Annotated in this window: 44 protein-coding genes, 1 tRNA gene, 2 rRNA genes and 2 pseudogenes (2 of these 49 cut by a window edge); 21 read left to right on the top strand and 28 right to left on the bottom strand. The window is 55.7% G+C overall.

What is annotated here, in order from left to right; translation table 11 throughout:
• A protein-coding gene (locus RMR16_RS19935; protein ID WP_320197359.1) for a TIGR02302 family protein crosses the window boundary here: on the top strand, positions 1 to 2,105 show its 3' portion. The gene continues 553 nt to the left of window position 1, outside the view; only the last 2,105 of its 2,658 coding nucleotides appear in the window; the start codon falls outside the window, past its left edge; the stop codon is at positions 2,103 to 2,105.
• A gap of 101 nt (positions 2,106 to 2,206) precedes the next feature.
• Here the strand turns inward: RMR16_RS19935 and RMR16_RS19930 are convergent, their stop codons facing one another.
• The 6 genes from RMR16_RS19930 to RMR16_RS19905 all read right to left on the bottom strand — a co-directional run bounded on the left by RMR16_RS19930 (position 2,207) and on the right by RMR16_RS19905 (position 9,004).
• Positions 2,207 to 3,739: a metallophosphoesterase family protein gene (locus RMR16_RS19930; RefSeq protein ID WP_320197358.1), complete on the bottom strand. Its 1,533-nt coding sequence runs from the start codon at positions 3,737 to 3,739 to the stop codon at positions 2,207 to 2,209.
• Positions 3,739 to 4,461: a glycerophosphodiester phosphodiesterase gene (gene ugpQ, locus RMR16_RS19925; protein ID WP_320197357.1), complete on the bottom strand. Its 723-nt coding sequence runs from the start codon at positions 4,459 to 4,461 to the stop codon at positions 3,739 to 3,741. Before ugpQ ends, RMR16_RS19930 begins: the two co-directional genes overlap by 1 nt.
• Before the next feature lie 12 nt (positions 4,462 to 4,473).
• Positions 4,474 to 5,583: an ABC transporter ATP-binding protein gene (locus RMR16_RS19920; RefSeq protein ID WP_320197356.1), complete on the bottom strand. Its 1,110-nt coding sequence runs from the start codon at positions 5,581 to 5,583 to the stop codon at positions 4,474 to 4,476.
• A 5-nt stretch (positions 5,584 to 5,588) separates the two neighbouring features.
• On the bottom strand, positions 5,589 to 6,653 hold the full coding sequence (locus RMR16_RS19915; protein WP_320197355.1) for a carbohydrate ABC transporter permease: 1,065 nt from the start codon (positions 6,651 to 6,653) through the stop codon (positions 5,589 to 5,591).
• Positions 6,653 to 7,564 (bottom strand): carbohydrate ABC transporter permease, encoded by a 912-nt coding sequence (locus RMR16_RS19910; RefSeq protein ID WP_320197354.1) that lies wholly within the window; start codon positions 7,562 to 7,564, stop codon positions 6,653 to 6,655. The genes RMR16_RS19915 and RMR16_RS19910 overlap by 1 nt, the downstream gene beginning before the upstream one ends.
• A gap of 66 nt (positions 7,565 to 7,630) precedes the next feature.
• A complete protein-coding gene (locus tag RMR16_RS19905; RefSeq protein WP_320197353.1) occupies positions 7,631 to 9,004 on the bottom strand; it encodes an ABC transporter substrate-binding protein in 1,374 nt (457 codons plus the stop codon).
• Between the two features lie 56 nt (positions 9,005 to 9,060).
• On the opposite strand from RMR16_RS19905, the gene RMR16_RS19900 reads away from it, so the two are divergent.
• Positions 9,061 to 10,233: an ROK family transcriptional regulator gene (locus tag RMR16_RS19900; RefSeq protein ID WP_432355098.1), complete on the top strand. Its 1,173-nt coding sequence runs from the start codon at positions 9,061 to 9,063 to the stop codon at positions 10,231 to 10,233.
• 120 nt (positions 10,234 to 10,353) lie between these two features.
• Entirely contained in the window at positions 10,354 to 10,953 is a 600-nt protein-coding gene (locus RMR16_RS19895; protein WP_320197352.1) for an iron chelate uptake ABC transporter family permease subunit, read from the top strand.
• A 211-nt stretch (positions 10,954 to 11,164) separates the two neighbouring features.
• Here RMR16_RS19895 and RMR16_RS19890 read toward each other — a convergent pair whose 3' ends face one another.
• The gene (locus RMR16_RS19890; RefSeq protein ID WP_320197351.1) at positions 11,165 to 12,244 is read right to left on the bottom strand and encodes an aldo/keto reductase; all 1,080 of its coding nucleotides are present in this window, start codon (positions 12,242 to 12,244) and stop codon (positions 11,165 to 11,167) included.
• 106 nt (positions 12,245 to 12,350) lie between these two features.
• The gene (locus tag RMR16_RS19885) at positions 12,351 to 13,391 is read right to left on the bottom strand and encodes an alpha/beta hydrolase (RefSeq protein WP_320197350.1); all 1,041 of its coding nucleotides are present in this window, start codon (positions 13,389 to 13,391) and stop codon (positions 12,351 to 12,353) included.
• Positions 13,392 to 13,660: 269 nt separating this feature from the next.
• Here RMR16_RS19885 and RMR16_RS19880 point away from each other — a divergent pair, with 269 nt between their 5' ends.
• The gene (locus RMR16_RS19880) at positions 13,661 to 14,578 is read left to right on the top strand and encodes an AraC family transcriptional regulator (protein WP_320197349.1); all 918 of its coding nucleotides are present in this window, start codon (positions 13,661 to 13,663) and stop codon (positions 14,576 to 14,578) included.
• 97 nt (positions 14,579 to 14,675) lie between these two features.
• Here the strand turns inward: RMR16_RS19880 and RMR16_RS19875 are convergent, their stop codons facing one another.
• Positions 14,676 to 15,644: an AraC family transcriptional regulator gene (locus tag RMR16_RS19875; RefSeq protein WP_320197348.1), complete on the bottom strand. Its 969-nt coding sequence runs from the start codon at positions 15,642 to 15,644 to the stop codon at positions 14,676 to 14,678.
• Between the two features lie 55 nt (positions 15,645 to 15,699).
• Here RMR16_RS19875 and RMR16_RS19870 point away from each other — a divergent pair, with 55 nt between their 5' ends.
• Positions 15,700 to 16,434, top strand: a complete 735-nt coding sequence (locus RMR16_RS19870; protein ID WP_320197347.1) for an SDR family oxidoreductase — start codon at positions 15,700 to 15,702, stop codon at positions 16,432 to 16,434.
• A gap of 109 nt (positions 16,435 to 16,543) precedes the next feature.
• Here RMR16_RS19870 and RMR16_RS19865 read toward each other — a convergent pair whose 3' ends face one another.
• Positions 16,544 to 17,647: an aldo/keto reductase gene (locus RMR16_RS19865; RefSeq protein ID WP_320197346.1), complete on the bottom strand. Its 1,104-nt coding sequence runs from the start codon at positions 17,645 to 17,647 to the stop codon at positions 16,544 to 16,546.
• 98 nt (positions 17,648 to 17,745) lie between these two features.
• Between RMR16_RS19865 and RMR16_RS19860 the strand changes: the two genes are divergently transcribed.
• On the top strand, positions 17,746 to 18,636 hold the full coding sequence (locus tag RMR16_RS19860; RefSeq protein WP_320197345.1) for a LysR family transcriptional regulator: 891 nt from the start codon (positions 17,746 to 17,748) through the stop codon (positions 18,634 to 18,636).
• 452 nt (positions 18,637 to 19,088) lie between these two features.
• Here the strand turns inward: RMR16_RS19860 and RMR16_RS19855 are convergent, their stop codons facing one another.
• Positions 19,089 to 20,003 (bottom strand): NAD(P)/FAD-dependent oxidoreductase, encoded by a 915-nt coding sequence (locus RMR16_RS19855; protein WP_320197344.1) that lies wholly within the window; start codon positions 20,001 to 20,003, stop codon positions 19,089 to 19,091.
• Between the two features lie 134 nt (positions 20,004 to 20,137).
• Here RMR16_RS19855 and RMR16_RS19850 point away from each other — a divergent pair, with 134 nt between their 5' ends.
• A complete protein-coding gene (locus tag RMR16_RS19850) occupies positions 20,138 to 20,587 on the top strand; it encodes an Rrf2 family transcriptional regulator (protein WP_320197343.1) in 450 nt (149 codons plus the stop codon).
• A gap of 95 nt (positions 20,588 to 20,682) precedes the next feature.
• On the opposite strand, the gene RMR16_RS19845 is transcribed toward RMR16_RS19850, so the two are convergent.
• Entirely contained in the window at positions 20,683 to 21,576 is an 894-nt protein-coding gene (locus tag RMR16_RS19845; protein ID WP_320197342.1) for a LysR substrate-binding domain-containing protein, read from the bottom strand.
• Positions 21,577 to 21,805: 229 nt separating this feature from the next.
• Between RMR16_RS19845 and RMR16_RS19840 the strand changes: the two genes are divergently transcribed.
• The 6 genes from RMR16_RS19840 (at position 21,806) to RMR16_RS19815 (ending at position 28,543) form a co-directional block, all read left to right on the top strand.
• Positions 21,806 to 22,633, top strand: a complete 828-nt coding sequence (locus RMR16_RS19840) for a transporter substrate-binding domain-containing protein (RefSeq protein ID WP_320197341.1) — start codon at positions 21,806 to 21,808, stop codon at positions 22,631 to 22,633.
• A gap of 60 nt (positions 22,634 to 22,693) precedes the next feature.
• Positions 22,694 to 23,356, top strand: coding sequence for an amino acid ABC transporter permease (locus tag RMR16_RS19835; RefSeq protein ID WP_320197340.1), 663 nt, complete (start codon positions 22,694 to 22,696; stop codon positions 23,354 to 23,356).
• Positions 23,353 to 24,132, top strand: coding sequence for an amino acid ABC transporter ATP-binding protein (locus RMR16_RS19830; RefSeq protein WP_320197339.1), 780 nt, complete (start codon positions 23,353 to 23,355; stop codon positions 24,130 to 24,132). Before RMR16_RS19835 ends, RMR16_RS19830 begins: the two co-directional genes overlap by 4 nt.
• Before the next feature lie 28 nt (positions 24,133 to 24,160).
• Positions 24,161 to 25,282, top strand: a complete 1,122-nt coding sequence (locus RMR16_RS19825) for an enolase C-terminal domain-like protein (RefSeq protein WP_320197338.1) — start codon at positions 24,161 to 24,163, stop codon at positions 25,280 to 25,282.
• 91 nt (positions 25,283 to 25,373) lie between these two features.
• Positions 25,374 to 26,663 (top strand): NAD(P)/FAD-dependent oxidoreductase, encoded by a 1,290-nt coding sequence (locus RMR16_RS19820; RefSeq protein ID WP_320197337.1) that lies wholly within the window; start codon positions 25,374 to 25,376, stop codon positions 26,661 to 26,663.
• A gap of 125 nt (positions 26,664 to 26,788) precedes the next feature.
• Positions 26,789 to 28,543 (top strand): thiamine pyrophosphate-binding protein, encoded by a 1,755-nt coding sequence (locus RMR16_RS19815; RefSeq protein WP_320197336.1) that lies wholly within the window; start codon positions 26,789 to 26,791, stop codon positions 28,541 to 28,543.
• 371 nt (positions 28,544 to 28,914) lie between these two features.
• Here the strand turns inward: RMR16_RS19815 and RMR16_RS19810 are convergent, their stop codons facing one another.
• The 5 genes from RMR16_RS19810 to RMR16_RS19790 all read right to left on the bottom strand — a co-directional run bounded on the left by RMR16_RS19810 (position 28,915) and on the right by RMR16_RS19790 (position 35,134).
• Positions 28,915 to 30,711, bottom strand: coding sequence for an ABC transporter ATP-binding protein (locus RMR16_RS19810; protein WP_320197335.1), 1,797 nt, complete (start codon positions 30,709 to 30,711; stop codon positions 28,915 to 28,917).
• 65 nt (positions 30,712 to 30,776) lie between these two features.
• Positions 30,777 to 32,330, bottom strand: coding sequence for an ABC transporter substrate-binding protein (locus RMR16_RS19805; protein ID WP_320197334.1), 1,554 nt, complete (start codon positions 32,328 to 32,330; stop codon positions 30,777 to 30,779).
• 104 nt (positions 32,331 to 32,434) lie between these two features.
• A complete protein-coding gene (locus RMR16_RS19800) occupies positions 32,435 to 33,358 on the bottom strand; it encodes an ABC transporter permease (RefSeq protein ID WP_320197333.1) in 924 nt (307 codons plus the stop codon).
• Complete coding sequence (locus tag RMR16_RS19795) at positions 33,355 to 34,278, bottom strand: ABC transporter permease (protein ID WP_320197332.1); 924 nt, start codon at positions 34,276 to 34,278, stop codon at positions 33,355 to 33,357. Before RMR16_RS19795 ends, RMR16_RS19800 begins: the two co-directional genes overlap by 4 nt.
• Entirely contained in the window at positions 34,271 to 35,134 is an 864-nt protein-coding gene (locus RMR16_RS19790; RefSeq protein ID WP_320197331.1) for a metallophosphoesterase family protein, read from the bottom strand. Before RMR16_RS19790 ends, RMR16_RS19795 begins: the two co-directional genes overlap by 8 nt.
• A 151-nt stretch (positions 35,135 to 35,285) precedes the next feature.
• On the opposite strand from RMR16_RS19790, the gene RMR16_RS19785 reads away from it, so the two are divergent.
• Both RMR16_RS19785 and RMR16_RS19780 read left to right on the top strand, forming a co-directional pair.
• A complete protein-coding gene (locus RMR16_RS19785; RefSeq protein ID WP_320197330.1) occupies positions 35,286 to 36,014 on the top strand; it encodes an HAD-IIA family hydrolase in 729 nt (242 codons plus the stop codon).
• 11 nt (positions 36,015 to 36,025) lie between these two features.
• Positions 36,026 to 36,907: a MurR/RpiR family transcriptional regulator gene (locus RMR16_RS19780; RefSeq protein ID WP_320197329.1), complete on the top strand. Its 882-nt coding sequence runs from the start codon at positions 36,026 to 36,028 to the stop codon at positions 36,905 to 36,907.
• A gap of 73 nt (positions 36,908 to 36,980) precedes the next feature.
• Here the strand turns inward: RMR16_RS19780 and RMR16_RS19775 are convergent.
• A pseudogene (locus RMR16_RS19775) lies at positions 36,981 to 37,796 on the bottom strand (LysR substrate-binding domain-containing protein); the annotation flags it as partial.
• Between the two features lie 596 nt (positions 37,797 to 38,392).
• On the opposite strand from RMR16_RS19775, the gene RMR16_RS19770 reads away from it, so the two are divergent.
• The 5 genes from RMR16_RS19770 to RMR16_RS19750 all read left to right on the top strand — a co-directional run bounded on the left by RMR16_RS19770 (position 38,393) and on the right by RMR16_RS19750 (position 45,254).
• Positions 38,393 to 40,348, top strand: coding sequence for a methyl-accepting chemotaxis protein (locus tag RMR16_RS19770; RefSeq protein WP_320197328.1), 1,956 nt, complete (start codon positions 38,393 to 38,395; stop codon positions 40,346 to 40,348).
• Between the two features lie 212 nt (positions 40,349 to 40,560).
• Positions 40,561 to 41,283 carry a cytochrome b561 domain-containing protein gene (locus RMR16_RS19765; RefSeq protein ID WP_320197327.1) on the top strand — a complete coding sequence of 241 codons (723 nt, stop codon included), beginning with the start codon at positions 40,561 to 40,563 and terminating at the stop codon, positions 41,281 to 41,283.
• Between the two features lie 281 nt (positions 41,284 to 41,564).
• Positions 41,565 to 42,674 carry a 2Fe-2S iron-sulfur cluster-binding protein gene (locus tag RMR16_RS19760; protein WP_320197326.1) on the top strand — a complete coding sequence of 370 codons (1,110 nt, stop codon included), beginning with the start codon at positions 41,565 to 41,567 and terminating at the stop codon, positions 42,672 to 42,674.
• A gap of 40 nt (positions 42,675 to 42,714) precedes the next feature.
• Positions 42,715 to 43,836, top strand: a complete 1,122-nt coding sequence (gene hisC, locus RMR16_RS19755; RefSeq protein ID WP_320197325.1) for a histidinol-phosphate transaminase — start codon at positions 42,715 to 42,717, stop codon at positions 43,834 to 43,836.
• Positions 43,833 to 45,254: an FAD-binding oxidoreductase gene (locus tag RMR16_RS19750; protein ID WP_320197324.1), complete on the top strand. Its 1,422-nt coding sequence runs from the start codon at positions 43,833 to 43,835 to the stop codon at positions 45,252 to 45,254. The genes hisC and RMR16_RS19750 overlap by 4 nt, the downstream gene beginning before the upstream one ends.
• 154 nt (positions 45,255 to 45,408) lie before the next feature.
• Here the strand turns inward: RMR16_RS19750 and gfa are convergent.
• From gfa to RMR16_RS19715, 7 genes and pseudogenes are all read right to left on the bottom strand, one after another.
• Positions 45,409 to 45,979 (bottom strand): annotated as a pseudogene (gene gfa / locus RMR16_RS19745) (S-(hydroxymethyl)glutathione synthase).
• A 121-nt stretch (positions 45,980 to 46,100) separates the two neighbouring features.
• On the bottom strand, positions 46,101 to 47,228 hold the full coding sequence (locus tag RMR16_RS19740) for an S-(hydroxymethyl)glutathione dehydrogenase/class III alcohol dehydrogenase (protein ID WP_432355087.1): 1,128 nt from the start codon (positions 47,226 to 47,228) through the stop codon (positions 46,101 to 46,103).
• Positions 47,229 to 47,271: 43 nt separating this feature from the next.
• Positions 47,272 to 47,958 (bottom strand): ABC transporter permease, encoded by a 687-nt coding sequence (locus RMR16_RS19735; protein WP_320202237.1) that lies wholly within the window; start codon positions 47,956 to 47,958, stop codon positions 47,272 to 47,274.
• 4 nt (positions 47,959 to 47,962) lie between these two features.
• Complete coding sequence (locus RMR16_RS19730; protein ID WP_320202238.1) at positions 47,963 to 48,670, bottom strand: ABC transporter permease; 708 nt, start codon at positions 48,668 to 48,670, stop codon at positions 47,963 to 47,965.
• Positions 48,671 to 48,823: 153 nt separating this feature from the next.
• On the bottom strand, positions 48,824 to 49,618 hold the full coding sequence (locus RMR16_RS19725) for a transporter substrate-binding domain-containing protein (protein WP_320202239.1): 795 nt from the start codon (positions 49,616 to 49,618) through the stop codon (positions 48,824 to 48,826).
• Positions 49,619 to 49,701: 83 nt separating this feature from the next.
• Positions 49,702 to 51,669 carry a DUF2817 domain-containing protein gene (locus tag RMR16_RS19720; protein WP_413786062.1) on the bottom strand — a complete coding sequence of 656 codons (1,968 nt, stop codon included), beginning with the start codon at positions 51,667 to 51,669 and terminating at the stop codon, positions 49,702 to 49,704.
• A gap of 146 nt (positions 51,670 to 51,815) precedes the next feature.
• Positions 51,816 to 52,856 carry an aromatic ring-hydroxylating dioxygenase subunit alpha gene (locus RMR16_RS19715; RefSeq protein WP_320202240.1) on the bottom strand — a complete coding sequence of 347 codons (1,041 nt, stop codon included), beginning with the start codon at positions 52,854 to 52,856 and terminating at the stop codon, positions 51,816 to 51,818.
• 123 nt (positions 52,857 to 52,979) lie between these two features.
• On the opposite strand from RMR16_RS19715, the gene RMR16_RS19710 reads away from it, so the two are divergent.
• Positions 52,980 to 53,906, top strand: coding sequence for a LysR family transcriptional regulator (locus tag RMR16_RS19710; RefSeq protein ID WP_320202241.1), 927 nt, complete (start codon positions 52,980 to 52,982; stop codon positions 53,904 to 53,906).
• A gap of 586 nt (positions 53,907 to 54,492) precedes the next feature.
• Here the strand turns inward: RMR16_RS19710 and RMR16_RS19705 are convergent.
• The 3 genes from RMR16_RS19705 to RMR16_RS19695 all read right to left on the bottom strand — a co-directional run.
• Positions 54,493 to 54,569, bottom strand: a tRNA-Met gene (locus RMR16_RS19705).
• Between the two features lie 214 nt (positions 54,570 to 54,783).
• Positions 54,784 to 54,898: ribosomal RNA gene (rrf, locus tag RMR16_RS19700) — 5S ribosomal RNA — on the bottom strand.
• A gap of 259 nt (positions 54,899 to 55,157) precedes the next feature.
• Positions 55,158 to 57,671: ribosomal RNA gene (locus RMR16_RS19695) — 23S ribosomal RNA — on the bottom strand (it continues 380 nt past the right edge of the window).

Raw genomic sequence — 57,671 nt, 5'->3', positions numbered from 1 at the left:
TGGCCGATGCGTTCCGCAATCAACCCACCAGTGGACCTGCCAACCCGGATATCCGCCTTGATGCATGGGTCACACCACCATCCTACACTGGCCGAGCGCCGATTTTCCTGACGGGCAACAATGCGGCGACGGCAGGTGCTGTGTCTTTGCCGCAATCCTCCAAGCTGACCATCCGCATGACGGGTGGCGAAGGCAATGAGGAGGTGACGTTTGAGCCGGAAGAAGCTGGCCAGCTACAGAAGCTGACGCCGGATGGCGCAGAGAAGCATGCCGCACAACGGACGGCACAGGCAACTGAGTCTGCCAATGCACCACCACTTGCGCCTCGCACTTTTTCCATGGATGTCAAGGAAAGCGGCACGGTTGAGGCGAACGGCCAGCAATGGGTGTTCAATGTTATTCCGGACAAGGCACCGACCATTGCCTTCGATAACCTGCCCCGTCGCGCTGTCAACGGCGCATTGGAAATCGGCTTCACCGCCACGGATGATTACGGCGTGCGTGAAGCTCACGCCGTGATTGAACCGATTGGCATCGAGCCGGGCGCAACGCCGCTGTATCCTGCACCGGAATTCAAGCTGGACCTGCCCCGCCAGAACCCGCGTGAAATGAAGGGTGTCACGAGCCGGAACCTGACAGAACATCCGATGGCGGGTAAAAAAGTCCGCATCACGCTGGTTGCCAGCGATGGTGCAGGACAGGTAGGCCGCAGTCCATCGCAGGAAATGATCCTGCCCGGGCGCAATTTTTCCGAGCCACTTGCCGCATCGGTTGTTGAGCAACGACAGATTTTCTCGCTTGATACACGGCAGATGCCGAAGGCTATCGCGTATAATGAAGCTGTCGTTATGCGTCCTGATGAGACCATTCCGAACACCACACATTATCTTTTGCTGAAGTCTGTGCAGACGCGCATGAGGCTCGCTTATAACGAGGCAATGCTCAAAAACACCGCTGACTATCTTTGGGAAATCGCTCTGGGGATTGAGGACGGCGATCTTTCGCAAGCAGAACAGCGGCTACGCGATGCGCAAAATGCACTTTCCGACGCCCTGGAGCGCAAGGCACCGGATGAGGAAGTTGCCAAGCTGATGCAGGAGCTTCGCGAGGCGATGAACGAGTTCATGAAGGAACTTGCGCAGCGGATGCAGAATGCACCGCAGGCCAATATGAACCAACAGGCGCAGAATACGCTGCGACAGCGCGATCTGGAAAACATGATGAACCAGATTGAAAATCTGGCCCGCTCCGGCAATCGCGATGCTGCGCAGGAAATGCTGTCGCAATTGCAGCGCATGATGAACAACCTTCAGGCAGGCAGACCCCAGCGCGGGCAGCAGGGCCAGCAACAGCAAAACAGCCAGTTGCGCCAGCAGATCGACAAGCTGGGCGAGATCATGCAGCAGCAACAAAAGCTGATGGATGAAACTTTCAAGCTTGATCAGGCCCTTCGCGACCGTATGCAGCGCGGCGACCCGCAACAGGGTGAAGAAGGCGGCGAGCAGCAACAAGGTGAAAACAACCAACAGCAACCCGGCCAACAAGGTGAGCAACAGCAGGGCCAAAACCCGACCGACCAGATGACTGCCGAACAGTTGCGCGAAGCGCTGAAAAATCTGCGCCAGCAGCAGGAAGGCCTCGGAAAACAGCTTGGTGAATTGCAAAAAGGTCTGCGCGATCTCGGCATGGAACCCGGCCAGAATTTCGGTAAAGCCGAACAGGAGATGAAAGGCGCTGGTCAGGCGCTCGGTCAAGGTAAGGGTGAGCAAGCCGTTGAAGGTCAGGGCAATGCTCTGAATGCGCTGCGCCAGGGCGCGCAGGACATGATGGGCCAGATCATGCAGGCCATGCGCCAACAGGGCCAACAGCCCGGACAGGGTCAGGAAGGCATGGTCGGCCAAGGCGGGCAGAACGGGCGCGATCCCCTAGGACGACCCCGGCCCAACAGTGGCCCGGATTTCGGCGATTCGCAGGTCAGAGTGCCAGACGAAATAGACGTCCAGCGCGCCCGCGAAATTCTCGAAGCCATTCGCGAAAAGCTGGGCAACAATCCACCCGGCGAAGTCGAGCGCCGGTACCTGGAGCGACTGCTGGATATCCAGTAACGCGTCACTCCAGCAAAAAAGGCTCGCGCCGCCCTTGCATAAACTTTTTTTCAAATCGATCAGGAGTCCGTTTGGAAACGCCGAGACGTATTTTACGCCGGCTATGGCATGTCGAGATAAGCAAAAAACAGCACCAGAAAAGCATGGCTGACGGAGCAATCTGCGACCTGTTGGAACGGCCTGAGTGCTTCTCGCAAATCCCGGTAGAAACCATCGCGACTTAGGTGCATGTGCCGCATGGTTGATCGGTCGCCTGCGCGAAGGAAATAATAGTCCTCCATCATCAAACGAAATGGTTGCAACACCACGCTCTGCCATTTTTCCATGACGGATGAGAGCCTTCTATCATTACGGAAGAGATGCTCGATCGGTCTGTCGAGGTGATCAAGCATATCAGGCGGCCAGTCGTCCGGGATATGCCTTTTCCCGACCAAGTGCAGTAAATGTGTGCGTAGGAAATCGGAATACGTCGGGCTGGCAATTAGAAAGTGGCGATCAACTTTGTCTGGCTCACCGACTTGCTGTTTATAGGCAGAGAATGCAACGTCGAAGCCGGGTGTTTCTTTCAAAGCGACGGTTTCGACGCTCACTTTATCCTCTTCGACTGCGGCAATAACGTAACCGCCCGGATAGGCAACAGGGGATGGTACCGCCAGGTTGATCAGCCCATTCAGTTCGGTCCGTCCTGCAACATGCATATGGCCGCTAAAATGCCAACGGATGCCCGCTTCCTCCAGAAGCCTCCCGCTTTTGAGCGATGGCATCCGCTCCTGCCAGTCCGGCGTACAGACGGAACGCAAATCTTCCCCCTTTCCACTTAACGCAAGCGGCAAAACGGGATAATGCGAAAACGCCAGAAGTGTCTTGCCTAGAAGGCGTGCACGTTCTGCCACATCAGCGATCCATTTCAGAATATACGGGCGTTGCGCAAGGACATGGTCCCATGCCGCATTCGACCGAACCTGCCAAACGCCATCAAGCTCGTAAAAGACATTGGCATCCAACATCAAGAGCCAGAGGCCGTTTTGCGGTTCCACAAGATAGGATGCATCGGGGCATACCGGATCGCCGCTTTGGCTATGATGTTCCAGTCCGTCCTGATCGCCGAATGGTGTTTCCCAATGATATACCCCCACAGGTCGCCGGACGCCATAATTTGCCATGGCCTCCATCGCATCGGCACTCGACATACCAAGCATTTCGGGCCTAACGATCGCTGGTGATTGCGCACGGTCATCGCTCGTCACCAAAAGAGGATTGAGACCGTCCGCCTTCGTCAGCCACTTGGCCTGATGGCGTGGCTCCAGCCCATAACAATCGTGATTTCCAAAGGTCACAAAGAAACGCAGACCGTGTGTGTGTTCGTAGAACGACAGAACTTTTTTCACCGCGGCGACAGCACCGAACTGGCCATCGTCGGAATAATCACCGAGAAGAACAACATCACGGATGCCACGCCGGACTATATCGTCCAGCACGGCAAGGAAGGCAGCGTGACTTTCGTTGAAAACACGCGTTGAAGCCATCGTGTCGGCCAGTGTTCGGAGGGCGACCTCGCCACTTGCCTGGTCCAGCGTGCCGTAACCGCCATAAAGATCATGCAGGTGAACGTCGGCCACGACTGCGATTTGCATCAGGCAGCTGCTCCACGCAGTTTGCATCGTGCGGTATCAAACAGATCGGGGCGATCAAGATTGATGTAGTCCACGCCAGCCTCGGCAATTTCGCGGTGAATTGCTGGATCATCGCCGCCGTAGTAGGTCATCACGTCGAGCCCCGCCTTGAGGCAGGCTTCCATTATACCCGGGCGACGCATTTGCTCCACAGTGATCTCGATGATCGAGGCATGATGAACCGCTCCGACCAGTGACGGCGATTTGGCGATATTCAACGTCATCATCTTGCGAAACTCCGGGGCGATGAGTTGCAGGTCACGCCGCATGTCCTCGGAAAAGGAGAAGTAAAAGGTGTCGCGCACCATGCCAAGGTCGCGCACCAGCGCAACGACCTTTGTGGGATCGCAATATTTAAGCTCGATATAGACCCCAGCGCGACCGCGCAGATGCTCCAAATAGGCATCAAGTCGCGGAACGACAGCACCCTTGAAAGCGTCGCCGAACCAGCTCCCGGCATCAAGCGCATCGATTTCTTTGGACGAGGCATGGCCCAAGGGGCCGGTACCATTGGTGGTGCGGTCCAGCGTTTCATCATGGAACACATAAAGCACGCCGTCAGCGCTCTCGCGAACATCGAGTTCAATGTAGTCCGCGCCGTGCTTCAGCGCGAGGTCGGCAGCAACAAAGGTGTTTTCCGGTGCAAAATGGTTGGCACCGCGATGGGATACGATTTTGGTCAAGAAAAAGTCCTGTCAGTTTGCTGGTTCGAGCGTTCTGGCCCGAATGCCTTGATGCGAAACATGGGCCTGAAGATCGGCAATACGGTTGCCGGAAACATCGAAGAGAAGCGTGAGGTCCGATTTGCAGGTAATGCCAACGGACACACCGGGCGCGTGACGAACAGCTTCGCCGTGCTCCAGCGCGTGGATGGGGCCAGCCGGTGTATCGATGGTGTAGAAAACTTCCCGACCCATTGGCTCGACGGTAACGATCTCACCTTTCAACGCCGCATCGGCATCCGAGACGAGCGTGATATCTTCTGGCCGCAAACCGAACGTCACCTCTCCATCATATTGGACGTTAAGGTCGAGTGATATCTCGCCGAACCGCACACGGCGACCGGCAGCTACGCCCTTCACCCGGTTCATGGGCGGCGTGCCGATGAAACCTGCGACAAACAGGTTATTGGGGCGGCGATAAAGATCGTCCGGTGTACCGATCTGGGCAATCTCGCCATTGTTCATGCAGATGATCCGGTCCGCCATGGTGATCGCTTCGATCTGGTCATGGGTCACGATCAGCGTGGTGAAGCCGAGCCGCTTCTGAATACTTTTCAGTTCTGCCCGCATGGTGATGCGCAAGGTGGCATCGAGGTTGGAGAGCGGTTCATCCAACAAAAGAATGTTCGGCTCTTTCACCAGTGCACGCGCAAGCGCCACACGCTGCTGCTGTCCACCGGAAAGTTGTGATGGGCGACGCTCGAGCAGTGCGCTGATCTGCACGAGGCTTGCTGCCTCCTCCACGCGCTTTGCCACCTCATCCTTGCCCATGGTTTTGAAGCGCAGCGGAAAAGCGATGTTTTCGCGTACCGTCAGGTTTGGATACAGCGCGTAGGACTGAAAGACGATGCCGACATTGCGATCACGCGCATCGATGCGGTTGACATTGTGGCCGTCGAAAGCGATCTGGCCGCCCGTTGGGGCGTAAAGACCGGCAAGAAGAAACAAGGTTGTCGATTTTCCGCAGCCGGATGGGCCGAGGATCGCGACGAACTCGCCATCCTCTATGGTCAGGTTCATCGGCTTGAGAACCTGGGTTTCGCCCCAGCTCTTTGTGACTTTATCGAGAGTGATTTTGGCCATAGCGATTATCCCTTGATCCCGCCGAAGCTCATCTGGGTGATGTACTTCTGCGTGAAGGTGTAGAGGAGCAGTACAGGCAGGAGATAGATGATGCCGACAGCGGCGATCATGCCATAGTCCGCGCCCATATTGTCCTGTGCGACGAAGAAGAGGTAGAGGCTCATTGTCATCTGGCTTTTGTCGATGAGCAGCGTCTGGACGAACACATATTCTTCCCAGCCCCTCAGGAATGTGAAGGTGGCAACGGCGATCAAACCGCCGCTGATCTGCGGCAGCACGATCATGCGAAAGGCCTGAGAGCGGGTGGCGCCATCGGTCACGGCGCTCATTTCGATATCCCACGGAACGTTGTCGAAAAAGCTTTTGAGCACGAAGATGGCGAACGGCAGTTCCAGCGCACTCATGACCAGCACAACGCCGGTCAGATTGTTGAGCAGGCCCATATAGTGAAGCTGGATGAAAATCGCGACTGTCAGCGCCAATGCAGGAAAGGCGTGGAGCATGAGCAGACCGCGCAGGAAACTCTCGCGCCCGGCAAAAGCGAAGCGCGACAACGCATAAGCCGCGGGAGTAGCCACCAGTGTGACGATAACCGTCTGGCTGACTGCAAATATGATCGAGCTTCCCATCGCCGTCCAAATCGAGGGCATCAGGTCCATGCGGGTCGTACCGGTTCCGGCAATGTCGCGTTTCCACAGGAAGCGATAATTTTCGACGGTCAAATACGGTGCAAGGAAAATCGCCACGAGAACGACGATCACAATGCCAAGCGCCATCCAGGAAAGGGCCGGCTTACGCAGCCTGTCAGCGAGAAACGCAAGAGCAATCGCACCGAGATAAGCAACGCCTGCAATGGCAGATGTGCGCCACAGAACAATCCTGCTGACAGCTTCGTCCGATGAGGTCAGCGATTTCACCAGCAGCCACAGATAGGGCAGCAGAACCGGAACGGAAACAATCGTCAGGAAGAGGATGATCGCCGAGAGAAATCCGGCTCTGTTGACGGTACTGCGGCGTTCAAGGCGCAGCCATTCAGCAGAAGAAACGGTGTTGGGTTGGGCAAGCGTCATCACAACACCTCGATCTTTGGAGCGGCGAAGGTGGAGCGCATGTTGGTAACACGCCATTGAAGAAGGGTTACGGCAACGCCGATCACCATCAAACCAAGCGCCAGTGCCGCGCCATAGGCATAAGCGCCGTTTTCAAAGGCGCGACGGTAGATGTAGAGCGCGTAGGGTGTGGAATCGTAGACCGGACCACCACCGGTGATGAGCAGGATATATTCGTACGTCGTCATCAGAGAAAGCGCCTGATAGATCGTGATAAACCGAATGGGCTGCGAGAGCGCTGGTGCCACAATATGACGCAGAACGCCCCATTCGCTGGCACCATCGACACGCGCCGCATTGGCTAAATGCGCGGGAATCGAGCGGATTGACGAGGTCAGAATGACCATGGCAAAGGATGCGCCGACCACACCATTTGCAAGGATGATGAGGAACAGCGGAAAGTCATTGCGAAGATTTATCGGCGGCAACCCGAACGTGCTGGTGACCTGATTGAGCAAACCTGACGGCGACGGATCGGCAATCCATATCCACAAAATACCATAGAGTACGGCCGGGCTCATACGGGGCAAAAGCCACAGTCCCCGGAAGAAATTGCCGAGCCTGTCGGGTATCGCAGTGGACGTCATCGCCAACAGCGCACCGAGGCCGATGTTGAAGATAAACAGCGTTGCGGTGACGTAGATCAGTGTCGTCAGCAGCACCATCGGCATACGTGAATCACGCTGGACGATGCGTTCAAAGTTTTGCAGCGTAAATTGTCCAACGCGCAGATTGGCACCCATATCGGTGAACGCGATGACAGCGTTGACGACGATGGGCGCGAGGAAAAAGACGGCAAGCAGCGCGATAGCTGGCGCAAGATAGAGCATCGGCCGTGCCGGGCGGTGCGCTCGGAGCTGGTATTGGGACATTGTGAAGACCAGTGAAAAAGAGGTGCCGCCCGGCAACAACCCGGGCGGCAGGGAAAGGCTTGAAGATCAGTTGCTGGCTGTTTCGCGGATTTCGATATCTTTACCGAATTGCAATTCAAGCTCATCGGAAATGAAGTCGACAGCCTGGGCAGCGGTCATCTTGCCTGTCTCAACGGCCTGCAAACCGCTAAACAGCACCTTGTTGTAGCTGCCGAACTGTGTGTGGTTGGGAACGAACTTGGCATGTTCCATCATGGGCGACGCGGCTGACAGCACCCAGTTGTCCTTGTACTCTGGCATAGCCGTCTGCGCGTTGCTGATGGCCGTGTGGTAGGATGTCACGGCATGCTCGTTGTTGAAATACGGGAGGGTTGCCAGCGCGACGAGGTCAGCCGCGATATCGGCATTCTTGCTCTTGGCGTTGACCGTATAGAGCAGCGGGTGGGAAAGGTTGGCTGGCTTGCCGCCCTTTTCAGCTGCGGGTGCAGGGATCCAGCCGATCTTGTGGAAATAACCGTCCTTGTCGGTCGGCCACGTCGCACCGTTCTTTTCACCCACCTGCCAGGCAACCGCCCAAACACCCTGATGGAACACAAAGGCCTTTTCCTGCTTGAAGGCACCCTGGATTGCTTCCCAGCTCATGGCAGTATTGTCGACGGGGGTTACACCCTGCTTGGCATTGCGTTCATACCAACCCAGCGCCTTGGTCATTTCGGCCTTAGGGAAAACTAGCTTGCCGGTCTTTTCATCTATGAATTTCACGCCGTAAGACTGAAAGACCATCAGGTAGTCGATGCCGACATTTGGCCGGTGCAGCATGCCGTATTGAGCGGCTTTGCCATCAACGACTTCCTTGGACAACGCGGTCAAATCATCAAGCGTAAACTCACCCGCTTCGACTTTGGCTGGCAGACCTTCAATGAACGCTTCATCCTTGCCAATTTTGCGCAACATGTCCTTGTTGTAGAAGAACATGCGGATTTCAGCGTCCTGAGGCACGCCATAAATCTTGCCGTCCTTGGCCTTGGCAGAGTTCCACAGAACCGGAAGGATATCGCCATACACCCAAGGATTAGCGGCAATCCGCTCGTCCATCGGCAGCGCGTAGCCATCCTCGGCAAACTGGCCGATCCACTCGTGCGGCAGGACGTAGATATCCGGACCTTGGCCGACGGAAAACGCCTTCAAGGTTTCCAGCGCCAGATCATCCCAGCCTTTCACAGTGCTATTGTTCGATTCTATGACGATGCGCTTGTCGACCCCTGCGGACTTGAACTGCTCGTTCATGATCTTTGCCGCACCTTCGATGTTGGTGATGCGACCCGGCGCAGTGCGCTCGGCAAGTGTAGAGAGCTTGATCGTGATGTCCTCGGCATAGGCTACCCCGGCGACAAGCGAAGAGATCGCAACGGAAGAAAGAAGGGTAAAAAATTTGTTCATAGCGGTTGATCCGGTTGAAAGTGATTATTTAATTAAGTTGCTTAAGTAATAGATTTATGACATCGCCGTTTAAATATTTGGAGGAGGTGCCGGTGCTGAAACAACATCCGCTGTCGGTGGGCATCGGCGACACACAGGCAGCAGTGATCAATCATCTTCGCCGCAAGGGTGCAGCGTCGCGTGCGGAAATCGCAGAATTTTGCGGCGTAACACCCGCAGCTGTGAGCATGATGGTCCGCGATCTGATCAAACGGGGAATTATTATAGAAGGCGCAAGACGCCATGGCGGGCGCGGCGCTCCCCACATCGATCTAATGCTCCAAAGCAATGTCGGCTATGCGCTGGGCGTCCACGCCAATCACTACTCACTCACGCTGACACTGCTGGATTTTTGCGGAAAACGGATCGGTGAGCATCGTCTGGAGGGACCCTACAAGACATTCTACGACATTCAAACCACCATAGATGGTGTCAAGACCAGCCTATTGGCGTCGTGCGATGTCGATGAGAGCTTGCTGTTAGGCGCGGGCATCGCCATGCCGACCCGATTTCGTCATGGCGCGACCGGCCTGGATCTTGCTGAAGAAGTGATCTCCTGGGCAGGCTCCGATCTCGCGTCTTCCCTGAACGCGAAACTCGGGTGTGCGGTGTTGATTGAAAACGACGCCAATGCAGCCGCCATGGGTGAGCTTGCCCTTGGGAACGCTGCCGAACACGACAATTTTGCGTATCTTTATCTTTCCGAAGGCATCGGCAGCGGCATCATCATCGACAAGGAACTTTACCGCGGCAGCCTGGGCAATGCCGGGGAAGTGGGTGCATTGCGCTCGCGCGGACTGTCACGTCCATCATTTGAAGATTTGGCGGACTGGTGCAATGAGCATGTGGGCTACATACCCAAAGGCCGCTCTTGCGAACAATGGGCGGTCTATCTCGAAGACAACATGACCGTCCTGAACGCATGGCTTGAGCGAGCAGGCCCACAGACGGCCCGGCTTGCCTTTATGATAGCAGCCGTTCTGGCGCCGTCGGCGATCTTTATCGGGGGAACGCTACCACGCCTTGTTCGCGAGCGGCTTGCCCAATGGCTGGATTTCGACTGGAGTAAACCTTTCGAGGGAGGCCGTGTCCTGCAACCCACTATTTTGATTCCCGAAATTGCAGCCGCGGATACCGTGGCATTCGGAGCTGCGGCTATGATCCTCCATAATTTGCCCAATTCCTCCTAACGGTAGCCGTAGCTTTTCCGGCATCGTAGCTCTTGGTATTCCATCGGGGATGAGGAGCGACCTCCACCGAAACAGAATAAGATCGCCAAACACTCTCTATGAGAGATTCTCTAAGTCTGCATGACAATGATTGCAATTGCCGCACGCCGCCAACTGTCTGCCGAACGGCTGCTTTTATCCGGCATTGCCATGAGCGCCATCTCGATGGCCATAGTCTCCATCGTTCTCGCACAAGGCGATATGCGATCCTTCATCCTCTTGATGTGGATGGCAGGCTCGACAAATCGAGCAGGTGTTTTCGAAGCCTGGACAGCCATGATTGCACTTGCCCTATTCGCTGCCCCACTCTTTTTCATGAGCCGTTGGCTTACCATCCTGCCACTTGGCGGGGTGGTATCGAAGTCTATCGGCATCGGGCTTATCTCATCCAGATTTGCGCTCGCGGTACTCGCCGCGTTGATGACAGCTGTGGCCTCTTTCCTCGTCGGGCCGCTGAGCCTTGCAGGACTGGTCGCGCCGCATCTTGCCCGTCTCATCGGGTTGGCCAACGTGCGACAACAGCTGTTCGCCTCGCTGATGATCGGCTCGGCCATGCTCATCAGCGCAGACTGGTTATCTCGCGTCGTGATCTATCCCTATCAAGTCCCGGTCGGTGTGTTCGCTGCGTTGATAGGTGGGCCCTATCTCCTCTGGCTAACGGCACGGAGGGGGAAGTCATGAATTGCCCGGCGTGAAGCTGGAACGAGACCACGCAAGCAGAACACCTCGCCGCCATGAGGATAGCGGCCAAGCCATTCCTGTATCTTTCGCGCCAGACTATTCATATCGCACCAAATATCCGTCCGCTTTTGTCGAGGGTGCGTTTTTTCATATCTACGTCACACCCCAAAACATCTCTCGTTGTTGGTCTCGAGCACAGAACGGTCAGTCTTCAGTAGGGTTTCTCGCCGACCTGCATAATAAACGGCAACACCGGTGCATCAACACCATTCACACTCGTGCCACCGTGGTGGATGGAGCCGAAGAGCGGCTGCATATTCTGCGGGAAGCCGAACGCCGGCTTGGTGAGCGTGTCGAGATGTGCGAAATCGTCTGCGGTCAGCTTGACGTCGAGCGCCTTGACATTGGCCTCCAGTTGCGTGAGCCGACGTGCGCCTATGATCGTCGATGTCACACCCGGTTGCCTCTGTACCCAGGCTAGGGCGATTGCCGCGACGGACGTGTCGTGCGCCTTGGCGAGAACCTCCAACTCGTCAACGAGCGCGTAGGTCTTTTCGCTCAATGAAACGAGGGCGCCGCGATCGGCTTTTAGATGACCGTCATTGTTTCGCGTATATTTTCCGCTGAGCGCGCCGCCCTTGAGCGGGGACCATGGTGTGATGCCAAGGCCGAGTTCGCTCGCCATCGGCACCAGCTCTGCCTCGACGGACCGCTCGAGCAGGGAATATTCGATCTGCAACCCGATGAACGCCGACCAGCCGCGGAAGTACGCCATGACGTTGGCCTGTGCGACCTTCCACGCCGGGGTATCCGATACGCCGATATACCGCACCTTGCCAGCGCGCACGAGATCGTCGAGCGCGGCAAGTGTTTCGTCGATGGGTGTGTGAACATCCCAGTTGTGGAGCCAGTAGAGGTCGATATAGTCTGTCCGCAGGCGTCGCAGAGACTGCTCGCAAGCGGCAACGATCGATTTACGCCCGGATCCGCCGCCGTTCGGATCACCGGGGTAGAGGTTGCTGCTGAACTTCGTGGCGATGACGAGGCGATCACGCTTGGCCGGGTCATGGCCGATATGGTCACCGATAATCTTCTCGGAATGGCCCTTCGTGTAACCATTCGCTGTGTCGATGAAGTTGCCACCGAGATCGATAAACCGGTCAAGAATCTGCTGCGATTCCTCGACGCTCGAACCCCAGCCGGCATCCTCGCCGAAAGTCATCGCGCCCAGGCATAGAGGACTGACCCGAAGGCCGGAGCGGCCAAGCGTTACGTACTTATCGAGTGCCATGGTTCTGTTCTCCAAGTTTGGTTATCTTTGAAAGCCGCCATCAAGCCAAAGCGGCGCGTCAAGCGGCGGCCTCAGGCGGGTACGCAATATGCAGGCGTTTGACTGATCAGGCACTCAGATTGGCGCGGAAAAACTCGGTAAGCTTTGCGGCTGCCGGCGTGACATATTGTGGCTTGTCGTAGAGATCGACATGGGTGGCGCCCTCGATCCAGAACAGTTCCTTCGGCTCCTGCGCGAGCTCGATAGCTTCCTCGCCCATCCACTTGCTCGACGCCTGCGTGCCGACGATCATCAGAAGCGGCCGTGGTGAGATGGTATCGATGAAGTGGAAACCATCGACCACCGCTGTGCGGTCAATGCTGCTCCAGGTAAATTCTTTCGCCGACCGGGGGTGCTTTCCACGATCCTTATAATAATCCCAACCATCCAGCGTCATCGCATCGATGGCGCGCGCTTCCTCTCTGGTGTCCGGCAGGATTGTAAACGTTTTGACGCCCTCTCCGCGGGCTTCGGCGGCGCGAGCCTGTGCAGCGGCTTCCAGCAGGCCAAGGAATACTGCGGGGTCTTGCTTACCGTCAGCGCCGTAGCGATGCCACCGGCCCAGATCGACGCCGCTCACTGTAGCAACTGCCTTTATGCGCTGGTCACTGACGGCAGCCGGAACGACATATCCGCCAGAGGCACAGATTCCGAGGACGCCAATGCGTTCGGGGTCAACATCGGCGCGCACGCTGAGAAAGGACACGGCATCCTTGAATTCCTCGGCCCGGCGTGCCGGATCTTCTAGACCACGTGGCAGCCCTTCGCTTTCACCTTGGGTTGCAGTGTCGAAGGCAAAGGTAATGAACCCTTGTTCCGCCAGGCGCTGGGCGTAAAGACCTGCCGTCTGCTCCTTCACGCCACTTGCCGGGTGGCCGACGATAATCGCTGGATGCTTGCCCGCAGCAAGGCCGTCGGGAATGTAAAGATTGCCAGCGAGGCGGACACCGCCGCTGTTGAAGCTTAAATCGATCTTCACAATTTTCTCCTGTTTTCTGTCATTGGCCAGTGTCGACGCTGCTCCGGTAGATGGAGCGGCGACCAGCGACGATGCCCCCGCGAGCGCGGCGGCAGTCATCAGGTTTCGACGTGTCAGTTCATGCTTCATGCCAAGCTCCTTGCTCAAGTTGAGGCACCACGGGTGCTTGCAGCCTATTCGATGTCGGGTTCGACCCTGCTAGATGGAGTAGACCAACCCGGGAATTCTTCTGAGAAACCCTCTGAGCGCTGCGCTGGATGTTCCGCGAATACAGGTCAGCTTAGACCACATTCGAGAGCCGCAACGGTATATCGATCCTGCCAAATTGATGCACAATCCCACCAACCTCATTGAAAATCGGCATGTGACAACGATGTGTAAACCTGCGATAACAGGCTATGACGATACTTGCACTTGATGAATTACGGGCTCTCATAGAGCGACATGCCAGTTCGGATGCGAAGCCGATACGCGGGATGCCCGGCCTTATGTTTGGGTTCGAACATGGGCCGACACCGCCTTGCGAGCTTGTCGTGGAACCCGTGTTTTCGCTTGTTGCCCAAGGCGCCAAGCGCGTCGAGGTGGGAAAGCAGACGTTCGAGTATCGCACTGGCCAGTTCCTGATCGTGTCAGTCGATCTGCCGGTTGATGCCTATGTCGTTGAGGCCACCCCCGACAAACCGTGTCTCGGATTTGGCATAAAGCTCCGGCCTGAAGCAATCTCGAGCTTGCTGCTGGAATCAGGTGCGCCGCGAACATTTGGCGATGATCGACCAGGTATCGCTATCAGTGATCTGTCGAGCGATCTCGTGAGTTCGGTCGTTCGGCTGCTGAGCTTGCTGGATCGTCCGTCCGATATTCCCGTTCTCGCTGCTTCTCTCGAGCGGGAGATTTTGTGGCGATTGATCAACGGTCCCCAAGGCGCGATAGTTCGCCAAATCGGACTCGCAGATAGTCGCATGTCACAAGTCGGGAGGGCGGTCCGCTGGTTGCGAGAGCATCTCGCCGAAACCATCCGGGTCGAAGAGCTCGCTGAAATTGCCGGAATGAGCGCCACATCGCTGCACCGGCACTTCCGCGTGATCACGTCGATGACTCCGATCCAATATCAGAAGCAACTCCGCCTGCAAGCGGCACGGGCACGTCTGCGGGCAACACGGGTCGATGTCGCCGAGGTCGGTTTCGCTGTCGGCTATGATAGCCCCTCCCAGTTCAGTCGAGAGTACAGGCGAATGTATGGGAAGCCGCCTGGCCAGGATGGAGCGGAATTGCGCACAGCCTCATCGACTGTGGGTGTTTCGCGCCACGGCTCATAGGTGGAGCTATGGATTGGCGTTGCCACTACTACATCGTCCCACTTGTCGTAAAGAATATCCAGGGGCTTCAAAGTCGTCAGTCAGGTGCAACAAGCCGCTAGGTTCGGATCAGGTCCGACGCGGCAGGCTCAGGCATCCAGTGGAGGCTCGCCTGCTTTGGAGAATAGCCAAAGGCCCGTTTGAACGCGTGGCCAAAAGCACTTTGCGAGAGATACCCGACGTCGAGCGCAATTCTCGCAGTGTCGCCGCCTGGCTGCTTCAAAAGCTGCCGGGCCCGCAACATCCGCCACTGGGTGAGGTAGTCGAGAGGCGGTCGTCCGACACGCTCCGCGAAGCGCGCTGAGAAGGCAGAGCGCGACATACCAACACGAGCGGCCAGCGAAGCGACGGTCCATGGATGACGTATTTCGCCATGCATAAGGCGAAGAGCCCCACCGATGTGCGGATCAGCGAGTGCGCCAATCCAACCGACACACCCTGCGCCCTGTTCGGCAACATAAGCGCGGATCGCCTCGACGACCAAAACCTCGGCAAGTCTTGTGGTGACAAGCGCTCCACCGATATGGCCGCGGCCGAGTTCCGCATCCAGAAGATCCAATGTCCGCGAAACGGCCGAGGCTGCCTCCGAGGTCCTGTCTAGCCGCAAAAATCCGGGAAGCGCATCAATCACAAAGCTGGCCTCAGGGGCGGCAAAGGTGATGCTCGCACCCATCAGGACCGTGTCGTTCCCACCAAGTCGCACAACCGTGCAGCCTGGCTCTGCGTACAGGGGCGCACCGTCGATTGGCTCGATCTTGGGGTCGCTTGCTATGGAGTGGGCCGAACTGCCGAGAAGGAAGACATCTCCGCTCCTCAGCCTCTGCGGAACCTGACCGGGCACCATTATCCAACACTCGCCCCGTAGCAGGGCGACGAGCTTCAACCTCTCCTTTTTCGGAAAAGAGAGAGCCCATTCCCCGGCAGCTTCGAGACGGGTCCGGCCACCACTGCGTGCACCGAGAACGATGAGCACTTCTGAGAGCGGGTCTGACGGCGTTATGGACGAATGCGATAAAACCATGGTCATTCAAACATAGATCATCCAGCGCGCAAAGGCTAGATTTATCTAAAAGGAGATCGATATGAGTATCACGGACAAGGTTGTTGTAATCACCGGGGCGGGCGGCGGAATGGGCAAGGCCACGGCAATCCATCTGGCAGACTTAGGAGCACGGGTCGTGCTTGGCGCACGACGGGAAGACCGCATCGCCGCGGTTGTTACCGAAATAAAGAGTAGGGGAGGCCAAGCCGCTTATCTCAAAACGGATGTCACCAAGCGCGACGATCTTACCGCACTTGTCGACCTCGCGGTTAGCGAATTTGGCCAAATGGATGTTATCGTCAACAACGCGGGTGTTGGTCCGCTGTCGCGCTTCGATGCTTTGCGCGTCGATGAATGGGATCAAATGATTGATGTGAACGTCAAAGGCGTTCTCTATGGAATTGCCGCCGCACTTCCGGTGTTCGAGAGACAACAGAGCGGCCATGTCATCACCGTTGTTTCGACCGCTGGTCTGAGGATCGTTCCCAAGATGGGTGTATATGCCGCAAGCAAGAATGCTGTCCGTACACTCATGGAGGCGCTGCGGCAGGAGTCGGGGCCAAACATTCGGGTGACTGAGATTTCGCCGGGCGCAATCCAGACCGAATTCCTGGATACCGTGGCCGATGAGGCCGAGCAGACACGCCTAAGAGAATGGTCTGACAGGATCGCAATCCCTGCGAAGTCGATCGCGCGCGCAATTGCCTTTGCAATCGAGCAACCAGCCGACGTTGAAATCGGCAGCATCGTCGTCCGACCAACTGCTCAGGAGTGAGCGGTCGGCGGTCAGAGACGGTACCGGGGAAGCGCCCTCTCGCGGTCTTCGCACTGGAAACCACAGACGCCATCAAGTGCAGGACGCGTACACGTGGCTTTGATCTGCCTTAGTCTATGTGCCACCTCCGCACCTGCTGCCCGCCGAACACCATTTCAGTCGGCATCTGGAAGATAAAATAGGGATTCAGGACCGGCAACGCCGTCGCCTGCTCCAGCCGTTGCAGATGTTCGTCCTCCAGCATCACATCAAGGGAGGCGATGTTCTGGGTGAGTTGATCTACCCTGCTTGCACCGATCAGCACCGAGGAAATGCCGGGGCGTTTCGTGACCCAAGCCAGCGCAACCTCCGCCGGCGAGCGGCCAACCTCGGATGCCACGGCCTTGAGGGCATCGACGACGTCGAAGTTGCGGTCTGTGAACAACATGCCGCCAAACGGATTATCACCATTAAGGCGTCCGTCGCTTTCGCTTTCGGTCGCAGATCCGGCCTTGTCTGGCAGTCCAGTGGCACGGCCAGCGTCGCTGATCTTATCGCGACCATATTTCCCCGTCAGCAGGCCAGCCGCAAGCGGGCTCCACGGCACCATGCCTAAACCAAATTCGGCACCGGCGGGTATGAGATCCAACTCGATTCCACGGTCGATCAGCGAGTACGCATATTGCAAGCCGATCGGCTTTGGCAGCCCATGCGCCTCGGCGAGCGTCGCGACCTTCGCTACATACCAGGCGGGGGTGTTGGAAAACCCGTAATGCAGTATTTTGCCAGACCGGACTGCGTCGGCCAGCGTTTGTAGAACTTCGTCGGCTGGCGTTGTTCGGTCCCAAACATGCATCCAGTACATGTCGATGTAATCTGTTTTCAGCCGTCTAAGCGATCCTTCAATGCCCATGCGGATGTTCTTGGCACCGTTACCGCCCCACAAGGGTGTGCCCTGCCCGCGCGGAAAACCGGATTTGGTTGCTACAACCAGCCGATCGCGTGTTCCGCTGTCGGAAAGGAACGTGCCAAGCATTTCCTCGCTATGGCCCGCGGAATAGACATCCGCAGTATCGATGAAATTGCCACCGGCTTCGACATAGGCATCGAATAGTGCGCGCGCGGTTTTGTCGCCAGCACCCCAACGTTCAGCGCCAAAGGTCATGGTGCCGAGCGCCAGCGGACTGACGATCAGGCCGGATTTACCGAGCGTGCGATAACTGGTGAGATCCATAGGTCTTCTCCATCATTGTGATACAAGAACATGTAGCGTCAGGTGTCTTTCAGGATTAGCCGTTGATCGCTGCATGAACTTGTGAGCACAGTGCATGAATGGAGCGAAATCAACTCAATGATCTGCTCGCCTTTGCGGCGGTGGCGCGCGAGCGCAGCTTTACCCGTGCCGCCGCTATTCTCGGGATGTCACCCTCCGCGCTCAGCCATGCGATGCGCGGGCTGGAGGAACGGCTGGGCGTCCGACTTTTATCGCGCACAACGCGCAGCGTGGCGCCAACCGAACCGGGCGAGCGGTTGCTGCAATCGCTCAATCCCGCGTTTTCCAATATCGAGAGCGGGCTGGAAGCGTTAGCTGAATGGCGCAACAACCCATCCGGCACGGTCAGGATCACCACTTTTGCCTATGCAGCGCGGATGGTACTTCTGCCGAAACTGCCGGCCTTCTTGCTGGCTAATTCGGATGTCCGGGTTGAGGTCAATATCGACAACGGCCTGACGGATATCGTTGCGGCGGGTTTCGATGCCGGTATTCGACTGGGCGAAGCCGTTGCCAAGGACATGGTCGCGATCAAAGTCGGTCCGGATATGAGAACGGTGGTGGTTGGTACGCCGTCCTACTTCGACCGCTACCCTCCTCCGTTAACCCCATATGACCTCGAACGCCACGCCTGTATCGGCTACCGGCTAACGACGTCAGGCGGATTGTTGCCCTGGGAATTCGAGAAAGACGGTAAGGAGATCAATATCCGCACCAGCGGACCTCTGATCGCCAATGATGGTGATCTGCCAGCGGCTGCCGTTCGTGCTGGCGCGGGGCTAGGCTATATGATGGAGCATGACGTCGCTGACGAAATCGCGGCCGGTTCCCTTGTTCAAGTTCTCAAGGATTGGTGTCCAAGCTATCCGGGATTTTATCTGTATCACCCCGGTCGCAGACAGTCGCCACCAGCCCTCAGGGCGCTGATCGCTGCGCTCAAGACATCATAAATATGCAGCGACGCATTGATGGGAATCGGATCGTGACCTGCGCGTTAGTCCTGAGATAATTTAGTCCTTGTCACGCAACGCTTCGAAAAGCAGCACAAAAGCCGCCGTATGCTGACGCCTACTGGGGTAGCGCAGGCGATGGCCAGAAAATGGATCCCATCAATCTTCCAAAACCCTGATCAGTCGGTCGTCTGCAATGTATTGAGCGCCCTGGTTTTCGAATGTGTGGGCGAGTGCCAGTCCATCCAAAGCAATGGATTCCAACATCAGGCCGTCATTTATGTTAAGCGGCCCGTTCATGCGGACCTGAAGTTGTTTGCCATCGCGTTCGAACTCCAAAGCATACAAACACCTCACGTCGTTTTGCGATAGCCCACGCCATACGCAGATCTGGGCCGATCCTTACGCGTCGACCCAGCCCTCATTGCGCAGATTCACTGATATTTGCAGGATCAGTGAGTTCCAAACATCAAAGATCGATGTACCCCAGCCCCTGCGAGGTTCCCGTCTCCAACGGCCAACGCCACAGATGCCATCATTCGAGCCACATCCCCACAGGCGAATACACCTGGCATGCTGGTCTCCTTCAACTGATCAGTTTTGATGATTGCACCGAGTGGCCCCCGGTCCATTTCCAGGCCGAGCTGTTCTGCTATGGGGCTGGTGAGTTCAAAAGGCGCGAGGGTAAATATCCCTGCGAAACTAAGCGTACGCCCGTCGACAAGTTTGATATCCGCATGACCGGTAAGCTCTCCGATAGGGCTACGCTCAACAATCACCCTGCGTGCGTCAAGGGCGGCGAGTTGTTCTATATCCGGCTCGAACGCCTCATTGATCAAAAGCGTCGTCGGGCCCCAATCAGGCAGCATCAATCCATGATGCATGGAAAGCTCCGATCCCGCGATGACACCGATCGGACCTTGGTTCAACTCATATCCATGGCAGTATGGGCAATGGAACACGCTTTTGCCCCACCGCTCCGCAAGTCCCTTAATTTCTGGCAGGACGTCCTTCACGCCCGTGGCAAGAAGCAGTCGGCTCGAGAGGTGCAGAGTGCCAGCAACCGCAACTTCGAATGCGAGGTCGGCGGAGCCCGAGTTCTCAATTCTTCGAGCAGAGTCTGCCCTACCGGATATCCATTGGACCGTCGGGTAATTCAACACTTGCTGACGGGCAGTGGCAGCGATGACTGCCGGATCAACACCATCCTGCGTCACGAACCCGTGCGAATGGCTGGCGAATCGATTACGTCTCAGCCCTTCGTCAATGATGAGCACCTTGCACCGGGCGCGAGCAAGCTGCATTGCGGCAGAAAGACCCGCGTAGCTGCCGCCGATAATAATGACGTCATAAATATCATTGTCCATACGTGACCACTCCGTTTCTCGCCACATCATAAGTATCTTGATATCAACAAGTCAACACTCACGATACTTTTGTTGTGACGAGATAGTGTGTCTGGTATGCTTGAGTCCGCGCTTTGCAAAAAAGGATCGGCGATATGAGGCAAGACAGCAGGCTATCACGAATGTTGCACGTCCTCATTCACATGGGCCGTCACGACGGTGCGATAACTTCGGACACGATCGCGTCCATGCTTGAGGCGAACCCGGTCGTGATCCGCCGAACGATGGCCGGTTTACGAGACCAAGGCTACGTCCATTCCGTAAAGGGTCATGGTGGCGGATGGACGCTTGCTCGATCTCTCAACGAACTCACGCTCCTGGACATTCACCGAGCGGTCGGCGAACCATCCATCTTCGCTGTCGGTCCGGCCTACGACATGCCAGGGTGCCCTATCGAAAAAGCGGTGAACGCAACGTTAAAGGATGTCTTTGCGGACGCAGAAAAACGCCTCATGGAAAGGTTTGCGGGAGTAACGCTCGCCGACATCGCAGACGCTTTTCCGACCGCCCAACATCTCGAAGAAGGCAGACGATGTAAGGCATAAACAGGATAAGGCGACGGTGGATTATTGCCGAAGCGGCCTCACACAGAGAGACTTGATCGAGACCCAGTCACATTTGGGGTGATTGTTTCCTACGTTTAGACGGGTTTTCTGCTTTCTCGTATCAGCCAGTCACGGAACAGAACGATATTGGGATTGTGAGACTTTCGCTCCGGGTAGACCGCAAAGTATGAGTCGTCCGATCGTATAGGGTCCCCAAATGGCATATGAAGCTGGCCGGTGTTCAGTTCGTGCTCGATGTAGAATGTCGGTATCACGGCGATACCGATGCCATGGATTGCCGCATTGATGATCATTTCGTGATGCGAGAACCGTGCGCCGTGAATTCTGCCATTATAGGAAAGACCAGCGAGACGAAGCCAGTTCAGCCACAAGCTTGGCCGATTGGAGTTTTGCAGCATCGGGAAGCGGGAAAAGTCTAGGGGTTCAAGCTTTTGGCCGAGCGGAATGAGGTCAGGCGAAGCGACCACAGCCAGTGTTTCCGGGAACAGTTCGATCGAACGGGCATGCAGCCAGGTGCCAGCACCTCTTAAGACAGCAATATCGAGCCGGGTTGTCTCGAAATCAGTCGTCGGTGTCGCTGGCATCACTTCAAGCGGCACATCCGGATTGGGTTTCATGAATGACGCAAGCCTTTGTGGCAGCCATCGCGCGGCAAATGTCGGGTGCGCCCCGATCATCAGCGAGCTATCAACGGCGCGGCCTCTGACGGCATCGATCGAAATTTCCTGAAGCTTATCGAGCGTCAAGGCAACATCCCGATAGTAGTTGGCGCCAATCTCGGTCAGAACCAGCCGGGGACCGGAGCGATGAAACAGCGTAACGCCCAGAAAGTCCTCAAGATTCTTGATCTGGCGGCTGATGCCGCTTTGCGTGAGGCCGAGGTCATCGGCGGCCTTGGTAAAGCTCATATAACGCGCCGCCGCCTCGAAAGCGTGAAGAGCGGAAAGAGATGGAAGATATCGTCTCATGAAGACCTCGCTACTGATCATGAATAAAAGTCATGGAAGAAATATTTTTCAATGTTTTTATTTCGAGCGCGACTGGTTCAACAATTGCGGCACGGCAAGGCTAGAGGGCTGCACAACATAACCGGGATGACCTGGAGGGTGAGGCTTAAAAGCTCAATGGGAGCGCCGCATGATGCGAGAATGATGAAAGTTAATCGGCTTTTATCGCGTCCAAATAAAGGGGAACGACATGAAGAGACGTGAATTTACAAAAGTTCTGGGCCTTGGCGCTGTTGCGGCAACCGTGGGCATGAGCAGGCCGCTGTTCGCAGCCAGTTCTCTGGAGCGTATCAAAGCCACTGGCACATTGAGAATCGGCGGCGTGGCCGATGGGGCGCCTTATTATCAAAAGAGTTTGATGGATGGATCCTGGCGAGGTTTCTACATCGATATCTGCCAGAAGCTCGCTGACGATCTTGGTGTAAAACTTTCCATTCTGGAAACGACTTGGGGCAATTCGGTTCTTGATCTTCAGGCAGACAAGATCGATGTTTTCTTCGGCCTCAACCCAACACCCGAGCGTAAGAAGGTCATCGATTTCTCCGGACCGGTTTTCAAGAACGCCTTCACGATGATCGTCCACAAGGATGTGGTCGGAGCTGCGTGGGAAGACTTCAACAAGCCTGATCTGCGGATCGCCGTCGATGCCGGCTCATCCCATGACGCCGCAATGTCCCGCCATGCGCCGCAAGCACAGGTCGCACGTCTTAAAACCGCAAGCGACGCAACCGCGGCCCTGCAATCCGGTCGTGCGGACGCCCAGTGCCTCGTCATGGTTCTGGCACTCACTCTGCGGGCGAAAAATCCGTCGATTGGCAAATTGGTGATGCCGACCCCTCCCGACTTCACCACATCCAACGCCGGTTTCCGACGAGAAGAGGATCAGTCCTGGCGGGAATATGCCGACACGTGGATTACCAGCCAGCGTGACAGCGGTTTCGTGAAGGACGCGATCATCCGCAACATGGGCCTTGTTGGCGTCAAGGAGAGCGACTTCCCACCGGGCTTCGAAATCTAAGTTGCAGATTGGGCGGGATTTTTCCCGCCTCCCCTCATTTGACAACTGGATATCGAGACAATGTATGAATGGGACTTCTCCATCCTTTGGGGATACCGGTGGCTGCTTTTGCAGGGCCTTGGCATCACGGTCGGCTTTACGGCCGCGACAATCATCTGTGGCCTGACGATCGGTCTGACCGCTGCGATTTGTCTGCTATCACGCTTCAAGATATTGAGGGCTTTGTCTCTCGCTTTCATCGAAATATTCCGGTGCACGCCAGTGCTGGTGCAGTTGATCTGGTGTTATTACGCGCTGCCCATGGTGGCTGGTATCGACATGACGCCGATGACTGCCTCGCTGCTTGCACTGTCCTGCTACGGCGGCGCCTTTTTTGCTGAGATCATCCGTGGCGGTATCGTCTCTATCGACATGGGACAGTCAGAAGCAGCCTCAGCTCTTGGGATGACGCCGTCTCTCGCCATGCGCCGCATCATTCTGCCGCAAGCGCTGCATCGCATGCTGCCAGCGCTGATGAACCAGTCCATCCTGATGTTCAAGAACACCTCGCTTGTTTCCGTCCTCGCGGTTCCAGATCTCGTCTATCAGGGACAGATGGCAGCCCATGACAGCTTTCGACCTCTGGAAACCTACACAGCGGTCGCCGTGATGTACTTCGTCATCCTCTTCCCGCTGACGCTGTATGTCCGCCATCGCGAACGCAAGCTGGGAGAGGCAAGATGATCCCAACCACACCGATGATCGAGGTTTCCGGGCTTCGGAAATCTTTTGGCCCGCTGGACGTTCTCAAGGATATCGACCTTAAAGTAGAGCATGGCGGTGTCGTTGCACTGCTCGGACCTTCTGGTTCTGGCAAGTCCACCCTGTTGCGCTGCATAAACCTTCTCGTCGTCCCGGACGATGGCCGCATCCGTGTTGGCGAAACCATGTTCGAGTTCGGAAAGTCCGTCCAGCAACCCAAGACCAAGTCGCTTGCAGCATTCCGTTCCCGCACAGGCATGGTGTTTCAGAATTTCAACCTCTTCCCTCACATGTCGGTTCTCGAAAACGTCGTGGAAGCACCCATTCACGTCAGGGGACTAGACAAGAAGACGGCGACAGATTTTGCAATGTCGCAACTCGAAAAGGTTGGCCTTGCCGACCGCGCGCAGCAGATGCCGCAGACGCTATCGGGCGGGCAGAAACAACGGGTCGCAATTGCCCGCGCCCTGGCGATGGAGCCGGAGGTCATGCTGTTCGATGAGGCAACATCCGCGCTCGATCCCGAGCTTGTCGGTGAGGTGCTTCAGATCATCCAGAAGCTCGCCGCAGACGGCATGACGATGGTAATCGTCACCCATGAAATTGCCTTCGCACGGGATGTCGCAGATCGCGTGGTGTTTATGCGTGACGGGTATGTCGTTGAAGAAGGCACCGCAAGCGAGGTCATCGACACACCCAGAATGGAGGCGACGAGGACCTTCCTCAGCCACTTCCACAAGGGTGCTTCCACCCGTTGATTATCAACATTCAAAAGGCCCCAACGTCATGGAAACGATCAGCAATATCCGAGTCTTTCTCATTGAAAGCCCCATCAAGATGGCGCGGCAACAGGGTGTTGGCAACGTCAAGGGAACCGTAAAGCGCGTTTTGGTCGAGCTTACGTCGTCTTCCGGTATTATCGGCTGGGGTGAAGCGGCACCATGGGAGGTCTTCACCGGCACGGCTGAAGCAGCATTTGCGGCAATCGATATATATCTGCGCCCTCTCGTTATCGGTGCGCGGATCGATCGCATTCGCGAACTGACACTCAAGATGAAAAAGGTTCTGGTCGGACACGGCGAGGCGAAACTTGCCATCGAAACCGCCATGTTCGATATTCTCGGCAAGTCTTCAGGCCTGTCGATTGCAGACCTTCTGGGCGGCAGAGTGCGGGACACGATCCCCCTCTCCTTTTCGATTGCCGATCCCGATTTCGAGGCCGATATGCGCCGCATGGAACAAATGGTTCCGCAGGGCAATCGTATCTTCAAGGTAAAAACAGGCGTCAAATCTCATCAGGAAGACGTCGCTCATCTCGAGGCGATGTGCAACGCCTTCGGTGACCAGATCGACCTGCGTATCGACTACAATCAGGCACTTCAGCCTTTTGGTGCCATAGCGACCTTGCGTGATGTCGATCAGTTCAAGCCAACATTTATCGAACAACCGGTTCCGCGCGATTGCCTGGCCTCGATGGCGTCACTGACCGCAGCACTCGACACCCCCATTCTAGCGGACGAAAGTTGCTTTGATGCCCGCGACCTGATGGACATCATCAGGCTCCAGGCCGCAAAGGCGATTTCCGTGAAACTGATGAAAACCGGCGGACTGCTCGACGCCCAGGCGTTGATGGCAATCGCCGATGTCGCGCATCTGCCGGGATATGGTGGAACGCTTTGGGAAGGCGGGGTTGCGCTGGCGGCAGGCACGCAGTTCATCGCAGCGACGCCGGGAATTTCACTCGGGTGCGAATTCTACATGCCCCACCATGTGCTTACCGAAGACGTTCTTGAAGAAAAGATCGAAAACCGCGGTGGCGAAGTCGTCGTGCCTGATGGACCCGGCCTCGGTATCAAGGTTTCCGACCACTCCTTGAGATCGAATGCGCGGATACTCTCCGAGCACTGACAAGCGAAGACACAGATCGAAAAATCGTCCAGCGATCACGGCTCCGCCATGGACGCAGACAGCGACTATTGCAAAATTTAGGAAAGCAGCGATGTCCAGTGTGGAAAAAAAGCACACCGTCGTCATAGGAGCAGGGATTGTTGGTGTTTGCACTGCGCTCGAACTTGTTCGCGCAGGGCAAAAGGTCACGATCATCGATCCGGGCGAACCCGGCGGTCGCCAGGCTGCAAGCTATGGCCATGGCTGCTGGATCAGCCCCGGCTCGGTTGTCCCGATGTCCATGCCCGGCCTCTGGAAGCAGCTTCCCGGCTATCTGCTAAACCCGGAAGGCCCTCTGGTCATAAGGTGGCGACATCTTCCAAAGCTAACGCCATGGCTGCTGCGCTTTCTATGGGCGGGATCATCGGTTCGGCGTGTGGAGAAAACAGCGTATGCCTTGAGCCAGCTGTTACATGACAGCCCGCAACGTCATCAGATTCTGAGTGAAGAGGTTGGTCTGCCCGAGCTCATCCATCAGGACGGCCTGCTCTACGCCTATCCAGACCGGCAAGCTTTCGAAAAGGAGGCTGTTGCCTGGCATTTGCGCCGCATGATCGGTCTTCGCTGGCGTGAGCTTGACAGAGCGGCGCTTGCACAACGCGAGCCAAGCCTAGACGCGCGTTATTCCTTTGCGATCCTTGCCGAAGATGGCGCTCATTGCACAGATCCCGGCGCGTATGTTGCAAAGATCGCTGAAGTCGCTTGTAACGGCGGGGCAAATTCGTTTCGGGCCAAGGCGCTTGCGTTTGCATTCGAGGGCGACCGCTTGACCGGTGTAGAGACGGATCAGGGATTTGTTGCATGCGACAATGCGGTTCTTGCGGCGGGCGCGTGGTCCAAGGCACTGGCGAATTCTGCGGGAGACCGGATACCGCTTGAAAGCGAGCGGGGATATCACGGCGTCTTACATCTGGAAACTGGAGGACCTCGGCACCCGATCATGCCAAGTGACGGAAAGATGGCCAACACCCCGACAGCGCACGGTCTTCGCATGTCCGGTCAGGTCGAGCTTGCCTCAATCGACACCCCGCCAAATTGGCGCCGACTCGAGATTCTTCTCGAACACGCCCGAAAAACATATCCCGCGGTCGCCGCGATGCAGGACATCAAGATCGACCGCTGGATGGGCCATCGCCCCTCAACGCCAGATGGCCTGCCCGTCATCGGCAGATCAACCCGCTCAGCAAATGTCTTATACGCATTTGGCCACGGGCATGTCGGCTTCGCCTCCGGTCCGGTAACCGGCACGATCGTCGCCAAAGAGATCATGGGCACCGGCCAAACGCACGATATCCGACCTTACTCGCCAAGGAGATTCAGGCTCGGCAAAGACCAACCCTAAACACAAGAGGTGTCGGGCACATAAGAATGCTCCGACACCCGCTGCCCCAATTCGAAACATGTCCAACGGTGTCGGTCCAGATGACCGGCGGCCTGAGGACAGCTTACCCTCAAGGAGAATCTGCAATGCGCGGCGCGGACATAGTGGTAGACATGCTGATCGGCTATGGTGTCGAGGTCATATTCGGGGTGCCGGGTGACACAAACGTCCCCTTATACGAAGCCCTCCAAGACCGTGAAGATGAAATTCGCCATGTTATGGCGCGAGATGAGCGCTCGGCAGGTTACATGGCGGATGCCTATGGTCGGTTTACCAGCAAGCCGGGTGTCTTTGAGTGCCCATCAGGAGCGGGAGCGATGTATTCATTACCACCGGTGGCAGAGTCCAACTCCTCATCTGTCCCCGTTATCCTCCTGACGATCGATATACCGCTTCCGGGAGAAGGCCGCGGTATGCTGACCGAACTGGATTGCGCCCGCCTGTTCGATCCGATCACCAAGATGTCGGTGCAGGTGAAGTCCGCGGAAAAACTGCCAGAAATCATCCGTCGCGCATTCCGAACGGCGTGCTCCGGCAAGCCTGGTGCCGTGCATCTGCAAATTCCGGAAGACATGCTTTTGGCGGAGGTCGATCCCCGTAGTATTTCTCTGCATGTCGAGACGGAATGCAGGCAGTTTCCAGCCTATCCAACGCTACCTCCTGCTGCAAAGCTGGAAACGCTGATGTCGCTCCTCACCAGCAGCAAAAAGCCGCTGATCGTCTCGGGTGGCGGCGTCAATCGGTCTTGTGCTGGCCCGGAAGTGACAGAGCTGGCGGAGAAACTGAACATTCCCGTCTGCACAACCATGACCGGTCAGGGAAACATGCCGGACGATCACCGCCTGGCTGTCGGCGTCATTGGCGACAATGGCTTTCACCCCCATGCGAACTGGGCCTTGGAGCACGCGGATTTTGTTCTGTTCGTCGGCTCCAAGATGGGGTCGGTCGTGACGATTGGCTGGACATTCCCTAAAATTACTCTGAACAAGCGGGTTGCCCAGATCGATATTGATCCGACAACCATGGCCAACAATTATGAAAACATGCTCTCGGTCCAGGGCGACGCGAGGCTGATACTGCAACATCTGATCGAGATGGCACCGGCCAACCATGATCCCGCCAAGACGCAGGGCTGGGTTGATGACCTCAATGAACTGCGGGCAAACTTTTGGGAAAATGCCGAGCCACTTCTCAGCGCCGAAACATCACCGCTGCGACCTGAGCGCGCCGTCCGTTGCTTCAATGAAGCGCTGGAAGCCTACGGCAAACCGGCCCATATCTACTCGGATGCCGGAACGCCGACACCCTACATGACGCGCTTTCTCAAAATTCGGGATCGGCACACACGCTTTGCAATTCCCCGTGCGTTTGGCGGACTGGGTTCAGCACTACCCGCCACGGTCGGGGCATGGTTCGCCAACAAGGACCATCGGCCTATTGGAATGTTTGGCGACGGCTCTTTCGGCATGACCGTCGGTGAGCTGGAAACGCTTGTCCGCCTACAAGTGCCAGCCATTCTGCTGCTGTTCAACAACGGCACATTCGGCTGGATCAAGGGGCTTCATCGCCTGAAAGGCCACAACCAATGCTTCGGTGTGGACTTCATGCCCCCCAAAGGTCAGGCAATCGCCGAAGCCTTTGACCTCAAAGCCTGGACCGCAACGAATTCGAGTGAACTCGATGTGGCACTGGAGGCAGCCTTCGCCCACAAGGACGGCCCATGCCTGATCGATATTCACATCGAATCCATCGCGGATCGCGTCCCGCCAGTCTATTCATGGCTCTCAAAACGCAGCAAGGACCCACTCAGCATAGACGCCGAGGACGTTCGGTACTTCTGATTGCAATGTGGCCGGTCAAAAAGGCGACTACTTGTCATCGACCGGCGTTAATCAACAGATCAAGAGGATATGGCCAAGCAGTTTGTGACGACGGGCACGAAGTGCTTGGTGGTTCCGCGCATTAAAACATGAGTCTAGTGGAGAAATCTTGGGTTTTCATTAGACCTGTATTCTATCAGACAGCTCTTCAACTTTGTCAATTTCGCGGATCAGAACCTACTGCCGTCTAGCCCTAAAGCAGAAAAATCCCCCACAAATTCGTCACTAAAAACCACTTGGATCCAAGGCTTCGCACCTGCGGTCTTGATTACGCAACAACCGCTGTCAGCTAAACATCGCCGATGGAACAGATCACATGGCACTCAATAGCCTCAATTCATTAGCACGCGGTGGTGCGTGGAAACTTGCCGGTAAACGGCGACTTCGGGTACATGCCCAACCGCATGCACCGGTGAGGCCAGGATGTTGAGAGGCACATTTTCGGTCCGGCGCTTGGCTGGATCCGGGTTGGGTACGGCCGACAGAAGCGCCCGCGTATAGGAATGCTGCGGATTACCGAAGATTTCGGCGCGATTGCCGATCTCGACGATCCGCCCCATGCACATGACAGCGACCCGATGGCTGATACGCTCGACCACGGCTATGTCGTGGCTGATGAACAAGTAGGAGATGCCTAGCTCCTGTTGCAGCTCAATCATCAGGTTAACGACCTGCGCCTGGATAGATACATCGAGCGCCGAGACGGGCTCGTCGGCGATAATGATTTTTGGAGACAGAGTGAGTGCGCGGGCGATACACAGGCGCTGGCGCTGGCCACCTGAAAATTCGTGCGGATAGCGATCAAGGTGATCTGCCGACAGGCCGACCTGCTCCATCAGCCAAACGACGCGGTCGCGCAGGCCAGATCCATGGTCAACCTTGTGGATCACCAGCGGCTCGGCGACCTGGTTGAAGGCGGTCAGTCGCGGATCGAGGGCGGCGTAGGGGTCTTGGAAGACGATCTGCATGTCACGCCGCCGCGCCCGCAGCTTTTCGCCGGCAAGGCCGAGAATGTTTTCGCCGGACAGCTCCACCTCGCCGGAGGATGGTTCCACCAAGCGCAGGATCGAGCGCCCGGTGGTGGACTTGCCGCAGCCGGATTCACCGACAAGTGCCAGCGTCTCGCCTTGCCCGAGTTCGAAGGATACACCTTCCACCGCATGCACATTGGCGACGTGCCGTTGCAGCGCGCCCTTACGAACGGGAAAGCGGGTGACGAGATTCTTGACGGTGAGCAGCGGCTTCGCCGCCTCCCGAGCTTCGGCCTTGTCCGGCGTTTCGTCGCCGAACTGGCGCGGTCCGGAGAATGCGGCCATCGAGCCAAGTTTTGGAACGGCGTTCAAAAGTTGGTGCGTATAGGTTTCGGCCGGTTCGGAGAATAGCGTCTCGGTACGATTTTCCTCGACCTTGCGGCCATGGCGCATGACGATCACCCGGTCGGCAATCTGGGCAACGACGCCCATGTCATGCGTGATGAACAGCAGCGCCATATCAGACTGCTTTGCCAGATCCTGCAAAAGATCGAGGATTTGCGCCTGAACCGTGACATCGAGCGCAGTTGTCGGCTCGTCTGCGATCAGTAGACGGGGTGAGCAGGCGAGCGCCATGGCGATAACGATACGTTGGCGCATGCCGCCCGAAAGTTCATGCGGGTATTGGCTATATCGAGTTTCAGCTTCCGGGATACGCACACGGTGCAACAGTTCGAGCGCACGTTTCGCTGCTTCTTCGGCGCTAACCTTACGGTGCTGCCGCACGACTTCGGCAATCTGCTCGCCAACGGTAAAAACCGGATTGAGGCTGGTCATTGGCTCCTGAAAAATCATGGCGATTTCGTCGCCACGGATTTGTTCGAGCGCCGGCTCCGACAACTTCGCAAGATCAACAACAGTTCCATTGCGGCGTTGGAAGTTAAGGATGCCATGATCGATATGACCGCCGTTGAAAGCGGTGAGACCAAGGATGGACATGGCCGTTACTGATTTTCCCGAGCCAGATTCACCGACAATCGCTAGGCATTCGCCGGGCTGGACAGAGAAGGAAAGATCGTCAACCGCAACGACCTTGCCGCTCGAGGTTTCGAAACGGATGCGCAAATTCTGGACGTCGAGCAAAGGTGTCGCGGTCATAAATCAATCCCCGATTTTTTTAGAAATTGGACCGCCAGCCAAGACAGACTGACGATCCAAACATGTTAGTTGGTGGCAGCGTTGATAGCGCCTGCGCGGAAATCGAGAACGTAGGGAATGTGACCCGGCAGCGGCTTCCAGTCGATCTTCTTGCTCATGCCGTAGGATTCGTAAGGACGATACAGCACCAGCACTGGGGCTTCCTCCTTCACATAGGCCATCATTTCGGCATAGGCCTTCTTGCGCTCCGTGATGTCGGTCGAGTAGCGGAAGCGCTCCCACATTGCATCATAGGCAGGTGTCGTGCCCCAAGAAGCTTCGGTGCCCGCGCCCTTCGGCGCCCACATCGTGCCGAACGAACCAGCGGGGTCAGCGAAATACATCGGATTCGACCAGTTTCTCGTGTTCATATCGGCATCGGCGCCCGTCCATTTCGGATTAACGTTAAGGTCCATTTTCACGCCTATTGCGGCCCACATTTCCTTGATCGCTTCGGCAGCCAGCAAGCCGTTGGTGTAATAAACCGGGTCAGTATCATAACGGATCGCCGATCCGTCATATCCCGCTTCCTTCAGCAGTTGCTTAGCCTTCTCTGGATTGTATTCAAAAGTTTTCAGTTCCGGCATGTAGAGGTCGCCATATTGCGGATAGGTGTGCGTGCTTGGCACCACCGCCTTGCCCTGCCACAAGGCATCGTTAAGCAGGTCGCGGTCGACTGCCATGCTGAGTGCCTGACGGATGCGCTTGTCAGCCAGCTTCGGGTTGCGAGCATTGAAAATAACAACATGGAACAGCGGCGTCACGGCACCTTCAATTTTCAGCGCCGGGTTGGAAGAAATCCCGTCCAGTTGGTCCGGCGGGACATTGGTGATCAGGTCGACTTCGCCATTGGCAAGGGCCGTTGTGCGGGTCGCCATCTCCGGAATGCGACGGAGAACGACCGTCTCATAGGGAGCTTTTTCGCCAAAGAAGCCATCGAACCTTTTGTATGTCAGGGTCTCTCCCGGCTGATAGGCAGTAATCTGGTAAGGACCGGTGCCGATAGGCTTCAGGCCGAACGCGTCAAAGTCAGACTTCTCGATGGCCTTCGGATCACCAGAAAGGCCCATAATGTAGTTCTTCGGGACAATCGAGCCTTCCGACGTGTTGAGCAAGGTTTCAAACAGCGGCTCTGGTTTAGCCGTTGTAAACCGCACCGTCTGAGCGTCAACGGCCTCAACCTTGGTGAAATTGGCAAAGAACTGTTTGTGAATGCCGGCGAATTCTGGTGTCATGTCCTTCAGGATACGTTCGAAACTGAACACCACGTCCTCGACGGTCATCGGGTCGCCGTTTTGAAACTTGACGTCCGTGCGGATGGTAACCTCGAACACACTAGGCGATACGCGCTGCCATTTGGTGGCAAGGCCTGGCTTGAAGCTGGCTTCCGGCTTGGAGTAGTCCTTTTCGATCAGCGGATCGAAGGCGTTATAATAAATTTGCGAACCGTTGTTGCCAAAGTCCTTGCCGGGATCAAGGTAAGGCGGCAGGTTCTGCGTGGCCACACGCAACTCCGCTGACATCGCAGATGTCGACAGCAGTGCGGCGGAAAGAACGAGAAGAAACGACTTTGATGTCATGACGCATTTCCTTTTTGCGAATAAAGCTCTGCCGTCCGTGCAGATTTTTGGCGCGGCAGGATGGGGTAAATCTGTAAGAGAACCAGCCAAGCAGGCTGGAATGCCTATTTCAGTTTGACGTCGAGCGTGTCGCGCAACCAGTCACCGATTAAAAGCACCAGCAGCGAGACGAACATGATGACGAGCGCCGGAACAACGGCGATCCAAGGCGTAGAAGCGAGATAGTCGCGACCGAGGCCAACCATTGAGCCAAGTGTTGCGGTGGGCGGCTGGACACCGAGGCCTAGAAAAGACAATGAGGATTCCAGCAGGATCAAAGATGAGAAGGTCATGGTCCAGACGACGATTATCGGCGACGTGACGTTTGGCAACACATGATGGAACAGGATACGCAGATGCGAAGCACCGGCGGCTTTTGATGCCTCAACGAAAGGCTGGCGCGACACGGTCAATACTTGTGCCCGAACAATCCGCGCATAAACCTCCCAGCCAGATAGGCCGATGACACACACCAACACCGGCAGTGCGGTACCAAAAATCGCCACTGCCAGAAGCGCAATCAGCGTAAAAGGAACTGCCATCTGGACATCGACAACTGCCATGACAAGCGCCCCGGTGCGACCTCGGACATAGCCAGCGATGGTGCCGCAGACCACACCTACGATCAGGCTGATGACGCTACCAATTAGCGCGATCAGCAATGTCAGCCGCAGACCGTGAAGCGTTCGCGACAGCATATCGCGGCCCAGTTGGTCGGTGTCGAGGGGATGAATCGTCATGGCCTTGTCAAAACCAAATGGCGGCCGCAGGCGCGCCAAAAGTGTTTGAGCGTTAGGATCGAACGGTGCAAACATCGGGCCGAAAATCGCCGCGAGAAGTACCAACGCAAAGACCAAAATGTAAAGACGCGTGGTCCAGGGTGCCTTGCTCCACAATTTTGCCAGCCCCCTTGGCTGACGGCGGCGTTCAACCGAGACACTCGGCGCTGAAAGGCCCGTGGCTTTTAGCGAAGGGGCGATTTGGCTCATGATGCAGTCACCTTCACGCGGGGATCGATAAGGGCATAGAGCAGGTCGATCAACACGGAGGTGACGACGACCAGAGTGGCGATGAGGATGACGCCGAATTGCAGAACGGGATAATCACGGCCGATGGCAGCAAACACCACGAGATCACCGATACCCTTGGTGGCAAACACCGCCTCAATGACGACACAGCGCCCGACCATGCCAGCCACCTGTAACCCGATGACAGTGACGACCGGAATGGCAGCATTGCGTAGTGCGTGTTTTCCAACCACCAGAAATTTCGGCATGCCCTTGGCGCGTGCGGTGCGGATATAATCCTGACCAAGCACATCAAGCATGGCGTTGCGGGTAAAACGGATGATTTCCGCCAGCATCAGCGCCGACAGCACGAGGGCTGGCATCAGGAAATGCAGCCCCGTCATGGAGCCGGAACTCGGCAGCCAGTGAAGCTTGAGCGAAAAAACCAGGATCATAATGATGGCAAGCACAAAATTCGGCGTGGCGTAGCCAATGAATGCCAGCGCCATGATTGCTGAACCCATGGCCGTGCCGCGCTTTAGGGCGGCTACTATGCCCAGAGGCACGCCAGCGATGACGGAGATCAACAGCGCATAGGCAAACAGTTGGAGCGTATTGGGAAGCCGTTCGGCGTAGATATCGACAACCGGGCGGCGCTCATAAAAGCTCAACCCCATGTCGCCGTGCAGCAATCCGCCGACGAAGCGGAAAAACTGCACCCAGAGCGGTTGATCCAGCCCAAACTGCTGGACCATTGCGGCGTTCGTCTGCGCATCAGTGCCGGGAGGTAACAAATAATCCATGGCGTTACCGGAAAGGCGCGTCGCAAAAAACACCGCCGTTATGACAAAGCAGAGCGTTGCAAGTGCGCCGAGAATCCGGCGGGCCAGAAAATCAAGCACGTTGGCGCTCCATCTCGACGACACGGTCTGCAAACGGCTGCATCGGCGTGACCCAAGGGCAATCACCAGACTTGCGGAATGGCAGACGGACGTGGAACGGATCATTGCCATGCACGTCTATCGTGAATTGATTGCCGGTAACTTCGAGATCGGCATAGGCCGCAGCCGTCAACGGCATGGTGGTGAAGCGTTCACTGAGTGATTGGATGGTAACATGCTGAACGTTGCCGACATTGGTGACGGTATTCCAGTGCACATGGCCCGAGAGCCAGAGCGCAGCCTTTCCGGTTGCCTCCACAGCAGCACGCACGATGTCATGGTCTGGATACGTCGAATATTGCGCATTACGTTGGAAATAATAGTTGCCGATCTGAGAATGGCCCGACAGTGGCACATGCGTGGCAATGATCGCCGGGCGCTCGTCGGCGTTCAATGCCTCCACCAGCCAGTCAAGATGCGTTGACGCCTTGTTGAAACCGGTACCCATGCTGATCTTGACGTCCGGCTGCCAGCCGATCAGGCGCACATCGCCCAGATCCGTCACGCTGCTCGCCATCGATTGTTCAAATATCGCTTCATTGTCGGCAACGCTCAAGTTAGCGACATCGTGATTGCCAAGCACATGCACCCGTTTACCAGGAAATGTCTTGAAGATTTCGGCCACTTCAGAGGCCACACGATAATCGTCAGCATGGGTCGTATCAGAGATATGGTCGCCCAGATCCAGCACCAGATCGACATTTTCCGCGGTCGCCTTGTCGATGAATTGCTGTAGCACCGGCAAACCATTCCAACCTGCTTCTTTGGTGTGGGACTGAGGCCCGTGATGGATATCGGTGATGATGGCGATCTTCATGACTTGCTCCTGATTTCAAGGCTTCTGGCCCGTCTTGACCAGCAGAATTAAACCCGTTGCGTGACACTATTATGAATTATTCTCAATTTTATTTGTTATTGACATTGAGCTATTCTCAATTCACATCAGGCATAGAAAACGAGGAATTGATGTGTCTGAATTTGCTTTTGACGCCGGTGGGTATCTAATCGATCTTGATGGCACACTCATCAGCGGGCGAATGGTTCTACCGGATGCCCGCTGGCTGCTGAAACAGGTGGACGGCCGCTATATGGTCGTATCCAATAATGCCGAGCATACCCCGGACCAACTGTCGCGCATGCTCAAAAGCCTAGGTCTACCAATCGCTAGCGGCCAAATCTTACTGGCGGGAGCCACCGCCATTGATTGCATAGCGCGAGACTATCCCGGCTCATCCGTCTTGCTTTTAGGGAGCGCTGCACTGCGCAATCATGCCCGGCGCAGGGGACTTCGGTTGCATCAGGAGCGGCCCGAGATTGTACTCGTGACGCGCGACCGCAATTTCTCCTATGCCAAGCTCGCAACTACCGCAGAGGCCCTTTGCGATGGCGCTCACCTGTTTGTGGCCGCCCCCGACCTCAATCATCCTGGCCCGAGTGGAAAGCCGGTGCCAGAGACGGGCGCACTGGCTGCCGCCATCCTTGCCTGCGCTGGCCCGCGCAATTACACAGTCATCGGCAAGCCGGAACGGGTGCTCTTCGACATGGCGTGCGACAGGCTGGGTGTGACATCTGTTGATGCGGTGATGATTGGCGACAATCCGCAAACGGACGGCCTCGGCGCAAGTCGGGTCGGCATGCGGTTCTGGCAAGTGGACAACGGGTTGTTGCGGCAGCCCGCGCATCAGGCAGCGGAATAACGGGAAAGACCATGGCATCGGATCGAGACAAAACAGCCAATAGTCAGGATTTTGCTGGCGTCGTTGATCGCATTCGCGCGGTGCGCAAGGATCTCGCCCCAACGGCAAGTCGTATTGCAGATTTCATCACGTTGAATGCAGCGGAAGTCGTGCATATGTCGGTGACGGAAGTGGCGGAACGGACTGAAGCCAGCGAAGGCAGCGTGATCGGCTTTTGCCAGACGATTGGCGCACGCGGCTTTCAGCAGGTGAAAATTTCGCTGGCACGCGAGTTGGTGCAGCCTGTTCAGTTCATCCACGAGGACCTGACGCTACAAGACGATACGGCCTCGGTCATCGAGAAAGTGTTTCAGTCCGACATGCAGGCTCTGCGTGACACGCAAAAAGCACTCGATGTCCGCGCCCTCTCCAATGCCGTTGAGGCAATACGCAAGGCAAAGCGCGTTGAAGTTTTCGGCATCGGCAGTGCGGCGACGGTCGCCGAGGACACCAATTACCGCCTTTTGCGGATCGGAATTCCGTCGCGTGCAAGCGTTGACAGCCACATTCAGGCGATCACCGCCGCACTTGCGGATCAGGAAACTGCGGTCATTACCATTTCGCATTCCGGCGCCACCGTCGAAACCTTGACCGCGATGCGGTTGGCCAAGGAAGCGGGCGCCACAACAATCGCGATCACCAATTTCGGAAAATCCCCCCTGCTGGCCTATAGCGATATCGTCTTGAACACGTTGGCTCGAGAAACCCAGTTTCGCGCAGAAGCCATGACGAGCCGTATTGCGCAACTGGCAATCGTTGACGCACTGATCGCCTGCCTGGCGCTGGCCGACTACGAGCGATCGACTAAGACGATCGCCAAAACGTTTGATGTTCTATCGACAAAGCGGGTTTGAGCCGAGGCTCGAATTTATCAAGTTCTCGGCTTGCCGCAAAACTGCCGGACTTCACAATTGCCGCGACCATTTGCTAGAACCGTTCGATGAGTTCATCTAGAAATGCGCGAACAGCAGGGTTGGAGCGACGGCTCTCGGGCCAGATTGCGGTAACGTTGTGCCGCTCGACTGCGAAATCAGACAGAACCGGGACTAACTGCCCAAGCTTGACCAAAGGTGAGGCCATGAAGTTCGCTCCCATACCAATGCCCCCGCCAGCAGCGATCGTCAGTATGACGACCTCACTCGCATCGACGATCACGCCGGAGGACGGCATGATCTCGATGTCCTGATCTCTAATCCGGAAGGGCCAGCGAAACAGTTGGCCAGTGCCTTGGTAGCGCAGACTGAGGGTTTCATGCACCTCCAGTTCATGGGGATGCATCGGGGTGCCGTGAATGGCCAGATAACCGGGCGAAGCATAACAACAGAGACGATGTGGCGAGAGCCGACGCGACAGAAGGCACGAGTCGGCTAGGTCGCCGATCCTGATAGCCAGATCGATGCCTTCTTCGATGAGTTCAACCATGTGGTCGCTCAGTCGCAGATTGATCGTCACTTTCGGGTGGCGCCTTCGAAACTGCGGAAGCACAGGCGAGATCATGTGAAGGCCGATGGGCAACGAAGCTGCAATCCGCAATGTGCCAGCAGGCTCGCCACGTGCCGCCTTTGCAACCTGCTCGATCTCTTCGGCATCGCGCAGCAGCCGCAGTGTGCGCTGATGGATATCGCGCCCCTCGCCCGTAAGGGTAAGAGAGCGTGTCGTGCGCGTGAACAGAGATACGCCGAGATGCGCCTCCAGCCGCTGAATGCTCTTGCTGATCGCCGAAGGCGAAACGGGATGAGTTCGAAGAGTACGCTTGTGTCAGCCTGATCGTTGGTAACGTCGGCCAGATCGTCGAGGATGGACGAAGCAATAAAATCCAACAACTATTGGGAGAACGTTGAACTCACTGGAAAGCTGGGACCTGATGACCAGCGAAATACAGAAACTCTATCCACGGTTGACTGCATCGGCACGCTGGAAGCCGGAACGGTGCGGATATTAACGTGCTAAACGCCGCTTCCACACCCTTAACGGCGCTCAAAATGGAAGTGATAACAGTCTGGCGGAAGAACGGTCCCTAATACTGGCGATGGGTGATGATCGCACTGTGGTTGAACCCATATCACAGGTGAGTCAAAGAAAAATATACTATAAGTTGCCATAAAGCACGAAAATCATTTCGATGAATCCCAAGTACTGAAATTTAATTATATTTAAACTATAACTAACTTATCATACTGGCAACAGAGCATAGTCAGGTCGCCATGATGGCACGCACCTTCTGTCATTTTTCACCATCACGCCGAATCCCGTGCAGCAGAGTTTTTTCGTTCGACTGGCTACCAGTCGCAATGCTCCCTGCTTCGTGTTCGCGATTTCAAATAGAACCGCGAGGAAATATGTCATTTCTTAAAAATGCGAGCATTCGCACGAAAATTCTGTCCCTGATTCTTCCGCTTTGCGTGGTGGGCTTGAGTGCCACAGCCTTCGTATCCAGTCGATACAAAGAGGCGGATACGAGCTATTCTGACTTCATTTCCAATGATGCTGCTGCAAGCGTCGAGATGGCGCGCGCCAACCGAAATATCGTCGCAACCGCTTATGGTGCCTATCAAATCCTGACGTATCGCCAGCAAGATCCAGGCATGAAGACGGCAGTGGATTTTTACAATGATAGCAAGGCCAAGCTTTTTCAGCGCCTTCAGCGTGTGAAAGAGCTTCTTCCTCGCGAAAGCACTCAGATTGATGCACTTTCTGCAAGGGCAAAAGAGGTTACGGTTCTAACCGACCAAGCGGTGCAGTTTGGTCAGGCGGACCAGGACGAGCCAGCTAAGGCCGCTCTCGTGAAAGCAGACGTGTTGATTCTCCCTCTAACAACCGACAACGCAACTTTTCTGGATCAAATCTTGAAAGCAGTTGCCAAAAGAAGTGATGATCTGACCGACCAGACAAACTCCACCATTTTCACATCCCTGATGATTGTCGGGCTGACATTCGCTCTCGGCATCATCGCGTCTCTCATCGTTGCCGCCAAAGGCATCACGGCACCGATCGCCTCCCTGCGAGAGCGCATGATTTCGCTAGCTCAAGGGCAGACGACTGCACCCGTCGATGGTCAAGATCGTAAGGACGAAGTTGGCCAGATGGCGAAGGCCGTCTCCATCTTCCGCGACAATGCTCTCGAGAAGATTCGCCTAGAAAAGGAAGCTGATGCCAATCGCAGCCAGTCCGAACAGGAACGTGTCGAGCGCGAAGCCCAGAAGGCAAAGGACGCTGTAGACACGCAGTTCGCTGTCGACCAGTTGGCCAAGGGTCTCGACCGTCTCGCCGATGGCGATGTCGCATACCGCATCGAAACACCGTTCGTTGCCCATCTTGATACGTTGCGCAATAACTTCAACGGCTCCGTCGCCAATCTGAATGACGCGCTTCGTGCCGTCGGCCAGAACGCACGCGGGATCGATGCCGGCGCTAACGAAATCCGCTCCGCCGCCGACGACCTGTCCAAGCGCACTGAGCAGCAGGCTGCATCGGTCGAAGAAACAGCCGCTGCTCTGGAAGAAATCACCACCACGGTAAAAGATAGCAGCAACCGTGCCGAAGAAGTCGGCCATCTGGTTGCCAAGGCCCGTGATGGTGCCGAAAAGTCCGGTGAAGTCGTGCGTCAGGCTGTGACCGCTATGAACGAAATCGAGCGTTCGTCGGGCGAGATCACCAACATCATCGGCGTGATCGACGAAATTGCGTTCCAGACCAACCTTCTGGCGCTGAATGCCGGTGTGGAAGCAGCGCGTGCCGGTGAAGCAGGTAAAGGCTTTGCGGTTGTTGCGCAGGAAGTTCGCGAATTGGCTCAGCGTTCGGCCAAGGCCGCGAAAGAGATCAAAGCGCTCATCACCACATCCGGTGAGCATGTCCGTTCGGGTGTCAATCTGGTTGGTGAAACCGGTCGTGCGCTTGAGGTAATCGTCACCGAAGTTCAGGAAATCAACCGCCACATCAATGCGATCGTGGAATCGTCCCGCGAACAGTCGGTTGGACTTCAGGAGATCAACACCGCCGTCAACACGATGGATCAGGGCACGCAGCAGAATGCGGCCATGGTCGAAGAATCGACAGCGGCCAGCCACAGCCTTGCCAAAGAAGCGGCGTCTCTTAACCAGCTGTTATCACGCTTCAATCTGGGACAGGGCGAAAGCGCAAGCCGCTCGGCTCCAGCTTCCGCGCCCATCCGCTCCGCCTCGGCGGCATCGAAACCTGCGGCCTCTCCTGCCCGCGCGCTTAGCCGCAAGATCGCGGGCGCATTCGGTGGTGGCTCGGCTGCTGCCGTCGCGCAAGACAGTTGGGAAGAATTCTAATACAGGACTGCCGCAAGGAGCGCTCATTCGTCCGCTTCTGACGAAGATATGGAATACTTACGGTCGGGAATTTTGTTTACAGTAAAAGCAGGTTCTCGACCGATAGTGCCAGATCACTTTACGACGCAAAACCCGTAGACCGCATCGGCCCATGGGCACACTGGAGCCCAAGGAGCGTGACATCGAAATGGTCTCACAGGACTATGCGCTTCATGCTTGATTGGCTTCTTGCTCCCATGGACCCGACCAGACTCCACACAGTTGGCGTAGAGATTTCCTGGCACGCTCGCTTGATGGTACTTGCCTGGTCGGTCTTCGTACCGACTGGAATCTTGGCAGCGAGATTCTTCAAAATATTTCCCGGTCAGAACTGGCCGCAGGTGCTTGACGACCGAAGGTGGTGGCACACTCACCGCCTCTCGCAATATTGCGGTTTGGTTGCCGTGCTTGCGGGATTAACCTTCATTCTGTCCTTCCAGAAAAAAGCGGACGCCGATACCTTCGACCTACATCATCTGCTTGGTTGGACGACGGTCGCTTTGTGTTTCCTGCAAATACTGAGTGGTTGGCTGCGAGGATCGAAGGGTGGCCCGTCTTCACCCGCGCGGGATGGCAGTCTTCGTGGAGATCATTACGATATGACCCTGCGTCGCAGAGTGTTCGAGCGATATCACAAGTCAATGGGCTACGCAGCGCTATCCATCTCCATCCTAACAATCGCCACAGGTTTATGGCAGACGAATGCTCCACGCTGGATGTCAGCGACACTCTTCGTCTGGTACTGCATCCTGGCTGGCGCGTTTCTCGTGCTTCAGCGGAGGGGCATGGCGCATGACACTTATCAGGCCATTTGGGGACCGGACGAAGTTCATCCAGGAAACACGCATGATCCCATCGGATTAGGGATCAAAAAGATCCCGAAAACACGGACATAGCTGTAGGCGGCAACACGGCCCCTTCCGCTACACCGCAATAGTTCTGGAAGAGTGAATAGTTTAGCTGTTCTAAACAAGAACGCATTGGCCGTAGGATTGTCTCTGTTTGCTCTCACGCAAATAATCAGGCTTGTCAGAAGGATAAATCCAGATTGAGCGGCGGTTGCACAGCGTTGATCAGCGCAGGCAACTGACCCATTCGGTTGTTTATCCGCCTGCACGACTGTTCAGCGAGCGCCGTATATCGCCTGATATACATGCTATAAAAAGGACGACCCATCATGGCGAATAATCTGGATTCGCGTTTCAGACCATTCGAAGTCAAAAAGAAACTACGCGAGAGCGCCACGATTACGTCGTTTCATCTGGCGCCTGTGAATCCCGCCGATTGGCGCGCGTTCGAAGCCGGTCAGTTTTTGACAATCCAGATACCCAATCCCAAAGGTGGCGAAGCGCTTATTCGTAATTACACGGTGTCGTCAGCACCGAATGATGAGGGTGTCTATCGTATTACCGTTAAACGGGAAGCTAGTTTGAACCCGGATATGCCCGACGGTGTGGCATCGTGTTGGCTGCATGACACGGTTCGGGAAGGCACGATTGTCCATATCGACCGTCCTCGCGGTGCTTTCAAACTCGACAAGTCCAGTCAACGCCCGGTCATTCTGCTCTCTGGCGGCGTTGGGATGACGCCGACGGTGTCTATGCTGAAGGTGCTGGCGCAACAGAGTGAAAGGCCGGTTTGGTTTATTCACGCCTGTGATGGCGGAAGCGTTCATGCGCTGCGCGACGAAGTGGATGCTCTCGCCAAAGAACGGCGAAATATCCACGTCCACTATTGTTATCGCTTCACAACGGATGAGGATGCCAAGTCCGGACTGTTTCACTCGACCGGCTTCATCACGCGGGAGACATTGCAGAAACTTCTGCCGCTGGACGATTACGAAGTGTATATGTGCGGCCCGCCGCCCTTCATGCAGGCAATGTATGATCTGCTGATTTCTCTGGGTCTTGAGAAGAGCAAAATCGCCTACGAGTTTTTCGGGCCCGCGTCTCTGCTATCGCAATCTGCACCTGCGGCGAAAGCTGGGACTGTTGTGCATGTCGATCAACCGGCAAATGAAGCCGTGAGCGGTGGCATTGAGATCATTCTGGGAAAATCAAATGTCAGGTTCGCATGGGACCAGACTTCGGAATCGATTTTGAGCTTTCTTGAGAACAACGGCATCGAGCCGGAATTTTCGTGCCGAGCCGGAGTTTGCGGAAGCTGCTCACAGGGTTTGATTTCGGGCGATGTGGACTATTTCGAAGAGCCTCTCGACGATGTGCCGCAGGGGCGCGTTCTGCTCTGTTGCACCAAGCCAGTCAGTTCGGTCGTGCTCGACCTCTGAGTCGTATCTCAAGAATTTTTCCAAACAGCGGGATTTGCCCATGGCCGACACTATCACACTCAATCCGAACGTCGCCGAACTGCCTCCGTACAACGCTGGTATGAACATCGCGGTTGCGCGCAGCAAGACCGGCTTGACCGACATTGCCGCACTGGCCAGTAATGAGAACCCTTATGGTTGTTCGCCCAAGGTTGCCGCCGCGTTGGCAAATCTCGACCCATCTCGCTATGCAGATCCAGCCTGCGCGATTTTACGCGGTGCGCTCAGTAGGAAGCTTGATGTTGCCGAAAACCGCATCGTCATCGGAAACGGCTCCGAAGAGATGATTGCTGCCGTCTGTCGGGCCGTGTTGCAGCCTCTTTCTACCGTCGTTACCATTACGCCGGGTTTTGGCCTTCATGAAATCGAGCCTCGTGCAAACGGTGCTAAAATCGTCAAAATCCCGATGACGAAAGACCTGCGGTTTGATCTGGAGGCGGTTATAGAAGCTCTGCGCGAAAAGCCTTCGATCTTTTTCATCTCTTCTCCATCTAACCCCGTGGGACCAGCACTGGATGGCGCTCAACTGGGTCGCCTCATTGCCGCTATCCCACCGGAAACGCTGCTTGTTTATGACGAAGCCTATTTCGAATTCTGCGATGAGCAGACCCCTGACGGGCTGAAGGTATTGGCTGACAACGGTATTTCCTACGTTGTGCTTCGAACATTTTCGAAGGCCCACGGCTTGGCGGGCCTGCGGGTCGGCTATGCCGTTGCTTCGGATGAGCGTCTGGCGCAAGCCATGTCTTCGGCAAAAACGCCTTTCAACGTCAATGCTGCCGCGCAACTGGCAGCAGTCGCCGCACTAGATGACGAGGATTGGATGCGCCAGTCGGTGGCAAGCGTTGTCGCTGAGCGCAAACGTCTGACCGAAGAAATTCAGTCGATTGGATTGTTTGTTCCAGACTCGCAGACGAACTTTCTGTTCATCGACGTTGAGTGTGACAGCACAGTCGCATTTGAGCACTTTCTGGCCCACGGCATCATTGTCAAACCGTGGAAGGAGCCAGCCTTCGCATCCTTTATCCGTGTGACGGTTGGCCTGCCTGCGGAAAACGATCGCTTTATCCATGCGTTGCGCTTGCTGAAAGGTGAGCTTCCTATGGAAAAAGCCGCATCATGACAAATCGGACGATGGCCGTAGCAACGGATGCGTTTGACGTATTTCTCGAAGATCTTACGCAAACCATAGGTGGCGCAAACCTGAAACGGGGCGATGCCATTACCAATCTGGACTATGGTGTAACGCCCGCAAACTTTGGCGCGACGGCAATCGCGCTTCCATCGACGACGCAGGAAGTCGCGGCAGTTGTGCGAAGCGCGGTTGCGCATGGCATATCCATTGTGCCGCAGGGAGGACGAACCGGCCTTGTAGGCGGAAGCACTTCCTCCCCCGGCCAAATCGTAATTTCCACAGCGCGGCTGAACCATGCTGTGGAAGTCTACCCTTCGGAGCGTGTCGCCGTTGTCGAGGCTGGGGTTACCCTTCAGGCACTTCAAACTGCCGCATTAGAGCATCATCTCGAACCGGGGATAGACCTGCCGTCGCGGGGCTCTGCGACGATAGGCGGCATGGTTTCGACCAATGCAGGTGGGATTTCGGCATTTCGTTACGGCGTGATGCGGCATCGCGTTCTGGGTCTTGAAGTCGTGTTGCCGGATGGTTCGATCTACTCGGACCTCACACGCGTCGTCAAAAATGCGGCGGGATATGATCTCAAGCACCTGTTTATTGGCGCGGAGGGAACGCTTGGCATTGTTACGAAAACTGCCATCAAACTGGAGCCTGTTCCGGCGGCAACCGCGACGGTGCTGCTCGGACTTCCTTCGGTGGAGGCCGCCCTTGATGCAACACGGCTTGGACTTTCGGTTCAATATGGCCATATGCGTGCGGCTGAGGCGATATGGAACTCGTTCTTTTCATTGACCGCGGGCGAACATGCCTGGTCTGCGGCAGATTTTGCACCAGATTGCCCCGTCAATCTGCTTCTTTCGCTGGGTGGCGGAGAAGAGGAACAGCTTCAACTGGAGCTTGGCCGTATTTACGAGGAACTGGCCGAAAAATACCCCGACATCTCAGCCATTATTGCCACCTCTCAGGCGCAGGAAGCGGAGTTGTGGCGCTTGAGAGAAGACACGGACCTCATCTATCGCAAATACCCATCCGCCCCCTCCTTCGACGTGTCTGTTCCGCTGTCGGAGGTAGAACGCTATGTGGCGCGCTGCATTGCGCAACTGCGATCTATAGATCCGGCGTTCGATCCTTACGTGTTCGGACACATTGCCGATGGCAATCTGCATATTGTACTCAACGCTGCGGGGGAAGATTTGACGCCTGAGAAGATAGCGGCTGTCGAAGCGGTCCTTTATCGTGATCTGACCCAATCAGGCGGATCGTTTTCGGCAGAACACGGCATCGGTTCCAAGCGCATTCACGCGCTGCGTGAAACGTCTGATCCGGTTAAATTTGCTCTCATGACGCAAATCAAGGCTGCGATTGACAGTCAACATAGGTTCAATCCGGGCAAAGTTATCGACTGAAACAGAAACGCCGCGCTCCAACGGAACGCGGCGTTTTGAAGTCGGCTTGGGAGATTTTTAGAGCATTGCCACCTTTCTCCGAAACGCGAAAACGCTCTATCTATTTGTTTTAACGGATTACGCAAAACCGCTTCGCACTTTTGCTGGAAATGCTCTAGCTCGCCAGAACGCCATTTTTCTTGGCAGTCCAAGTCGCGATGTAGTCCATCAGCGCCGGGGATAGGCAATCATAAGGCTCAAGCCCGCTGCTCTTCAATGTTGCTCTGACATCAGCCATTCCGTCTGGTGAGTAACCGGCTTCGATGATCGATGACACGAATGCGGCAAAGCCCGGTTGCGCCCAGCCCTTTTCTTCAAACCGCTCGGGATGAATGAAGCTCAGTCCCTTGAACGGATGGTCGCGTTCAACAGGTCCGTGCATGTGAACGCCACATTCGGTGCAAGCATGTCGCTGGATCAAGGCCGAGGCATCAACCACGGCCAGTTTGTCGCCGTTCTCCAGCACTTCAACATGTTCGGCAGGCGCAACGGCCACCACCGAAAAGGCCACCCCCCGGCTTCCAGCATTTGGTGCAACCGCAGGCGTGGTTGTGAGCGATATCGCCCTTCACACGCACCTTAACAGGCCGGGAGGTGCATTGGCACACCAGCGTGCCACCGGAAAAGGATGCATCCGTTGCCCGGTAGTTGGAATCGACGATGGGATGGATGGAAATCGCAGTCATTATAAGGCTCCTCCCTTATAGGCCTGTGCGGAATGCGTCGGCCATTCTGTCTTCAACCAGCGCACCCTCTGCTATTGCCAAGGGCGCGCCATGCGCGTTGTTTCAGAGATGATTTTTCTGATCAGTAGACTACCACACCACGGATGCTTTCGCCCGAATGCATCATTTCAAAACCGTGATTGATGTCTTCCAGCGGCATGGTGTGGGTGATCATCGGATCGATCTGGATTTTGCCTTCCATGTACCAGTCCACGATCTTAGGCACATCGGTGCGGCCACGCGCGCCGCCGAAGGCGGTGCCCATCCAGTTGCGGCCCGTGACAAGCTGGAACGGACGTGTGGAGATTTCCTGACCGGCACCGGCCACTCCGATAACGACCGATTTACCCCAGCCGCGATGCGATGATTCCAGAGCCTGACGCATGACCTTGGTGTTGCCGGTGCAGTCAAACGTGTAGTCCGCGCCGCCGATCGTGTCGCCGTTGCGCTTGGTGAGGTTGACGAGATAAGGCACGATGTCATCGCCGACTTCCTTCGGATTGACGAAGTGTGTCATGCCGAATTTTTCGCCCCAGGCCTTGCGGTCATTGTTGATATCGACACCGATAATCATGTCGGCACCGGCAAGACGCAGACCCTGCAACACGTTGAGACCAATGCCGCCAAGACCGAAGACGATGGCCGTCGAACCAATTTCGACCTTGGCCGTGTTGATGACGGCACCGATGCCCGTCGTCACGCCGCAGCCGATGTAGCAAATCTTGTCGAACGGCGCGTCGGGGTTCACCTTGGCCAGCGCAATTTCCGGCAGAACCGTGAAATTGGCGAAGGTCGAGCAGCCCATGTAATGGAAAATCTTGTTTTTGCCGATGGAAAAGCGCGAGGTGCCGTCCGGCATCAGGCCTTGGCCCTGTGTGGCGCGGATGGAGGTGCAGAGGTTGGTTTTACGGCTGAGGCACGAATAGCACTCGCGGCACTCCGGCGTGTAAAGCGGAATGACATGGTCGCCCTTTTTCAGCGAGGTCACGCCCGGACCGACATCGACGACAATGCCTGCACCTTCATGACCGAGGATGGCTGGAAACAGGCCTTCCGGATCTGCGCCCGAGAGCGTGAAATCGTCCGTGTGACAAATACCAGTGGCCTTGACCTCGATCAGCACTTCGCCAAAACGCGGGCCATCCAGCTGAACCGTCATGATTTCCAATGGCTTGCCTGCCTGAACGGCGACTGCGGCGCGAACGTCCATAGCGTAATCCTTTCAATTATCTTTATTCAATGCAGAGTGTTGCTTATCTCGCCTCATGCCGCATGAGGTGGTTTTCAAGCATACGGACAAGCGCAATGAGAGTGAGGTTAATAATGAGGTAAATGGCACCGGCCAAAGCAAAGACCTCAAAAATCGCAAAGGTCTGGCTCATCAAACGTTTTGCATATCCGGTGATCTCAAGAACGGTAATGGTCGATGCAAGGCTGGTGCCTTTGACGACGAGAACCAGTTCGTTGCCGTAGGCAGGCAGCGCCTGCCGAATGGCCAGCGGAAACTCGATACGGCGAAAGCTGAGGAACCGCGACATGCCGCCCGCCTTTGCAGCTTCCTTGAGGCCAGCCGGTATGGACAGCAACCCACCACGCAGGATTTCAGATGTATAGGCCGCCGTATTGAGCGCCATCGCCATGACAGCACACCGTGTACCATCGCTGATGATCCACCATGCAACGGCATTTCCCTTGATGATAGAAAGCTGCCCCAGCCCGTAGTAAAACAGGAACAGTTGAACCAGAAGCGGCGTTCCGCGAAACGCCATGCCGTAATATTTCGCAAAACCGGCAAGGAAGCGGTTTTGCGAAAGGCGCATCAGCGCAAGCCCAAGCCCGAGATTGAAGCCGATGGCGACTGACAGCACCGTCATGACAACGGTGGTCGATAGACCCTTCAACAGAAACGGTATCGCAGTTTCTAAGAATTCCATATCCATGGCGTTACTTCCTTGACCGCAGCTTGACCAAACGCTCTGCCGTATCGAAGCCAGCCTGGCTGATAAGAGTGATGACGAGATAAACCAGCGCCGCTATCAGGAAAAAGATCAGCGGGTTTCTCGTGCTACCAGCGCCAACAAAGGCGGCCCGCATTAATTCCTGCAAACCGACGACAGATACCAGCGCCGTATCCTTGATGGTGGTTTGCCAGACATTGTTCATGCCAGGAATGGCGATGCGCAGCATTTGTGGGACGATGATGCGCCTGAATATCCGCGTTCCGGGAATTCCCAATGCCCTTGCTGCCTCGATATGACCGGCAGGGATGGAGGCCAGCGCTCCGCGGATCACTTCCGTCGAATAGGCCCCGGAGATGGTTCCAATCGCGATAACGGCGATGATGAAAGCGTATCCCCTATCCGCAAGCTCTGCGTAACCGAACGCCGTCGCCACACGGGTTACGAATTCCACCGAGGAGAAAAACAGCAGATAGATGATGAGCAGTTCCGGCACACCCCGGACCAGCGACGTGTAAAGATCGATCACCAGCGTCAACGGGAAAATGCGCGCCCATTTTATGACGCCGCACAGAGTTCCGATTACCGCGCCAGCCATCATGCTGACCACGCCGACAGCGATAGTTATCGTTGCGCCATGCAAAATGGCTCCTACCCAGCCATCCTGCCAAATTCGGACTAGACCAAAATCCATTGGATTTGCCTTGGGTTTTGCTGGTTTACCGCCTTCTTAGCGTCGGTAGGGCATTGCCAGCATTTTTCGAGAATGCCACGTCACGCCAGAAGGGCGTGACATGCGACTGCCGTGGATGCCTCGCACTCTTTCTTAAAGCGCGAGGCGGATGTCTTAATTGCAGGGTCTAGAGATATCCATCTTGAACCACTTCTCGCTCGCTTTACCAATCGAGCCGTCAGCAACGAGATCACAGAGAGCCTTGTCGACTTTGGCCTTCAGCTCGGTGTTTTCCTTGGCGATACCGACACCGATGCCTTCGCCCAAGCTTGGGTCGTATTTGCTTTGCACCTTCACGTCCACGAACTGGAAGTCCTTGCCTTCAGGCTTGGCAAGAAAGTCCTGAAGTGCTGATGCGTCAGCAAAGGCAGCTTCGATGCGACCGCTCGCAAGGTCAATCTGCATATTGTCGAGCGTATCATAGGTTTTGAGATTGGCAGCTGGCACACGCTTTGTGATGAAGTTCGCGTGTGTCGTTCCGGTCTGAACACCGACGGTTTTGCCATCCAACGCCTTCAGCAAGGTATCGATGTCCTTGATTCCAGACAGATCAGAGCTTTTCGGCACAAGAAACATATTCGCAAGCTCGGCATAGCCGACAGAGAAGTTGATTTCCTTCTTGCGCTCCTGCGTGATCGACATGCCGGAGATGATGACGTCGAAACGCTTGGCTTTCAGAGCCGGGATCAAGCCATCAAAAGCCTGCACCACAAAACGGCATTTCATTGCCAGCTTCGTGCAGAGCAGATTTCCAACATCGGCATCGAAACCCGTCACGTTGCCGGAAGCGTCAGCCATGCTCCATGGCGGATAGGCACCTTCGGTTCCAATCGACAGTTGACCTTCGGCAGCGTGCGCCGTGCTAAAGCTTGCGAGGAGCAGAGCAAGTGAGACGATTTTCAGATTCATACGCGAATTCCCCTTTTGGTTTATTTGATTCGGTATTCAATATTCAGCCGGGCGTTATCCCGACACAGGCGATCGGCGGCAGATCAAAAAGTCCGGGACAGGAACTGACGCAGACGTTCTGATTTAGGATTGGTGAACAATTCCGCCGGGGTACTCTCTTCCTCCACCTTCCCTTGGTGCAGGAACAGAATCTTGTGGGACACCTCGCGCGCGAACTGCATTTCGTGCGTCACAAGGATCATCGTATTTCCCTCTTCCGCCAGTTGGCGGATAACACGCAGGACCTCGCCGACGAGCTCAGGGTCCAGTGCAGATGTCGGCTCATCCAGAAGGATGACTTTTGGCCGCATCGCCAGTGTTCTTGCAATTGCGGCGCGTTGCTGCTGACCGCCGGAAAGTTGGCCGGGATATTGCGCATGTTTTTCCGACAGCCCGACCTTCTTGAGAAGCTGGTGCGCATGTTCCACCGCATCCTGCTTGCGTTCTCCAAGAACATGGATCGGAGCTTCGATGATGTTCTCAAGAACGGACATGTGGGGCCAGAGATTGAAGTTCTGAAACACCATTCCGACGCGGGCGCGGATGCGCTCGACCTGGCGCATATCGGCGGGTAGCGAGCGACCGTCCCTGCCCGCTTTCATGCGTATTTCTTCGCCATCTACGACGATTGTTCCGCTGCTTGGTTGTTCGAGCAGGTTGATGCAGCGCAGGAACGTACTCTTGCCCGAACCGGAAGAGCCGATCATCGACACGACCTCACCGGGACTGGCGCTCAGCCGGACACCCGACAAGACTTCATGGGTGCCGAAGCTCTTATGCAGATCACGGACCTCAACGGCAGGCCGTTCGTTTTTTTTGACCGTCACAGGGACTGCCGGAGGCCAATCAACTGCCGGACTGTTCGTCTTTGCCGAAGCATTCTCTGCGCGAGAAAGAGTAACGGAACCCAACTCGCTCAAAGCGCGGTCGAAATAGCGCAAGCTCGTAGCCAGACAGTTGCGCTGCCATTCCGGGTCATCTGGAATGAATGCGCGTTTAAGCGTGGTCTTGATTTTTTGCCCAAGCGGCGTTTCGAGGCTGCCGAACAAATGCAACCAATTGTCCGCCCGCACGGCCTCCATGACCACCGAACTTTCAAGCGTTCCGCATTCAATGACCAGAGGCAAGACACGGCTACTCGGCAATGCCTTGCGCACAGCCGCGGAAACATAACCGGTTGCGGTGGCTGCTATTCCCGTATCCGTCGTTGCCTTATCGCCCGTCATCACGACCGAAAGCGCTGGACCAAACGTATTTTTTCCCCATGTCAGACCATCATGGTTCTCCTGTGCAACCGACAAAAGAGCAGGATAACCGTAGGGACCAGCCCCCGTATGCAGATCAAAAACGATAACGTCCGAGGCGTCCCTCGCAAATCGGCTCAAAATGTCGTTGAGGGTGCGGTTAGACCATGTCGGACCGCTGCCACCATAAAACATCCCATCAGGACAGTTATACTGCCCGGCTTCGACAACCGCCGCTATTCCTGCATCTCCACCAGCAGTTTGTTTTGCCTCGGAGAGTTTTTGGTCGGCGCGATCCCGATCTGGTCCGTCCCACTCTTTCCAAACGAACGCATCGTGAAGCGACGCATAGTTCTCGTTGTGCGGAACAGTGCCCTCCCAATCGATGAAGTTTCGGTTGAGATCGACATTGTCTTCGTTGACGCGGCGGCTCCAGGCTGTTCCCCATGGATTGATGAGGTGAATGAGCAGCACGGCGGTATTGGCGGGCAATTGCAGGGGAGTGTTGGCTGCAAGCCATTCCGCCTGACAGGCAGAGCCAAATTGTCCCTCGACGCCATGCGTACCCGACAGGATAACGAGCATTTTCGAGGCGTCGCGTTCTCCAATATAGGCTACATCGGTAAACAGAGGTTCGCCACCCGGCCCATGCAGCGGATGTTCATACTCGAACAGAGTGGCATTCGCCCGACGTGCAGCAGCAAGGAACCGCTGCCGCAATACACTGTAGTCGACAGAATATAGTTCAGGCTGCCTGATATGGCGCATGAGATTGCACTCCCGCTTTGACCGGGTCGGATTTTTCCGTACGCCAGTCTTCTGTTCCCAAGAATTATTCTTATTCGTCTCCATCTGATCTGAAGATCAGATGGAGATCGTTATGTTTTTAATCATTCAACTTCGCTGCGAACATCTTACTCCGCAGCAACAGCCTGCCCAATATTCTCTTGTTCAATCATCTGCGAGAGCTTGCGGCGGAAGCGGAGCGGTCCAACGTCAATCTTGAGGTCCAGATTAGGAGTGACCTTGTTTGCGATGCCGTGGTGAACCGCTTCAAGGACGACGCGGTCTTCCTCAAAGGCACCACGAACCGATTTTGCAAAACTGGCGGATACTTCCGGGTCATCCGGCGCGAAATTCCGCATCTGGAACCAGTAATATTTCGTGCGGTTCTCATCCACCGGCGTCATGAAGTTATAGCTATCCATCAGAAAGGTGTTTTCAGGCAAATCACGGCCTTCGCCGCCTGTGCCTGAAGGAGAGAAAATAGCCTTGATGATGGCGTTGCTCGGATAGCGAACTTCATAGTGCTGCTTGCGATCGCACTTGCCTTCGAATTGAAGGAACGGAGCGTAAAATGGAGCAGGGTCAGAATCCAGCATCCAGCGCCATACCGTCACACCGTCATCCTTGACCGTCGTTTCAAGCGGCGTTTCTTCGCAAGCCGAGCTGGCGAAAGACGACTGATGAACCCATGCGACATGCGATGGGTCAAGGAGATTATCCGTCATATAAAGGTAGTTGCAGTTGATCGTCATCGACTCGCCGCGATTGACGCCCCAAGTCGGGTCGCCGAAATGATCGACATGGAAAATATCTGCAGGATCAGCGTTTGCCGCATCACCCATCCATACCCAGACAAGGCCGTAGCGCTCTTCGACGGGATAGGAACGAACACAGGCAACATGCGGAATTCGCTCTGCACCCGGCACGCGGGTACAGGCGCCGGAACAGTCAAACGTCAGGCCATGATAACCGCACTCCACGTCGTCGCCCTTAATGCGCCCCATAGACAGAGGTAGCTTGCGATGGGGACAGGCATCCTCGAGCGCTGCCAGTTTTCCATCCTGAAGACGATAGAGAACGATGTTCTCGCCCAGCATCGTAACCGGCGTGAGGTGCCGCCCGATTTCGTGATCCCATGTGGCAACATACCAGGCGTTTTTGAGAAACATTTTCTTCTCCGGTTCGTAGTGCGATGGCACAGTATTTTCGCTGTTGGGCACGCAAACAAGCGGATTTCAGTTGTGTTCTTGTTTAGAAAAACTTAACAAAAGACGGAACCGGAGAGTAACAATATGGCCATGCCTCCCCTTCATGCACTGCAAGCTTTCGAAGCCGTAGGGCGATGTCGCACCATGGGCGTCGCCGCCAAAGAGCTTGGCGTTACACCCAGTGCCGTTAGCCAGCAGGTAAGAAAGCTCGAAGACCATTTGGGCGTTACCCTTCTTGAGCGCATCGGTCGGCGAGTGGAATTAACCTCGTGGGGCGTGCTGCTTCATAAGGAAGTTGCCAAAGGTTTCAGCCAACTCAACCATTCCGTCGATGTCCTTGAGCGGGCGCGCAGTCAAACGGGTATCGTGCTGACCGGCCTCAGTTCGGTCGTCAACAAGTGGATTGGCCGCAAAATCTTTGAATGGCAAACGCTTCACCCGGATGCCAACGTTCGGATTATAGGCAAGGATGACGAACCAAAACTGGCCGATGGCCAAAGTGATTTCCGTATCACGTACGGCAAAAGTGCCGAGGTCCATGCCCACTTTGCGCCGCTCTACACGGATTGGGTCGTACCAGCATGCTCGCCGCGCCTGCTGGGAACACAAAGTTTGGCGGAACCCGCCGATCTCTTAACGTTTCCCTTGCTCAATATCGAATGGGAATCACACTACAGCCGCCCACCGCAATGGAGCGAATGGGCAAAGCTGGTCGGTGCGACAGTTAACGAGAAACTTTCCGGCCTCTTCTTCGCTCTCTCCAGCAGCGCAATCGACGCCGCCGTGAACGGACACGGATTTGTGCTTGCACAGGTTTCGATGATTGAGGATGAGCTACAAGCTGGCACGCTCATCGTGCCTTTCGACATCCGCCTGCCCTTGCCCGAAAGCTACTACCTAGCTTGGGACCGAGCCGCATTTGAAAAGCCCTTTGGAAGAGAGTTTCATACCTGGATGATGGCGATAGCGAAAAAGCAGTCGGCAGCATCTTCCCCGAACAGTCGGTTTTGAAGTGTATTGCACCGAAGCGATGCAAGGCGGTTATGACCGTCTTGATGGCATATGAACCGGTGGCCTAAGAGAAATCAGCTAACCTCCGATATATTAACCGGTACTTTGCATTCCATTATCGCCTCACAATCGGGCTAAAGCGGATCAGCAACCCTGCGGCACGGGCAGGTTTGAGGATCAAGCTTGACTGTCACTGAACGGCTTTATTGTTGCGGGGCGCGCAAGTAAGCTCGGGAATTAAACGTTCATCAAGATCGATTCCATTCAAAGTTCCCTCGACTTTGTTGAAACCGGCAGTTTTAACATCTCTTGATCCACCAAACCAGGTTGAGACAAATTGCGCTCATTGAATTCTCACCTAGGAATTTCCGCATCGGTGCTGTTGCCGCTTTCTCTGCCCTGATGATCGTTTTGCTCTTTGCTTTTGCTGGGGTCTTGACGTTTGCATGTGGCAAGAGGAGGCTGGCGCTGCCCAATGAGTGGCGGCCTTGGAAGAGCTTATGGGAAGAGTTACGTCGATTGAAGGCCACGAACGCCAAAAGCCCCAGGAGGGGCTTTTTTGTTGGTCGTTTATTGTGGAATTATTTGGTTGCGGGGGCAGGATTTGAACCTGCGGCCTTCAGGTTATGAGCCTGACGAGCTACCGGGCTGCTCCACCCCGCGTTATAAGGTTTTTGCCGAAGGCAAATACCGTTTGCGTAAATCCTTTAGGATTTATGCCTGTTGCCGAGCAAATTGCGAAGCGATTTGTCTCGAGTAAGGACGCACTGCATTTCATTTCAAAAGCAAAAGGCCGCTTGATAGCGGCCCTTGGTATCGGCTGGGCCGAGGTATGTGATGAGAAGATGTTTTTGTTGTTTTACGTTGCGTTTTGCAGACCTGGCAGCGACCTACTCTCCCGCGTCTTAAGACGGAGTACCATTGGCGCTGGGGCGTTTCACGGCCGTGTTCGGAATGGGAACGGGTGCAGCCGCCCCGCAATAACCACCAGGTCGGCAAAACGCAACATATGTCCATGTTTTGGCATGGAAACTGTTGTTTCGAGAAGCTGGAGAACACGAGGTTCTTTTTTGTCTTAATACACGTCTCACTTGACCTATCCGTATTTCACCCTTGCTGCAGTGTGAGCGGGGCGTCCTACAGGACGATAGTCCGTCGCCAATCGTTTGGCGCGCCGTCCGCAGCGCCTTTGGCGCGTGAGGACAGAAGTCTCATCTTCATCTTCGATGAAGATGAACATAATCAATGGGAACGAAGAAGTCGATCGAGCTATTAGTAACGGTAAGCTTCACATGTTGCCATGCTTCCACACCCGTCCTATCAACGTGGTCGTCTTCCACGGCTCTGATAGGGAACACTCGTTTTCAGGTTGGTTTCCCGCTTAGATGCCTTCAGCGGTTATCCATTCCGTATATAGCTACTCTGCTATGCCCTTGGCAGGACAACAGATCCACCAGAGATACGTCCATCCCGGTCCTCTCGTACTAGGGACAGATCCTGTCAATATTCCTACACCCACGGCAGATAGGGACCGAACTGTCTCACGACGTTCTGAACCCAACTCACGTACCGCTTTAAATGGCGAACAGCCATACCCTTGGGACCTGCTCCAGCCCCAGGATGCGATGAGTCGACATCGAGGTGCCAAACAACCCCGTCGATATGGACTCTTGGGGGTCATCAGCCTGTTATCCCCGGCGTACCTTTTATCCGTTGAGCGATGGCCCTTCCACACGGGACCACCGGATCACTATGACCGACTTTCGTCTCTGCTCGACTTGTCAGTCTCGCAGTCAGGCTAGCTTATGCCATTGCACTCGACGACCGATTTCCGACCGGTCTGAGCTAACCATCGCGCGCCTCCGTTACTCTTTCGGAGGCGACCGCCCCAGTCAAACTACCCACCATACACTGTCCCGGATCCGGATAACGGACCGCGGTTAGACATCCACGAAGATAAGGGTGGTATTTCAAGGATGGCTCCACAAGAACTGGCGTCCCTGCTTCAAAGCCTACCACCTATCCTACACATGCCTTGGCGAATGCCAGTGTAAAGCTATAGTAAAGGTGCACGGGGTCTTTCCGTCTGACCGCAGGAACCCCGCATCTTCACGGGGAATTCAATTTCACTGAGTCTATGTTGGAGACAGCGGGGAAGTCGTTACGCCATTCGTGCAGGTCGGAACTTACCCGACAAGGAATTTCGCTACCTTAGGACCGTTATAGTTACGGCCGCCGTTTACTGGGGCTTCAGTTCAGAGCTTGCACCCCTCCCTTTAACCTTCCAGCACCGGGCAGGCGTCAGACCCTATACGTCGTATTGCTACTTCGCAGAGCCCTGTGTTTTTGATAAACAGTCGCTACCCCCTGGTCTGTGCCACCCTGACATACTTGCGTACGACAGGGTCACGCTTCTTCCGAAGTTACGCGTGCAATTTGCCGAGTTCCTTCAACATAGTTCTCTCAAGCGCCTTGGTATACTCTACCTGACCACCTGTGTCGGTTTCGGGTACGGTCTATACGGTGGAGCTATTTCCTGGAACCTCTTCGCCGCACATTCAATCCAATAAGAATGTACAACACACGAGATCCGTCACTACCACCAGGCCCACGAATATTAACGTGGTTCCCATCGACTACGCGTGTCCGCCTCGTCTTAGGGGCCGGCTAACCCTGCTCAGATTAACTTTAAGCAGGAACCCTTGGTCTTTCGGCGAGGGAGTCTCTCACTCCCTTTATCGTTACTCATGTCAACATTCGCACTTCCGATATCTCCAGGGGCCCTCACGGGTCCCCCTTCACAGACTTACGGAACGCTCCGCTACCACAGCACAGTCACTATAACTGTACTATCCTCAGCTTCGGTGCATGGCTTTAGCCCCGTTACATTTTCGGCGCAAAGACCCTTATTTAGACCAGTGAGCTGTTACGCTTTCTTTAAATGATGGCTGCTTCTAAGCCAACATCCTGGTTGTTTTGGGATCCTCACATCCTTTCCCACTTAGCCATGACTTGGGGACCTTAGCTGGAGGTCAGGGTTGTTGCCCTCTTCACGACGGACGTTAGCACCCGCCGTGTGTCTGCCGATTAGTACTCCTCGGTATTCGGAGTTTGGTTAGGATCAGTAAGACGGTGAGTCCCCATAGCCCATCCAGTGCTCTACCCCCGAGGGTATTCGATCGACGCACTACCTAAATAGTTTTCGCGGAGAACCAGCTATTTCCGAGTTTGATTGGCCTTTCACCCCTAGCCACAAGTCATCCCAATCTATTGCAACAGATATGGGTTCGGCCCTCCAGTTGGTGTTACCCAACCTTCAGCCTGCTCATGGCTAGATCACTCGGTTTCGGGTCTAATGCAACAAACTAAACGCCCTATTCAGACTCGCTTTCGCTACGCCTACACCTACCGGCTTAAGCTTGCTTGCTACACTAAGTCGTTGACCCATTATACAAAAGGTACGCCGTCACTCTTTCGAGCTCCGACTGCTTGTAGGCATCCGGTTTCAGGTTCTATTTCACTCCCCTCGTCGGGGTGCTTTTCACCTTTCCCTCACGGTACTTGTTCGCTATCGGTCATGCACGAGTACTTAGGCTTGGAGAGTGGTCTCCCCATGTTCAGACAGGATTTCACGTGTCCCGCCCTACTCAAGGACAATGAGTGTTCTACGTCTACGGGGCTATCACCCGCTATGGCCGACTTTTCCAAATCGTTCGACTTTATTCCTCATTGCCACTGGCCTGGTCCGCGTTCGCTCGCCACTAC

The sequence above is a fragment of the Agrobacterium sp. rho-13.3 genome (assembly GCF_033957765.2).
Taxonomy (GTDB): domain Bacteria; phylum Pseudomonadota; class Alphaproteobacteria; order Rhizobiales; family Rhizobiaceae; genus Agrobacterium.
Note: the sequence above shows the minus strand (reverse complement) of the source record. Positions and strands in the feature narration are given on the sequence as shown.

What these genes read in the sequence shown, in the direction of transcription:
- hisC (WP_320197325.1), top strand. Translation starts at nt 42,715, where the DNA reads ATGGCCGACACTATCACACTCAATCCGAACGTCGCCGAACTGCCTCCG.
- RMR16_RS19920 (WP_320197356.1), bottom strand. Translation starts at nt 5,583, where the DNA reads ATGGCCAAAATCACTCTCGATAAAGTCACAAAGAGCTGGGGCGAAACC.
- RMR16_RS19815 (WP_320197336.1), top strand. Translation starts at nt 26,789, where the DNA reads ATGCGCGGCGCGGACATAGTGGTAGACATGCTGATCGGCTATGGTGTC.
- RMR16_RS19860 (WP_320197345.1), top strand. Translation starts at nt 17,746, where the DNA reads ATGGAGCGAAATCAACTCAATGATCTGCTCGCCTTTGCGGCGGTGGCG.
- RMR16_RS19720 (WP_413786062.1), bottom strand. Translation starts at nt 51,669, where the DNA reads ATGCGCCATATCAGGCAGCCTGAACTATATTCTGTCGACTACAGTGTA.
- RMR16_RS19835 (WP_320197340.1), top strand. Translation starts at nt 22,694, where the DNA reads ATGTATGAATGGGACTTCTCCATCCTTTGGGGATACCGGTGGCTGCTT.
- RMR16_RS19910 (WP_320197354.1), bottom strand. Translation starts at nt 7,564, where the DNA reads ATGTCCCAATACCAGCTCCGAGCGCACCGCCCGGCACGGCCGATGCTC.
- RMR16_RS19765 (WP_320197327.1), top strand. Translation starts at nt 40,561, where the DNA reads ATGCTTGATTGGCTTCTTGCTCCCATGGACCCGACCAGACTCCACACA.
- RMR16_RS19760 (WP_320197326.1), top strand. Translation starts at nt 41,565, where the DNA reads ATGGCGAATAATCTGGATTCGCGTTTCAGACCATTCGAAGTCAAAAAG.
- RMR16_RS19790 (WP_320197331.1), bottom strand. Translation starts at nt 35,134, where the DNA reads ATGAAGATCGCCATCATCACCGATATCCATCACGGGCCTCAGTCCCAC.
- RMR16_RS19805 (WP_320197334.1), bottom strand. Translation starts at nt 32,330, where the DNA reads ATGACATCAAAGTCGTTTCTTCTCGTTCTTTCCGCCGCACTGCTGTCG.
- RMR16_RS19855 (WP_320197344.1), bottom strand. Translation starts at nt 20,003, where the DNA reads ATGGACAATGATATTTATGACGTCATTATTATCGGCGGCAGCTACGCG.
- RMR16_RS19830 (WP_320197339.1), top strand. Translation starts at nt 23,353, where the DNA reads ATGATCCCAACCACACCGATGATCGAGGTTTCCGGGCTTCGGAAATCT.
- RMR16_RS19885 (WP_320197350.1), bottom strand. Translation starts at nt 13,391, where the DNA reads ATGAAGCATGAACTGACACGTCGAAACCTGATGACTGCCGCCGCGCTC.
- RMR16_RS19880 (WP_320197349.1), top strand. Translation starts at nt 13,661, where the DNA reads ATGACGATACTTGCACTTGATGAATTACGGGCTCTCATAGAGCGACAT.
- RMR16_RS19740 (WP_432355087.1), bottom strand. Translation starts at nt 47,228, where the DNA reads ATGGACGTTCGCGCCGCAGTCGCCGTTCAGGCAGGCAAGCCATTGGAA.
- RMR16_RS19930 (WP_320197358.1), bottom strand. Translation starts at nt 3,739, where the DNA reads ATGCAAATCGCAGTCGTGGCCGACGTTCACCTGCATGATCTTTATGGC.
- RMR16_RS19890 (WP_320197351.1), bottom strand. Translation starts at nt 12,244, where the DNA reads ATGGCACTCGATAAGTACGTAACGCTTGGCCGCTCCGGCCTTCGGGTC.
- RMR16_RS19895 (WP_320197352.1), top strand. Translation starts at nt 10,354, where the DNA reads ATGACAATGATTGCAATTGCCGCACGCCGCCAACTGTCTGCCGAACGG.
- RMR16_RS19730 (WP_320202238.1), bottom strand. Translation starts at nt 48,670, where the DNA reads ATGGATTTTGGTCTAGTCCGAATTTGGCAGGATGGCTGGGTAGGAGCC.
- RMR16_RS19810 (WP_320197335.1), bottom strand. Translation starts at nt 30,711, where the DNA reads ATGACCGCGACACCTTTGCTCGACGTCCAGAATTTGCGCATCCGTTTC.
- RMR16_RS19850 (WP_320197343.1), top strand. Translation starts at nt 20,138, where the DNA reads ATGAGGCAAGACAGCAGGCTATCACGAATGTTGCACGTCCTCATTCAC.
- RMR16_RS19735 (WP_320202237.1), bottom strand. Translation starts at nt 47,958, where the DNA reads ATGGATATGGAATTCTTAGAAACTGCGATACCGTTTCTGTTGAAGGGT.
- RMR16_RS19865 (WP_320197346.1), bottom strand. Translation starts at nt 17,647, where the DNA reads ATGGATCTCACCAGTTATCGCACGCTCGGTAAATCCGGCCTGATCGTC.
- RMR16_RS19905 (WP_320197353.1), bottom strand. Translation starts at nt 9,004, where the DNA reads ATGAACAAATTTTTTACCCTTCTTTCTTCCGTTGCGATCTCTTCGCTT.
- RMR16_RS19770 (WP_320197328.1), top strand. Translation starts at nt 38,393, where the DNA reads ATGTCATTTCTTAAAAATGCGAGCATTCGCACGAAAATTCTGTCCCTG.
- RMR16_RS19780 (WP_320197329.1), top strand. Translation starts at nt 36,026, where the DNA reads ATGGCATCGGATCGAGACAAAACAGCCAATAGTCAGGATTTTGCTGGC.
- RMR16_RS19710 (WP_320202241.1), top strand. Translation starts at nt 52,980, where the DNA reads ATGGCCATGCCTCCCCTTCATGCACTGCAAGCTTTCGAAGCCGTAGGG.
- RMR16_RS19825 (WP_320197338.1), top strand. Translation starts at nt 24,161, where the DNA reads ATGGAAACGATCAGCAATATCCGAGTCTTTCTCATTGAAAGCCCCATC.
- RMR16_RS19845 (WP_320197342.1), bottom strand. Translation starts at nt 21,576, where the DNA reads ATGAGACGATATCTTCCATCTCTTTCCGCTCTTCACGCTTTCGAGGCG.
- RMR16_RS19800 (WP_320197333.1), bottom strand. Translation starts at nt 33,358, where the DNA reads ATGAGCCAAATCGCCCCTTCGCTAAAAGCCACGGGCCTTTCAGCGCCG.
- RMR16_RS19725 (WP_320202239.1), bottom strand. Translation starts at nt 49,618, where the DNA reads ATGAATCTGAAAATCGTCTCACTTGCTCTGCTCCTCGCAAGCTTTAGC.
- RMR16_RS19715 (WP_320202240.1), bottom strand. Translation starts at nt 52,856, where the DNA reads ATGTTTCTCAAAAACGCCTGGTATGTTGCCACATGGGATCACGAAATC.
- RMR16_RS19840 (WP_320197341.1), top strand. Translation starts at nt 21,806, where the DNA reads ATGAAGAGACGTGAATTTACAAAAGTTCTGGGCCTTGGCGCTGTTGCG.
- RMR16_RS19750 (WP_320197324.1), top strand. Translation starts at nt 43,833, where the DNA reads ATGACAAATCGGACGATGGCCGTAGCAACGGATGCGTTTGACGTATTT.
- RMR16_RS19820 (WP_320197337.1), top strand. Translation starts at nt 25,374, where the DNA reads ATGTCCAGTGTGGAAAAAAAGCACACCGTCGTCATAGGAGCAGGGATT.
- RMR16_RS19875 (WP_320197348.1), bottom strand. Translation starts at nt 15,644, where the DNA reads ATGACCATGGTTTTATCGCATTCGTCCATAACGCCGTCAGACCCGCTC.
- RMR16_RS19870 (WP_320197347.1), top strand. Translation starts at nt 15,700, where the DNA reads ATGAGTATCACGGACAAGGTTGTTGTAATCACCGGGGCGGGCGGCGGA.
- RMR16_RS19915 (WP_320197355.1), bottom strand. Translation starts at nt 6,653, where the DNA reads ATGACGCTTGCCCAACCCAACACCGTTTCTTCTGCTGAATGGCTGCGC.
- RMR16_RS19900 (WP_432355098.1), top strand. Translation starts at nt 9,061, where the DNA reads ATGACATCGCCGTTTAAATATTTGGAGGAGGTGCCGGTGCTGAAACAA.